This window comes from Acholeplasma oculi, from assembly GCF_900166985.1.
Classification (GTDB): domain Bacteria; phylum Bacillota_I; class Bacilli_A; order Acholeplasmatales; family Acholeplasmataceae; genus Acholeplasma; species Acholeplasma oculi.
The window spans coordinates 57,672-115,342 of the sequence record NZ_FUZK01000003.1 but is presented as its reverse complement, the minus strand read 5'-3'; the positions used below and the strand labels follow the sequence as shown (position 1 = coordinate 115,342).

The following is a 57,671-nucleotide window of genomic DNA, read 5'->3' as shown; positions in this document are numbered from 1 at the left end:
TTGAAATTGGAATTGAATTAGGATCTAATCAAGTATTAATTGATGACTTGGGTTTCATTAAATATTATGAAAACTATGATTATTATGGTGTGAATTATTTTTCTTCAAGTCTGATTCCAGAAACACTTTCTAATACACTGGATGAAAAATTATCCAACGAACAAACCTATTATACAAATTATCAAGAGAATCAATCTTACGTTTTATCATTTACGACGTTATCGAATGGATATAAATTTATATCGATTCAAGAACAAGTGATATTCCTTAATTATTTCCAACCGATCCTATGGAGTTATTTTGCCTTATCAGTAACGACTTTAATTGGTTATGTCTTATTTAGTATCTTGACAATTAGAAGACGTATTGTTGAGGAATTGTTATTTGAAAAGATGATGCTTAATAAACAAAATCCTTACCTTATTTTGGAGGTGGGTGGACTCGGTCAAATCAGACGCATGAATAAAAAATTCAAAGAACTGATTCCTGAGACATTTGAATTTAAGTTTATTACGGATTTAACCTCTGAACCACTAGATATTAAATTACATCTCAAAAAAGAATTAGCATTTTATATGAATATCGATAAACTAAGTAATGAAATTTTACGTGTTCGTTTTTTAGTCAGCAAAGGGGATAGAAACTATATAATGATTGGAGAAATCATTGATGCATCTTCCAATGATATGTCTAAATATGTAGATTTAGCAAGAAGATATCGACTCACCAATCTACCGAATCAGATTGCTTTAGAAGAACGTATTGTTGCTTTAGACCGTCGATCTAAATTCAGTTTAATCAGTTTAACGATGGATGAATTTGACCAAGTAAAGGACTCAATTGGTAGAGGACAAACAGAATCCCTTGTTAAAGCTGCTGCTAGTTTCTTTCAAGGTTTACTGGATTCTAATATGGAACTTTATCATTTAGAGTTAAATCACTTTGTTATACTGGTTACGAATGTAGCAAATTTTGAAGTTTTAAATGGTTATGCTAAAGGTATTTCTGATCAGTTAGATAAGAAGATGTTGATTTCTGATTTACCTCAAAAAATTAAACTCTTAATAGGTATTCTACATAACCAAGGTAAAGCAACCCAATTAACCTTAGAAGAAATTTTTAATGTGCTCTACTTAACCATTGAACGTGCGAAGATTTCTTCATCAACCAACATTGTTCAATATAATGATAGATTCTTAGATTTTGTTACAAAAACAAACCAATTAGAGTTAGATATTAAGCAAGGTATTCTAAAAGATGAGTTCCAAATGCATTTACAACCACAAGTGGATATCCAAACACAAAATGTAGTTGGATTTGAGTTACTCTTAAGATGGAATAATGAAAAATACGCTAAAGAATCACCAGCACTCTATATCAAACAAGCAGAACGTTCAAACTTAATTATTGAACTTGGCCGTGTGATAACAGAAAAAGTATTTAAAATTGTCAGTGAGTTTAAAGATTTACCAATTGAGTTTTCATTTAATATTTCACCTAAACAACTTTTACAACCGGGGTTTATTAATGAATTTATTGAATTAAGAGATAAATATCAAGTAGATCCTAGTAAGCTTGCTATTGAACTTACAGAAACACTTCTAATCCTTCAATTTGATTTAATCATTGAGAAGTTTAAAGCATTAAAGCAATTAGGCTTTAAAGTTCAATTAGATGACTTTGGAACAGGGTACTCGTCCCTTTCATATTTAAGAGATTTACCGATTGATATTATAAAAATCGATAAAAAGTTCGTTGATGATATTGAAAACAGTTTCCAAGCAAGACAAATTCTAAAAACAATGATTACACTTGGAAGAAACCTTAAATTAGGTGTCATTATTGAAGGTGTTGAAAACGAGAAACAAACAGATATTATCAAACGTGATGGTGGTACATACATTCAAGGGTTCTTTATTTCAAGAGCCATGCCACTTGAAGATGCTAAAAAATTTATTAAGAATCGGGTGAAAGAAATTGATCAATGATATCTTATTAACCATTGGGGTAACCATTTTATTAATCGGTATGATTTTAGGACTTATCGTACTACTTAAAATTGAAATTAGAAAATACCGTGATGATAAAATGTTGTTATCGGATCAAGTAATCTCTTATGATGTATTTAAAGCATTAATCGAACGTGTGATTAAAAGAAATACTAAAAAGAATTTACCATTTACAATCATCCAAATTGATATTGATAAATTTCAAGATATTGAAGATACATTCAATAAAGATGAAGAAGCATATATCATGAGTTATGTTGCAAGTCATATTAAAAGTGCTTTACCAGAAGAATCCATTATCTCTAGTTCTTCTAAACCAGATGAATTCTATATTTATATACCACATACCTATGATCACTCCAATATTTACTCACTGGCAAAAAATATTAAAAAAGAAGCAGAGAAAAAGATTCAAATACTTGATAAAATTACCATCAAAAAAACTATTTCCATGGCAATTGCATCATTCCCACTACATGGAAACTCACTCGACTTAATCAATCAATCATTAGAAATTGCCATGTATATGGTTAAAAAGAGTGGTGGTAATGATATTAAGTATTATAGTGATGAATTAAACCAAACTAAAGAAAATATGCAGCTTTATCAAGAACTTAAAATTGCTAAAGAAAATAAAGAGTTCATTTATTATTATCAACCAATTGTTCATTCTAAAGAGTTAACCGATGTGTATGGGTTTGAAGCACTCTTAAGATGGAATCATCCAAAAAGAGGTTTACTAATGCCAGGTCAGTTCTTGCACTTAGCAGAACAAACAGGAGAACTCGATGATATTGGAATTATTGCAGTTGAACAAGCATTAGAGTTATTAACAGATCTTTCACAATTACAACAAAGAAATGATTTGATTATTAATATTAACTTATCACCTAGACAAGTATTAAATGAAATGACTTTTACCATTTTCCAAAGAATGGTAGATAAGTACAATCAAGATGCATCCAGTATCGCAATTGAAATACCTGATTTTAGTTTGTATAAAAAGAATGAAGTTTTCAGAAGAAACTTAATTCGTATTAAAACACTAGGCTTTAAAATAGCGATGGATATTCAAACAACAGATTACGATATGTTAGATTTAATCGAGCGTTTCCAAATTGATATGATCAAGTTTAACAGAAAATTCTTTATGTTAGAAGATAACTATAATTTTAGAAAATACTACCAAATGATTGTGGAGTTTGCTGAGAATAAAAAGTTAAAGCTTGTAGCTGAAGGTATTGAAAATAAAGAGATGTTAAAATCAATTACTGAAAAAGGTGTTCCTTATGCACAAGGGTTCTTCATATCCAACCCATTAAGTCCTGAAGAATTATTCACATATTTAGGCAAAATTAAAAAATCGTAATAAAATTGAGCAAATCCTATTGACAATTTAAGAAAACTTGCTAAAATAAGTTATGAATCAAAAAAAGGGCAAAATTAGAGGAATCTAATGACGCAAAACTATAGGGCCTAAAACAAAATTAAGGTAGCCAGTTGCTAGTAATATGGCAATTGGCTTTTGTTTATTATAAAGGGGCAAAACATGAGAGTATCTAAACTTTGGGGTGTTAAAAACACAATTCGAAGCACCCGGAAATTATCTAAGTTCATATTCCTTCTCATCCCGCTATTTGGATTCTTATCCTTAACCTTGGGTGTTGTCTCATTTTATGGACAAAACACAGGTGACTTATCTGTTCGAGTGGATAATTTCTCAGGACACTCCATCAGATTATCAGAAACTGAAGATTTCGATAATCCAAGGACGATCCTAAGATACCCCGGAATGACCTTTATCAATCAAGCATCCTATAGCGGTATACTTGCGTTTCATTTACAAAGTGTTACACAAACTAATGGTTATTATCTACCTGAGGTATTAGATAGAGATAAGGAATTGGTTGCATTCTCATTTTATGTTAAAAACATGAATCAGACAGCAACCATCAACCGTATCAACTATAAAATAATGTTTGAGGAGTTAAATAATCATATTGAGGAACACTTAAGAATTATGGTGGTTGTAGACGGTGTAAGAAACACTTATGAATATCAACCATTTAGATTAAACGATGTTGAGACACTAAAATTTAGAAGTGAACAAATTGCAGTTGATGCAAACATCTTCGAATTAGGTGCCGGGAATCACGTAAAGGTTTCAGTATTAATTTGGATAGATGGTTATCTAGAAGAATATTTAACTGAAAACATTAAAAAGTATACTGAAGAAGAGTTGATTGGTGGTTCACTTAAACTCAACATGGTATTTAGTGTAGAAGGTGAATAATGATGAGAAAGTTATATATATCATTACTCACATTGATTTTGGTAGGATTAACCTTAACAACTTCAGTATTTGCCTGGTTCCAAGTTTCTAGAACAGGTATGATTGAAGGGGTAGAGTTAGGCGTAGCACTTGATGATGATTTAATGATTTCTTTAGATGGTATAGATTATTATAAAGATATCTCCAAAGAAATGTTAAGTTCAGTCATTGGTCCAAACCCAGTATTAAAAAACGTAACAACCCAAGATGGAATTAATTTCTTCCAAGGTCCACTTGCTCAAAGTAGTAGAGCAAGACCTAGAACTGAGTATATTGCGTTTGATATTCACTTTAGATTAACAAGTGATCATCCAAACCCAAATTATCATCAAAAATATGTATATTTATCCGACAGGACAAATCCTACATATCAAAATGCTACGCAAACAAAAGGAACATTCATTACATCTATGGGAAGACCTTGGGTAAACCCAATTAGTTTCCAAAACGGTATGGAAATTGTACCGGCTGGAACTAACAGAGTCTATTATGCAAAAGATGCAATGAGAATTTCAGCAAGAAATGCAGATACAAATGAAGTCTTCATCTATGATATCTCACAAGATAGATACAGAGGATTCGGAAAAATATTTGGAGCGTATGATTATTACATCAATCGCTTAGGAGTTAGCCTAGATATACCGGCTGAACCAGAACATACAATTTACCAGCTCACAGAGTTTTCAAGTTTACAAAATGATATTGCACTAGATAAAAGAAGTTTGTTATCAGAACTATCATTAGTAAGTGAGACAGAAGGTATTTATGTATATGAAGGAAAAACAACAATCAGTATTTGGTTGGAAGGATGGGATGCAGATGCATTTGATGCCATCTTAACCGATAAACTATTCATGAGACTCAACATAAGATCCGCAAGATTTGAAGAGGTTATAAATGGTTAAACGCCACGTAACAAAAAAAATAAAAAATAAATCCCATATAAGGAGAGGAAATAAATATGAAATCATTAACAAATAAATTAGTTATGTCAGTCTTAGCACTTGTCATGACAGGTGTTGCATTATCCATCGGGGTATATGCATGGTTCACAGTGAACAATACAGCTACAATTCAAGCATTTGAAGCTGATGTTCAAACAGGAGAAGGGTTCTACGTCTCATTAAATGGTACAGATTGGAAAAATACAATTACTACAGCTGATTTAACAACAGCAGTTTCAAGTGTTACATTTGTTGCACTTACATCTGAGGATGGTGTGGCATTAACAAATTTAGATACAACAGCAGCTGCAGTTGGTGGATATATTGAATTTGACTTACTATTTGTTGGTTCTAATGCATTAACTTCAATTGAGTTAACTAATATTTTATTATCAAGTACAACATCTTCTTGGATTCCAGGTGTTGATGTTGCAGGTACACGTTCTGCAGGTGCACCTAACACTGCAATTACTGAATATGCTTCTAACGCTGCAAGAGTCAGTTTTGAAGATTTATTTACAGCATCTGCTGTAACAGTTGTTGAACAAGCATCTGGTGCATTAGGAGATACTTTAACTACTGGTGCAAACGGAAACTCATTAGGTATGGGAACATTCGCTGGTAACGAAGCCGTACTATTCTATAATGCAATTATGGATGATGCGATTTTAGAAACTGAATTTGATGCAGCTGCATTAGTTGAACCTACTTTAATTCCAGCAGGTAATGGTATTAATGCTGCAGTTGGTACTTTGTATACGAATGACACTGCAACCTCATTAACATTTAATGTTCCAGGGTCCGTAACTGGTGTTATTGGTACAAACTACAAAATTGGTGCTTTAACAGTACGTGTATGGGTAGAAGGTTGGGATCAAGAAGCATTTAACTCAATTCTATCTGGTACATTATCCGTTTCATTCTCATTTACTGGTATTTAATAAATCTATAGTTTAAACTAACATTGATATTGAAAACATACCTTGAGGACTAAAAAAACTTAAGGTATGTTTCAATATTTTACTAAAAAGTGGTATGATATAATTAGTAAAAATTATAGAGGTATGAAAATGACAAGTAAACAAAAAGTGTTTAAATATTTAGGAATTGTTGGAAATGTATTATTTTACTTATTATTATTAGTATTATTACTGTTTTCAATATCTAATTTATCGATTCAAAATGAAAGAGATTTACCAAATATCTTCGGTAAGGGGTTTGTATCCATTCTTTCAGGATCGATGGATGGAGAAAACCAAGATAATTTCCCAACAGGTTCTTTAGTATTTATTGATATCTTAAACAATGATCAAAAGGATTCGTTAGAACCAGGTCAAATTGTCGTATTCTTTGATACCGTTCAAAAAATACATATCATCCACAGAATCAAAACAATAGAAGGTGACTTAGTTGTCACACAAGGGGATGTCAATGCGAATACCTTTGGTCATTATAATGGTGAAAACATTAATGCAAATATGCAATTAGAGATTAACCATAAAGATCAAATCATAGGTAAGTATACAGGACATTTCACTGGTGTAGGTACATTCATTCAAGAAGTACGTTCACCAAATGGTTTCTTATTATGGATTGTCTTACCATTGCTCTTATTATTTGGATTTGAAGTTGTCGTTTTCGTAAGATTCTTACTTCAACGTAATAAATCTAAGTTAGAAGCTAAACATGAAGCTGAAAAAGAGAAGTTAAGATTAGAAATTCAAAAAGAGATGGAAGCTAATCAAAAGAAATAATTAAAACTTTAAAAAGAGGAATTAAATGAGTGAGTTTGCTACTTGGTATATAGAATTTATCCAAAGTTTCTTTGAACATGTGGTTTTGTTTTTCCAAACAATACTCAGCGCTTTTGTTCAATTTTTTTGGATTAATCCAAGTTTATACCTAGAATCATTTGTTCAGTCCTCTATGAATTATAATGCGCTTGACTGGATGATTGGTATATTCATATTGATTATTAACTTTATCTTTGTTGTATCGCTCATATACTTTATCTTCGTACTCTTAAGAAGATACTTTAGATTTGTCAGAAAAGAAGTTTCTAAAGATGATCTTATTCTAGAAATTTCAGACTTAAATCAAAAGTTAATTGATGTAACAGATGAAAAAAATGCAATCTTAACACTGAAATCAAGTGACCTTGGATTACCAATGAACAGACGAAGTGTTACAGGTGCAATCAACAAATTAGAAAATGATGAAGAAGAAGAAAAGAAGGATGAGAATCCATCACGCTTCACGAAACTTATTGCAGTTGATGAAACCTATCATATGGAAGTTTTACAAACCAATATGACTGAACATGATATGCTTAATTTATCTCAACTTGTTGATCGCTTCATTAACTTTGCAGCATCACAATTAAAATTATTTTACACACATAAAATTATTGCAATCTTCTTTGCAGGTATGGCTTCCTCTAAAACAATGATTTTAGAAGGTATCTCAGGTACCGGGAAAACCTCCTTACCATATGCAATGGGTAAATTCTTTAATAACGATACATCCATCATCTCTGTTCAACCATCTTGGAGAGATAGAGCTGAAATGATTGGTTACTTAAATGAATTTACTAAGAAATTTAATGAAACAGACTTCTTAAAATCTATTTATGTTGCAACTTATAGAACTGATTTAAACTTTATAGTACTGGATGAAATGAACTTAGCACGTGTAGAATACTACTTTGCTGACTTCTTATCTATCCTTGAAATGCCAAATACATCAGAGTGGTTAATTGATATTACACCAGACAGTGTTAAAGGCGATCCAGTTCACTTAAAAGAAGGTAAACTCTTACTTCCACCAAACATTTGGTTTATTGGTACAGCAAACCGAGATGACTCAACGTTTGCAATTACTGATAAAGTTTATGACCGTGCTGCATCTATTGAATTATCTGTTAAAGCAGACTTTATTGATGCACCATTTACAGACTCCATTCATGTAACTTATGATTATATGGATTCACTCTTCAAACAAGCTTGGAAAGATCATCCGATTTCACAAAAATCTCTAGATAGCTTAGCAAAACTCGATCAGTTTATTAGAGATAATTTCCAAATTACATTCGGTAACCGTATTATGAAGCAAATTAATATGTTCGTACCTGTGTTTGTTGCATGTGGCGAAACTGAAGTTGATGGACTAGACTATATTGTTACACGTAAAGTATTAAGAAAATTTGAATTTCTAAACTTACCATTCCTAAGAAAAGAACTGGATGAACTTCTAATTGTCTTAGATAAGCTATTTGGTAAACAATCATTTAATGAAGCTAGAGCAATGATTAACCATTATAAAAAACAAATGTAAGGTGGTAGAGGTTATTGAAACAAAGTTACGACTTAGATTTATTCTACTCCATGTTAATCTCCTACATTGATGATATCGAAACAGAAACGGATTTCCCTGTTTACTTTTATCAAGGATTATATGAAGGACAAAATAAATTAAAGAATGTAACAACAACCGAAACCAAAAAGTTTGATGATCACTGGATTGCTGCAATTGAATCTTATTATCCATATATTGATAAAATTGCTAGAAACTATAAATCAGCACTTCGTGTTGAAGAAGATGTTGTGATCATTGAAAAAGCTAAAAAGACAGGTTCTAGAACTGTTAGACATTTAGCAGCGAATACACATTTATTAAAATTACCAGAAGATGGTATGGATAAATCACAAATTCGACCTAAAAAACTACTGGTACAACAATCTGAAGATGAATTTGGAATTTATGAAAATAGATTTGTATCGACTTTAATTCATCGACTTGTTCAATTTATCTCTAAAAGAGTTCGGATTTTAGAAGAAGATGTGAACACAACTAAAATTAATGAATTAAGTCAAAATGTTGAGATTAAAATTGATAATTCGATATTTGAAATTGATATTAACCTAAGAGAAAAAGAAACGATTGATAAAGGAACCATAGAAGAACATAATCAATCACTTCTAAGACGTGCACAAGAATTAAATAAGAAAATGGGTAGTTTATTAAACTCAGAGTTCATGAGAGTGATGCGTAACTATAAACGAGTTATGCCGCCTATTATGAAAACACAAATTATCTTAAAAAACGTGAACTATAAAAACTGTTATCTCTTATGGCAATATCTTGATCAGTACAGTAGTTTAGGTTATGAGCTTATTAAGGATGTTAAACAAAAACGATTTAATGAAACGTACCGTAAACATTTAAATCAATCTGCATTATTTGCATTTGCAACCATGATGTATCATGATAAATTTAGAGAGAAAAATGCAAATCTACTGACACATAAATACAAAATTAAAAAAGCAGAAATTATTAAGATTAATCCAGAAGATTTAATGACGGATCCAAAACAGATTCAAATCGAAGATACAAAAATTAATGAGTATTATCTTAATAAAAATAAACAAATATTTAAGAAAACTTTAGATCAGTATTTAGAGCAAGAACCAAAATATGAAATAGCACTTAAAAAAGCTTTAAAAGATACGATTGAAATTACGAATAGTCTATATGCTTCATACTTTGAAATCAATCAAGATGATGATGTATTTAATAGACTGGTTCAAGAAACCAATCCTAAAGAAGACTTAGAAAGTGCAGATGAAAAGTTTAAAATTGCAAGTATTGTGAGAGAGCTTAAAGAGTCTGATTATAAAAAAGCAATTGCACTTGAAAAGAAATGGTATCAGTCTGTCTTAAAGTATCAAAAGAGATTCTTTAATTCAGTTAAAGTAGACAGTGATAAAGCACTAAGACTTGAAGCTAAAAAAGTTATGGAAGCAAACAAAGCCTACATGAAACTTGAAAGATTAAAATACTTAGAAGAACAAAAAGTACAAGTATTAAAAGATAAAGAGATGCTCATTGAGTTAAAAGCAACTTATAGAGATCGTTATAAAAAAGAAGCACAGCGTTTAGCAGAAATTGAAAGACGAAAAGCAGAGCGAGAAGAAAAACGATTATTAAAACAAAAGAATGATGCGAAAGAAAAATTAAGAATTGCAACAGAAAAGCAGAAACTAAAACAAAAGCAATACATTGATAAACAGAAGAAAAAAATTAAAGCGAGTCATGAAAAAGCTATGGCCTCTTTAAAAAGTAAAAAATGAAAAAATCAATTCGAGTGATTCAACTCATATTAATTACCATTATTCTTTTGATTACTGCTTTAATCGTTACTGTATCGTTCATGAGTTTTATATCTAAAAAACCTGTATCTATATTGGGTTATTCGTATGGAGTTGTTGAAACTCACTCTATGGAACCGATGATACTTGTAGGTGATTTTGTTCTCATTCAAGACGTGGATTACACCATATTAGAAGTCAATGATGTGATTGCATTTAAATCCGTTTACGGCATCACAATTGTTCACCAAATTATATCAAAACATGATGAAGGTTTTATTACCAAAGGAATCAATAATCCTGAGGACGATTTTGCAACTGAAGGCTATATAACAGCAGATGAATATATCGGAAAAGTCACACAATTTGGTGGTAATTTCATCGGTAAATTCATTGTGGACTCTAGATTAATATTTATTGGAATAATTATAATCATATGCTTGGTATTATTTATCATTCAAGGGTATAATATACTTAAGCAATTATTTATGAAGCAAAAGCAAAAATACGAAAAAGACTTAGCAGACTATAAAAAAGAACTATTAGAAACATTAAACAAAGAAAGAAAAGATTAGGGGCAAACTTAAGGGAACTTAAGGACGCAAAACTAAAGGGTCTAAGAAGACAGCCAGTTGCATCGGAAGGATACAGAATGAAAGCATTAAGAAGATTTATTATCTTAATCATATTCGTACTGATATCAGTTACTACGATGGTGACTGGCGTTTTTGCATGGTTTATTGACTATGGCAATATGGGCAGTGTAGATCCATTTGGATCAACCATCATTTCAAACAATGAAGTCTTACAAGTAAATGCTGAATCCGAAGAAATCTTCTTAGGAGATAGAATTAGAGATTTAGTTTATTTAACAGATGTTGAATTTAATACACCAGGTCTTGATTTTTACGGATTTGCATCTGTAATTCGTCTAAATGTTGAAAACCCAGGATTACTATCTGTAAATGTTAAATTACAATTAAATGTGGTAGCTGCACCTGAGTTTGGAAGTTTAGCAGGAAGTCAACCGGGAATCAAATACCTTGTATTAGATGAAAATTCAAACATGTCTCAAATTACATATCTTACTGAAAGAATATCGTATTTCCAATCAACTGCTAATGTATTTACCGCTATTGGTAATCACAATGCACAAGGGATCAATATACCAGCTCAATCAGATAAGGATATCTATGTGTATATCTGGGGTTCATATGATGGACTTACACCAGATCAAAAACTAGTGTATCATTCACTTATATACCGTGTAAAGGTTATGATATAGGTGACCATATGAAAAAAATTAGAAAAATACTTATTTTATTCTTAACACTCGTTATCTCAAGTACAACAATAGCTGGTGTATATGCTTGGTTTATGTTACAACCAGCAACTGAAGCATTAGATATTAATGTACGTAGTACAGATCTTTTTGATGCAAGAGCAAATATTACTTTAAATGGGCAATTTATTGATTATAATAATGCATTAGTTGATAAGAATAGTTTAACTATAAAATTAACACGTGCTCAAGTTATTAGCTATACAACAGGTGGAATCATGAACCTTAATTTAAAGGTCGTAATCTCCCCTGAAAAACCAATTAATGTCCGTTTAAAAGTTGTTGAACAATGGTTAAATGGAACAACGGTTTTAACAAGACCTAATGTCTTTAGTTGGAATTATGCAAATCCTTCACTTATTGATAGTCAAGGTTATTATAATCATGACCAAGTATTATCAAAAACATTTGGTCAAAATGAGATTAACTTTGTTTCAAGTGCAAATGTAAATACTGCAAATCTACCAGCCAATTCAACGGTTAGAATTTCAATGATCGTTTCAGCAACTCAAGCAAATCGTTCTAGTAATTGGAATTTAAGTCAATCCAATCATATCGTTAAGACATTTAATGTTGCATCTCAAATTTCTTCACAATCACTTAATATTTTATTTACCAATGTATCAAATGAAGCATTAAAACGTGGTATTTATGTAGAGTTTAAATCACCAAGTAATCACTATACATATATTTGGCATCAACGAAGTGCTTTAAATGAACGTTTAACACTTCCAGCAGCCAATTATAATGTCACAATCAATTTAGTGAATCATGTCGATTTTACAGTTACAAGATCAGGAAACACCATTAATATTAATGCAGTTTATCAAACACCTTCAAGTTGGGGTGTTGAGGCTTTACTTTATTCTCCGTCCATGATTACCAATTGGCAACCAGGTATTAACTATAGTACCGATGACATCGTATATTATGATGATGCAGATAATAATGGTGAAAATGCAGGATATTATAAAGCTAGAGCAAACTCAATTGGTGCACATCCAGATACATCTGCATGGGCATGGGAAATTGTTTCAATTAGATTTAATAGTAGTCGTGTCTATAATCCAGGTGAAATTATATATAATGTAAACGATGGAAAATTTTACCGTGCAAAACAAACTGTTTGGCCAGGTAATCCACCGCCACTTGCATGGGCATGGGAACCGTTAAGTGCTGAGTTTTCAGCAGGTTCTGAACTTGTTAGAGGTAAATATACATATACCATCTCAGGTGGTGTTCGTACAAACTATGTAGCATATAATAGTTTTAGAGCAGATTCATCCACACCTCAGTCATGGCAAGCAATTCGTCTTACAGGTATGGAGTTTAATTCATTTAATTATCAAAAATATGTTACTGGTGAATATGTGAGTTATCTAGGTAATTATTACTTAGTTACAGGTGGTGTATCTTGGGGCAATCCAACAACAAATACATCGAACTTTAGACGTATTAGTAGAACACATACAAGTGGTTATACATATGCAGCAAACACAATTTTATTCCATAATAGTACGTATTATGTTGCAACTTCATCAACCAGTCAAACACCAGGTGGCACAGGATGGGCAACCATTAGCCATCAAGGAACATTTAATAGTTCTACAACATACAGTAGATATCAAAGTGTCATTTTTGATGGCGTGAGATATTTTTGGAATCAAAGTGGTACTTCAACGGGTGCTAATCCAAGTACAAGTACTGGGTGGTGGTCTTTAGATGAAGGATGGCACTATAAAAACACTTATGGACAACATGCCTTTGTTCTACATAATGGTGATTATTACACATTAAGAACAGGCACATCAACCAATCAAGAACCAGGGGTAAGTGGTGCATGGCAAAAATTATCCGATGAATGGTCATTAACAAGTACATATTTTAATACAACAACTCAAATTAGTATTGTATCTTATAATAATGAAATGTATGTTTGGACAGGTACAAATGGTACAAACTCAACAACAGCTCCAGGAACTGCTAGAAATGGATGGAATGAGTTAACAGATGTATGGCGTGCAAACAACTCATACAAACAAGGTGACTTCGTTATTTATGATGGTTCGTTCTGGGAATTACTTCCTGCAACCAATCCAACAGGAACATCCAATGTTCCAGGAATTGATTTTAACGTTTGGAAAGAACACCCAATTGACTGGGACCCAATAACAGGATAGGAAATAAGCAGCTTATAGAAAATTCTATAAACTGCTTTTTCATTATACCTGATTAAAATACTTTAGTTCTTTCTCTAACATCTTGAATAAACATTTGAATATCTCTTCTAAGTTCTCTTTCATATGCCCAGTGTTTTTGATTCACTGTTGCAAAGCGTACTCGAAGTTTTACCATATGTAGTTGAGTTTCAACAACGCCAAGGTATGTTGGTGTTTCAACCATGTCTGGTTTATTGGCATAGCTTTCTAATAACTCAACAAACTCTTCAGAATAGAAGGATCTTAAATCAAACTGAGGACTTACAATGAATTCAACAACACCGATTGAATTACCTGTTGAGAAGTTGGTGATGACTTTAATATCACCATTATTCACCATTCTAATTTCATTTTTCCAGTTGATCAACTTTGTTCTTCTAATTCCAACCTCTAATACAGTACCGCTAAAGTCACCCAGTTGAATGAAATCTCCTACAGCAAATGCATTTTCAAAGATAATAAAGAATCCTGCAATTAAGTCCTTAATTAATTCTTGTGCACCAAAACCAATTGCAAAACCTAAAATACCAGCGCTTGCTAAAATTGGAGCTAAATCGAGTCCGAACTCCTTTAAGACCATCATTGCCATTACAAACCAAAATATATATTTTATAAGTGCAATCACTAATGCTGTTACAGTTTTTTGGCGTTTAACAAGATGTCTTTCTTTAGCTTTTAACCTAGAAATAATAAATTTCGCAATAAAAGAAAATATGTATCCTAATAAAATCCATCCAGTAACTGCTACAAGTGTAGTAATTAATTCTGTTAAATAGATAGGTAAACCTAGACCAGTTAGCCAATCTGTTAAAAAACTTTTTAATATATCCATATAAAAACACCTCAACTATACTATAACATAATTGAGGTGTTTTTTAAAGTTTTTAGAACGCAGGAATGGCTGCCCAACCATAATTTGCTTCAATCCAAGCTCGTACCTTTTCACTTGTTAAGTGTTCTATAAACTTAACGATTCTAGGATCATCTAGATTATCTTGTCTAACTACAAAGGAAATTGCATAAGTTTCTGTTAGTTCATTGAGTTCTTCATAAGCTAATACATCACTTGCATCCATTAATTGATTATCAGGAGTTCTTGCATAGGATGGATACATAACAGCAAGCTTTCTATCATTTGTATGATAACTTTGAGCGGTTGTTCCAAGTGATCTTGTAACAAAGTTTAAGTTTTTAGGATTTGATTGAACATCAGTTAATGTTGCATTCGTTGTTTTTCCTTCTGCTAGTTCAATTAATCCTAATGATTCTAATAGAAGTAATGCTCTTGGAAGATTAACGACATCTTCAGGAATATAAATGGTTTCACCATTTGGTATGTCGTTTATCGTATCATAAACGCCAGAGTATAGTGCAAATAATGAATGATACACAGGGGTTGCAACAACAAGGTTTGCATCATTTGCTTGATTAAAGAAATTCATGAAATATTGATGTTGGATCAAGTTACCATCAATTTCACCTTGATGTAGTGGTGTATTTAAGATGTTGTAATCCATTTGAACTGCTTCAATCTCAATACCTTCAGTAAGTAAGTCTTCTCGAATGAGTTCAACAATTTCAGGCATTGGGTAGAAGTTAACTCCAATTTTTAAAGTATCTTTTGATTCTGCACAACCGATTAAAACCATAATGAGTGAAGCTATTGTAAGTAAAAATATTTTTTTCATTTTAAATTATCCTCTCTTTTTCTTATTTAAATAGTTTGCAAGTAAATTTCCTAGCATTTGAATCAGTTGAACAATTAGAACCATGATGATTGTAGATGCATACATAAGTTCATGTCCTACAGGTGAGTAATAACCAATTTGGATTGCGGTGTAGCCTAAACCACCACCACCGATAATGTATAAAACAGATGAATATGCAAGTAAGCTAATTAGACTACTTGTATATGCAAGTATCAAACTGGATCTTGCTTCAATAAAGATAAAGTGTCTAAACAGTTGATATTTATTCGCACCTAAGCTTTTTGCTAAGCGATAAATATTAGGGTTTAAATCAACGATAGCCTGTTCAACAAGTCTTGCTGTTGTAGCAATTCCAATTAAAGTTAATGATATGATTGAAGGGATAAATCCATAACTTGTCTTAAATAGGTTAAAGGAAATTGGGATGATAATAACCATGAACAAGATAAAAGGAATTGAACGAATCATACTTACAATCATAGATAAAGTATATGCAATCCATTTATTCTGATATACTTTATCTTTGCCATATAAGGCAAATATATATCCTAGAAGTGTTCCTAATGGAATAGAGATTAGTGCACTCCATAATAGTAATTCTAAAGTTTCAAAACTTGCTTTGATTAAAGATTGTTGTTCTAAAGTAGAAAGTAGAATGTTCATCATGCTTCCTCCCAAAGTAAATCATAAGTTGGTTTAAAGTCATTACTATTTTGAATAGGACCTAAACGTTTAATTTTTCCTTGTTCGAGTAACAGAACTCTCGTACATATATATTTAATCGCAGACATTTGATGTGATACTAAAATGATGGTGATATTAAACTTTTGATGAACTTCTTTAATTATATTCAATATATCTAATGTGGTTGCCTCATCAAGAGAGGATGTGGGTTCATCTAAATAAAGAATTTTGGGTTCTGTTACTAATGCTCTTGCAATCGATATTCTTTGAACTTCACCTCCAGATAACTTTATTGGATATGCGTCCTGCTTATCCAAAAGTCCAACGAATTCAAGCATAAGTTTCGCTTTTTTGAGTCGTTCCTCTTTAGATATGCCTCTTAGTTTTAATGGAAGTGCAATATTCTCTAAAATAGTCAAATTATAAAGTAATGAAAAATCTTGGAATATGAAAGATGTTTCATCAATCATTTTTTGTTTTTGAATTTTCTTTAAAGAATCGACCTTTTGATTCTTAAAGAGAAATGTTCCACTATCTGGTAACATTTGTAAAGATAATATATTTAGAAGGGTTGATTTACCTACACCTGACTTACCGACTATACCAAAAATATCACCCTCATGAATTTTAAGAGAAATATCAATTAAGGCGTTTTGTTTGGTAAATTTTGATTTAAATGACTTACTAACTTGAATCAGTTCTAGCATAGATAAAGTTCCTTTATATTTCAATCTTGTACATTATAAATGAAATGAATGAAATAATCTATTTACTCGCTTATAATGAGAAAATATCGTATATTTGTTGTATAATTATATTATATGGAATAAAATTATAAGGATTATTACGAAAATTATGATAAAAAGCATAGAAATCAATAACTATAAATCTATCCGTGAAAAAATAACCATCACCTTAGATCCAAACCATCCCAGAAATTTCATATTACCGGTAAAACCAGGCTTAACGAAAGACTTCATGGAGATTTTTGTCTTGATTAAAACGATTTATCAGTTTGGGTTAAGAAGAATACCTAGGCTGGATCATCATGAACATGTATCTTTACAAATAACCTTTGAAGTGAATCAAAAGTCGTATAGATATAAACTGATATTAAATCTAACAAAAGGCGAAATCGATTTGGAGTCTTTAAGTGAAATAAAATCTCATAGTGAAATTAATTTATTTCATCGTGAAATGTTTCAGATTGATATTGAATCGACGTTATCCAAACGATTTAAAGGTATCGACTTAGATCGATTTAAGACATATCTTTATGACTTGAGATATGAAAGGAGAGAACTTATATTATCTAAACTTCATGTTAAAGATTTTAGCGAGTCATCGAAGCTTGATTTCTTTGATGAAATAACAAAAGACTTGATGAATATTGAATCGATTAATCTAAATCAACATGTGTTAATTTTTGAAGATATCAAAACGAAACAATATGAAAAAGTATTAGAGGTTATCAAATATTTAGAATTACCGATTCATAATATATTATTTAAAGAAGTAGATTTAGATGATTTAAGATCAGAGCTCAATCGACACCGATATGATGATTTGATGGATGAAATTAGAAATCTAGTAACAAACTCTAAAGAAATCAATCATTATATATGGATATATCAACATTTGTATCGCATTAAAGGTACAAATTTAAATGATTTAAGATTTTATACATTAAATATAGAGTCCAATGTGCAAGGTATGAGTGATTTTAATCAACTATCCTTAGATTTAAAAGAGTTACTTATATATATATTTGTAGTATTTAGGTATGTAAATTCTAAAACGATTTGTATCGAAAACATGACGAAGCATATTCCTTATAATGTTGCTAAGAAATTACTTATTCAAATCAAAAAACATTTAGAAGTTTATAAGAATCAAATCATATTTACCTCAATGGACTATTTATTGTTTGATCAAGGTATATTGGATCAAAAAGAACTATATATATTAGATTATGATCAAACATTGAAATTGAACTCAATATCTGAACTTGGTATAAGAAAAGATAAGAAGTTAATCAATTTATTCACAGATTAGAAAAAAAGAACTAACGATAGCTCAAATATAAAGTGGCTGTTAGTTCTTTTTTATATATTATTTGATTACTTCCTCAATAGCAAGTAGTTCTTCATCACTAAACTCAAGATTATCTAATGTTCTTAAGTTTTCCTCTAATTGAGCTGGTTTGGATGTTGAAATCAATGTAGAAGTCATGTAAGGATTTCTAAGTGTCCAAGCAAGTGCCATTTGTGCAATGGATTGGTTTCTTTTTTTAGCAATGACGTCTAGTTTTTTAAGCTTTTCAATCACTTCAGGTGTGATGTGTTTTTCAGTGAACCACCAAGAATTTGGATTTTTAGCTCTGGAGTCCTCAGGAATTCCATGGATATATTTATTTGTTAATAATCCTTGTTGAAGTGCTGAATAGCAAATCACTCCACCACCAAGTTGATTTTGAGTTTCAAGTAAAGCATCTTTTTCTATCCATCTATTAAACATGGAATAACTTGGTTGCGTGATGACATAAGGCACATGAAGGGAATCAAGTATTTGATGTGCCTTCTTTAAATCTTCGGAATTATAGTTGGATAACCCAACATATAATGCTTTTCCACTACGTACAATATCATAAAGTGCAATCATTGTTTCTTTTAAATCAGTATCAGGGTCTCTTCTATGGTGATAGAAGATATCAACATATGGAATACCCATACGACTTAATGATTGATCTAGAGAAGACATTAAATATTTTCTAGATCCTCCATCTTGGTAAGGACCTTGCCACATGCCGTAACCTGCTTTGGTTGAAATAATGATTTCATCACGGTATGGCATGAGTGCATCTTTTAGTATTTGCCCAAAAACAATTTCTGCATGACCTGGAGGAGGTCCATAGTTGTTTGCTAAATCAAAATGGGTAATACCATAATCAAATGCTGTAAGAATCATGTTTTTACATGTTTCATAATCATTATCTTTACCGAAGTTTTGCCACAAACCGAAGGATAAAACTGGAAGTTTGAGTCCGGAAGTGCCTAATCTTCTGTAAATCATTTTTTCATAACGATCTTTGTTTGCTATATATGACATAATAAGAATCCCCCTTTTTAAATATTATTTTAGTGTAACTTCTTTAACAATATTTGTGAATACTTCAACAGCTTTTTCCATTTGTTGGATACTTGCAAACTCTAAACGACCATGGAAATGATACGCTCCAGTACCGAGGTTTGGACAAATTAATCCACCAAATGTTAATCTTGCACCATCAGTACCACCACGAATAGCTTCAAATTTAGGTGTAAGACCTGACTTTTTAGTTGCAGCAACCGCATAATCTATGACATACATATGATCTTTAATCACTTCGTACATATTATAGTATGAATCATTTAACTCAACCGAGACACATTCATAACCATATGAATCATTCATGTATTTAGCAATTTGAATAAACTTTTCTTTTTGTCCATTAAAAATTGACATATCATGGTTTCTAATAATATATTTAGCAGTAGCCTCTTCAACATGCCCTTTGACTTCAGTTAAGTGATTAAAACCTTCATAACCTTCTGTAAATGCAGGGTTCATAAATGTTGGTAACATTTGATGAAATTTCATTTGTAAATGTAGCGCATTAATCATTTTATTCTTAGATGCTCCTGGATGGATGGATTTACCTGTAAATTTGACTTTAGCAGAAGCAGCATTAAAGTTTTCATACTCAATACCACCTACTTCACTACCGTCTGCTGTATATGCAAAATCAGCTTTAAACCATTCATAATTAAAACGGTCTGCACCTTTACCGATTTCTTCATCTGGTGTGAAACAAATATAAATATCACCGTGTTCGATTGAAGGATCTTCAACTAATCTTTCAACCATTTCCATGATTTCTGCAACGCCTGCCTTATCATCAGCACCTAAAAGTGTTTTACCATCTGTTACAATAATATCTTCACCGATTACCTTTTTTAATGAAGGGTATTGTTTCGGTTCCATATGATAAGTTTCATCTAATTGTATATGCTCACCTTGATAATTCTTAATGATTCTAGGATTAACACCTTGACCTGGTGCATCAAAAGAAGTATCCACATGCGCGATAAAACCAATACTTGGAACATCCTTTTTAATATTAGATGGTAATTTAGAATATACATAACCATCCTTATCTAAAAATGCATCTAAACCCATCCCTTTTAATTCTTCAACTAACATTTTAGATAAATCCAATTGCTTCAACGTGGATGGGAATGTTGTTGAATCTGGATCGGATTGCGTGTCAATCTTGACATAACGCAAAAATCTTTCTACTAATCTATTCATCTATATACCTCGCTTATATATCTATTATACATAATTTAAGTTCGATATTGATAAAATTAATCACCAAATTAATTTTTTTAATTTTTTGATGCAAAAGTATTGACAATTTGAATTTTAAGTAATATTATTAATATGTAAATTAAAAAAGTTAAGGATTTTGACTGAAAAATGAAGAAAAATAAAATACTGAATAAAGTTTATAAACAAAAACTTAAATCTGATCAAGCATATGATATCCTATATAATCCGTTAAGGAAATTACCCAAGAGTCGGTTTGTCAGTATAAAGATACAAATTCGTGAACACTGGTTTCTATCCTCACTCATTGGTATCTTCACAATTCTTCCAGTTCATTCATCCATCATTTCATTTTTCTTAAAGAGAATGAAGGATACGAATCCTGATGGTATTAGAGGAGAAGACCTCATTCAAATGATTCGAGTCAAAGGTATTAAAGTACAAATTATATCAAAAGATGCATATATTCATATAAAGACAATCTAAGGAGGATTTAAAAAATGTCTAAACCCAATAAAGCATTAACTGCATGTCCGGTTTGTAACCACGATTTACATATCACACATTTATCATGTGATCATTGTCATACAGAAATAAAGGGTGAGTTTGGATTTTCAAAATTCAACTACCTAAACCCTGAAACACTTTATTTCATCGAAATCTTTGTTAAAAACAGAGGGAATATTAAAGCTGTAGAAAAGGAAATGAATATTAGTTATCCTACAGTTAAAAAATATTTAGATGAAGCTGTTACATCTTTAGGTTATAGTGTCGAAGATGATGAACCTTCATTTGAACCTAAAGATAAAGGTTTCCAATTTAAATTCAATGAAGACTCAACCAAAGAAAAGAAAATAGACATCTTAAATAAAATTAAGACAGGTGAAATCAAGGTAGATGAGGCCATTAAACTTATCAAAAAATTAAAAGGAGAAACAAAATAATGGATCAATTAAAAGAAGAAAGACTTCAAATATTGGAGTTATTAAGAGAAGGTAAAATTAACCCAGAAGAAGCTGAGGCATTACTTGCTGCATTAACGGATAAGCCTAAAGATGAAACAGTCGTTTTAAAAGATAAAAAAGGACCTTTCAAAATGCTTAAGATTGTTATTGATGCATCTGGTGGTGAAAAGGTGCGTGTAAATATTCCTGTTGAGTTTGCAAAACTACTCAAAAATGGAAAGTTTGGAAACAACAAGTTAGATGATTTTGATATTGATATTGATGCAATATTAGATATGGTAGGTCAAGGAGTCTTAGGTGAAATTGTTTCTGTGGACTCTGAAGACGGAGACAAAGTAAGAGTTATTGTAGAATAGAAATCTATGAACATTTCAATGAACTTGTTAAAGAAAAAACAGCAATCTATATCTCTCACAGAATGAGTTCATCCAAGTTTTGTGATAAGATTTTAGTGATTGATGGTGGTGTGATGAAAGATTTTACAACACATGATACCTTAATGATGAATCAAGAATCTCTTTATTATAAACTTTTTACAACTCAAGCCAAAAATTATATGCATTAAAAGTTCGTGTTATAACGAACTTTTCCTTACATATTTGATACAATATTAAATGAGGAAAAAAACATGATATTACTTAAACACTTTAGACATTATTATTTAAAATATGGATTTCAATTCCTACTAGGTATTGTTATTTTAGTTTTAATTGATTACTTTCAATTAGAAATACCTAGAATATTTAATGTCATTATTACACAGGTTGAGGATAATGAGTTAACAGCCATCACTCAACTATATGAACCCCTACTATATATTATCTCGATTGTTGCTTTTATGACAATTGGTAGATATTTATGGAGATTTTTACTTTTTGGAAATGGTAGAAAAATTGAAACAGATATTCGTTTTGAAATGTTCAAACATGCAACGAAGTTATCCCAAAATTTCTATTCTAAAGAAAAAATAGGTGGCTTAATGAGTTATTTTATTAATGACTTAAATGCCATAAGAGAACTATACGGATTTGGACTACTTATGCTAATTGATGGATTAGTATTAGGTGGTATGGTTTTATTTAGAATGTTTAACTTAAACTGGGAAATGACGCTTTATGCATTTATACCTTTATTACTGATGGGTATTTTGGTTTTCTTCTTAGAACTTAAGATGGAACATAAATTTAAAGTCAGACAAGAATCATTTGAAAAAATGAGTGATTTTACGCAAGAGTCCTTTACAGGCATTCAAGTAATTAAAGCATATGTTAGAGAATTAAAAGAAGCGATTACTTTCGACAAAAAATCAAAAGAAGTTTACAACAAATCCATGGCACATATGCGCTATGCAGTCTTTGTAAATATCATTATTGATGTGATGATTACCCTAGTGATTTTATCCGTATTAGTATATGGTTCACTACTGATTGCTAGAGGTAACTTAAATTCAGGTACCTTAACTGAGTATATTTCTTATTTCTTTACATTGTTATGGCCAATATTTGCCTTATCATGGTTTATGAATATTAATGGTCAAGCACAAGCTTCTGCTAAAAGAATTTATAAATTTTTAGAATCTGATGTTGATGTTAAGGATATAGATAACCCTATCAAGGATGTTACAATCGATGGTAGTATTACAGTTAAAAATTTAACCTTTACATATGATGGAGACAAAAACCCTGTTTTAAAAAATATGAATTTTGACATTAAAGCAGGCGAAATGGTAGGTATTTTAGGTAAAACAGGTAGCGGTAAATCAACACTAGTGGAATTACTTCTACATGTATATAATACCGATAAAAATATGATTTATTACGGTTCTTATGATATCAATGATCTAGAGATCAAAACATTAAGAGACCATATTGGTTATGTACCACAAGATAATTTCTTGTATTCAGATACCATTAAAAATAATATTGGTTTTAGTTTTAAAGAACCTATTTCAGATGAATGGTTACATGAGGTTGCAAAACTATCTGATGTACACCAAAACGTTTTAGAGTTTAAAGAACAATACGAAACCATTTTAGGTGAAAGAGGAACAACAGTATCAGGAGGTCAAAAACAAAGAATCTCTATTGCTAGAGCACTTGCTAAAGACCCAACAATACTTATATTAGATGACTCTGTATCTGCTGTTGATACAAAAACTGAAGAGGCAATTATATCGAATCTAAGAAAAATCAGAAAAGGTAAAACAACCATTATGATTGCTCATAGAATCTCAACGGTTAAAAAATTAGATAAAATTATATTAATTGAAAAAGGTCAAATCATTGGAGTTGGTAGTCATAAAGAATTACTTAAAACCAATGATGCCTATAAACATATGGTTAAGCTACAAGAATTAGAAGCATTAGTGGGAGAAGGTGAACATCATGCGTGATTTTAACGATAACCATCAGTCCCATGCCGATAAGAATTTAACAAAACGATTATTAACTTATTTAAAACCACATAAGAAACGTTTCCTAACAGCTTTCTTATTAATGTTTATTACGACATTTGCAAATCTGATCTTACCACTTGCAACTGGCTTATCTATTGACTTAATGGTCAATCCTGATTACACCTTTGACTTTAAAGTTTTAGTATTAATTATAGGTGCAATTATTGCGGTTGCGATACTTATGACATCTGTTGTCGTTGGATTCTTCCAACAAATGATGTTACAAGAAATAGGTCAAGATGTCACCCACGTATTAAGAAAAGAAGTATTTGAACATATAGAAAATCTATCGATTGGACAAATTAATTTATTACCTGTAGGAAAACTCGTTACAAGAGCAACCAATGACCCAGGAAATATATCGGATATGTTTACTAATACGATTGTAAACTTAATTAGAAACTTCTTAATGTTATTCATCATTGGTATCATTTTAGTTGTAATTAACTATGTTATGGCTTTATTAGTATTCTTAACTCTACCACTCATTATTATTGCTTCCCAACTCTTTAGAAAATACTCAAGAAATGCATATCGTCAAGTGAGAAATAATGTATCTGAAGTGAATGGATTCTTATCTGAAAACTTAAGTGGTATTAAGATTACTCAAATCTTTAATCAAGAAGATAAAAAAATTAAAGAGTTCAAAGAGATTAATGATAAATTAAAGAAAAGTTATTTAACTGAAATTAATATCTTTGGTATCTATAGACCCATCATTTGGTTAATCGCCATGATAGCAAGTATACTCACTATTTATTTTGGGGTATCTAGTGTCTTAGCGGGAATATTAAGTCCTGGATTATTCATTTCATTCTATATTTATGTAGGACAATTCTTTGAGCCAATTCAACAAATATCTGAACAATTCAATGGTTTACAAAACGGATTTAGTTCTGCAGAAAAAATCTTTGATGTGCTTGATACCAAACCAGATATTAAAGATCAAGAAGATGCAATTGAACTCGATAAGTTTGAAGGTAGAATTGAATTTAAAAATGTATGGTTTCAATATATACCTGATGAATGGGTTTTAAAAGGCGTATCCTTTAAAGTGAATCCGAATGAAACTGTTGCTTTTGTAGGTGCAACAGGAAGTGGTAAAACGACCATTCTACAATTGATTGTTAGAAACTATGACATCCAAGAAGGACAAATTTTAATTGATGGAATTGACATACGTACGATTAAACGTTCAAGTCTTAGAAAATTTATAGGACAAATGTTACAAGATGTTTTCCTATTTAGTGGTACAATAAGAGATAATATTACTTTAGGAGATCCAACAATCACGGATGAAGATATTAAAAAAGCAAGTGATTATGTAGGATTAGACTATGTATTAGATAAATTAGAACATGGATTAGACCACGTAGTCTTAGAACGTGGTAATAACTTTAGTAGTGGTGAACGTCAGTTAATATCATTTGCTAGAGCGGTTGTATATAACCCTAGCCTTATGATATTAGATGAGGCAACAGCAAACATTGACTCAGAAACTGAAAGTATTATCCAAGATTCATTAAGTAAAATGATGAACATCTCAACCATGTTAATCGTTGCACACAGATTATCAACCATTCAACATAGTAACCGAATCATTGTAATGAGTAAAGGTGAAATTGTTGAAATGGGTACGCATCAAGAATTATTGAAACAAAAGGGTTTATATTTTAATTTATATCAACTGCAATATGATAAGAAAGAAGGAGACATACATGCTTAATAAAAAAGAATTAGAAACATTGCTCCAACTCGGTTTAGAAACCGGTGCAGATTTTTCAGAAATCTTTTTAGAAGATACTAAAAGTGGAAGAATTTCTGTGAATAACGGAGAAGTTATAAGTGTTACAACAGGAGATGTACATGGCGTGGGCGTTCGTTTACTTCAAGGTATTGATGAAGTATATGGATATTCTAATGATGATTCCTATGCATCTATTGAAAAACTGATGTTAACATTACGTGGTTCATTTAAGGGTAGTAAACAAACTGCAAAACCACTTGGTGAGAAATTACCTTATGTCAATGACATTAAAAAACCACATAACAGTTTAACGCCACAAGAAAAAAGTAAGACTTTAATTGAACTATCCAATATCATTAAGAATCATGATGAGAAAATCATTCAAGCAGGTGCAACTTTAATTGAGTGGGAACAAAAGGTTTTAATTGCAAATTCTAGAGGATTATTACAAGATGATGTTAGAACCTATACACGTTGTGCATTAACAGCAACAGCTCAAGATAATGCACTCATTCAAGATGCATATGAAGCACCTGGAAGAAATATGGGATTTGAAATCTTTGATGAAATAGATTTTAAAGCACTTGCAAAAGAAGTTGCAGAATCTGCAATGACTTATCTTTATGCAGATAACATGGAACCTCAAGAAATGCCTGTTGTTATTCATAATGGTTTTGGAGGCGTCATTTTCCATGAAGCTGTCGGACATCCACTTGAAACGAGTGCTGTTTCTAAAGGTTTATCACCTTTTGCTGGAAAACTAGGACAAAAAGTTGCAAGTGAAGTTGTTACAGCATATGATAATGGTGATGATCCTAAGCAATGGGGTAGAACAACATTTGATGATGAAGGTCATAAAACTCAGAAAAATTTATTAATTGAAAAAGGTATTTTAAAAGGATATTTATCCGATTATAAGAGTGGTAAACGTATGAACTATGAATCAACTGGTTCTGGTCGTCGTCAAAGTTATAAATATGCACCAACTGCACGTATGAATACAACGTACATTGAAAATGGTACAGAAAATTATGAAGATATTATTAAAGATACACCATATGGACTATTTGCTAAAAAACTAGGTGGTGGAACAGTTAATCCTGCAACTGGAGAGTATAACTTCGCTGTTATGGAAGGTTATATGATTGAAAATGGTAAATTAACCAAACCAGTTCGTGGTGCAATGCTGATTGGACACGGTGCTGAAACGATTTTAAATATTGACCGTGTTGCAAACAATAGAACATTTGGTCAAGGTATGTGCGGTGCTGGAAGTGGATCGATTCCAACCGATGTAGGCCAACCAACCATTAGAGTATCTAAAATGCTTGTTGGTGGACAAGGAGGAAAGAAATAATGTTTGAAAAATGGATTGAATTAGGTCTTAAAAAAGGCTTTAGTGAAGTAGAAATCTATTCAACAAGATCCAAATCACTTTCTATTGAAGTTTATCAAGGAAAAGTTGAAGCATTAACGACTTCCGATGTAAATAAAGCGAAAGTTAAAGCAATCTTTGATGATAAGTTAGTCTCTGGTACACTTGAAAACTTAAGTGATGAAGCGATTAATGATTTATTTGATTTACTCAAATTAAACGCACTTGCATTAACAGTTAAAGAACCTGCAATTATATTTGAAGGGTCCAAAAGTTATCCAGTTGTTAAAGAAAATGATTTTGACTTTGACAGCGTAGCTATTGAAGATAAGATTAACTATTTATTTGAATTAGAAAAGAATATCTTAAAATGTGAATATGTTAAGCAAATGGATTCTACAAACTATTCAGAAAATTACGGTGAAACAACAATTATCAACTCGAAAGGATTAAACCTTACGCGTAAGCATAATTTTGCATATGCATACGGTATAGCAATCTTTGAGAAAAATGGTGATATCAAAACAGGTTATGAAGTTGTTCTTGCTAAAAAGTTTGATGATTTTAATGCCGAAGCTGATGCACAAAAAACCATTGAATCTGGATTATCTAAATTAGATGGTAAGAGTATTAAAACAGGACAATATGAAACAGTATTCTCATCCAAGAGATTTGGTGATATGTTAAATGTCTTTAGTGGATTATTCTCAGGTGAGGCAGCTTACCGTAAAGTAACTGCTTTAAAAGATAAAAAAGGTGAGAAAATTGCAGTAGATTTCTTTAATCTTTGGGATGATCCATTAAATGAACTTGCACCATTCCAAAACTCTTTTGACGATGAAGGGGTTGCTGCGAATCCTAAGAAGATTATTAAAGATGGCGTGTTTACTGGATTCTTACACTCTCTTAGAACTGCTAAACTATTTAATGAAGAACCAACGGGTAACGCATTTGGTGGTTCCATTGGACCTGCGGCACTTTACCTAGAACCAGGTACTAAAGACTTTGATGCATTAATCAAAGATATTGAAGAAGGTTTCTATGTAACAGATTTAGTTGGCTTACATGCAGGTGTTAATCACTCTAATGGTAATTTCAGCTTACAAGCGGGTGGTGTACTCATTAAAAACGGTAAACTCGATCATGCCGTTAAGATGGTTGTATTATCAGGAAACTGGTTTGAACTCTTATTACAAATTAAAGGTATCGGATCTGACCTTAAATTTGATTTATCAGGTGTAGGTTCACCATCAGTTCATGTTGGAAAACTTACAGTATCCGGAGAAGAAAAATAAATCGCTTTATGAACGCCTCAGTCATATGACTGAGGCTTTTTATTTGATGGACTCAATTATGTAAAATAAGGAACAATGTTATGATATGACTTTGAATAAAACACCAAAAATGATACAATATATTAGAATCATCTAAAAGCAGATATGAGTTTTATGATGTACTCAATATATTTGAATAAGTTTGCGTTGCATATCGTTATAAAGATAGTTTAAATCATGCTAAAATAACAACTGACAATGCGATTCCATTCAAATTAAGTGCATCAATTATGACCTTTCATACAGTGAAATTTTTATAAACATGCTGATGGATAGGATTTCATACTGAATAAAACTTCATTTTGGTCTGAATGGATTGAATTATAAAAAATTTATAGTGGAGGTCTTACAATTGAGTAAACTAGAACGCATCATAGAACTTGAAGAGCAAGTTGAAATTTCTATAAATGAAGCTAAAGATAAAACTCAACAAATCTTAGATTTGAAAAAAGTAGAAGCTGAAAAAGAGATTAATCTTTTAAAAGCATCTTATCAAGAGCAAATAGATCAAATCCAACAATCAACGCAAGATGAGTTAAACAGAATTTCAAAAGCACTAGAAGCTAAGAAATTAGAACTCAATCAAAAAATTGATAGCGATTATAAAGAAGTTGTTGAAAAATACATTCTTGAACTTAAAAAAGAGGTTTTAAGTTCATGATAGTATCAATGAAAAAAGCAAAGCTTATCTTTATGGAAGAAGACTTCAATAAGATTATTAAAACAATCCAAGTCCATGGATTTTTAATGCTTGATCAAAAGTATTTGAAAACACAATCACCATCTGAAGATACCATTAAAGTATCTAAGGCGATTGAAATCTTAGATGGTTACTTGAAAAAATCCATTGGTGGTAATGAAGTTGTTGAACTAGAAAGATTTGAAAATCTTTCAAATAATACACTTTTAGTTGCAAATGAGATTATAGAGAAGCAAAATCAATTAACCAAACATAAAGAAGGATTTCAAAAGTTCAAAAAGAAATTAGAAACCGTTCTTCCTTATCGCTTACTTCCTGTAGAACAAGCGAAGTTAAAAAATCTTAAATTTACTGATGTTTTGCTCGGTAAAGTTAAAGAAGAACGACTCTTATCATTAAAAGGATTCTTAGAAGGTATTGATGCATATGTGGATATCATAAGCAAAGATGAGTTCTATACATATATTAATGTCGTTTTCGATAAGGAATATTATGAACAAGCAAAAGATATTCTTAATCAACACCAATTTATAGAACATGAAATTGAGAAATTCTCACAAAAGAATCCATTAATGATTGAGTATTATCAAAATGAGATGACAAAGTATCAAGATGCAATTGTTGATATAGAAAATTTCATGATTGAACATACCAAACAATTAGCTGAATTAAAACTTTTATATGATCAACAAGTGAGTAAAGACTTAAGAAAACAAATCAATTTAGGAAAAACCAATCAAACAGTTTATATTGAAGGTTGGATGCGTGGTGATCAAGTAGCGGATTTAGAAAAGGTTCTAAAGGATGAATCCTTAACCTATGAACTTGAAACTAGAGACGCAAACGAAAATGAAAATGTACCAACAGCACTTAAAAATAACCGACTCATTAAACCGTTTGAATATATTACAAATCAATTCTCAATTCCATCTCCAAAAGAAATTGACCCTAACCCTATGATGAGTTTCTGGTACTGGATAATCTTTGGTATTATGATGGGTGATATTGGATATGGACTATCCATGATTCTAATCTTTGGTTTAGCTGCTAAATTTGGAAAACTTAGAGGTGGTATTAAAGATTTAGCAACCATTTTCTTCTATTCTGGATTTACGGCAATCCTTGCTGGTTTAGTCTTTGGATCATTCTTTGGTGCAACACTTTATACACCATTGCTAGACCCAATACAAGACCCGGTTCCGATGTTAATTATATCCATAGCAATAGGTATCATACATATTATTTGTGCACTCATTATGAAAATGATTAATACCGCTAAACAAGGAGATATCTTAACTGGAATTGCAGATGGACTCTCATGGATACTCATATTATTAGGTATAAGTATCTATGCTGCAACAATGTTTATTCAACTGGATGCAATGTTGATGAATATATTAACCTATATTGCACTAGGATCAATTGGTATAGGTGTCTTAATTATTATCGTATTAAGCGGAAGACATACTAAGAGTATTTTTGGTAAAATCATGTCTGCTTTTGGTGGATTATATAGTTCAACTTCCTATCTATCAGATGTCCTAAGTTATTCAAGAATATTAGCATTAGCATTATCCTCAGCAGTCATTGCCTTTACGATGAATTTACTTGCTGATATGGTATGGAATTCGATTCCTTTCGTAGGTTTCTTACTGGGTATTGTTGTATATCTAGTCGGACATATATTCAACTTTGTAATGGGATTACTAAGCGCATATGTTCATGCGGGAAGATTACAATATTTAGAGTATTATGGTAAGTTTTACGAAGGTGGAGGGTATTTATTTGAACCCCTACAACTTCAATTAAAATATGTTTATCAAGTAAATTTAAAAGAGAAAAAATAAGGAGAAATAAATTATGCCATTCGTATTTTTAGAGTTTGATGGATTAACTTGGGCACTATTAGGTGCTGCATTATCAGCAGGATTAGCAGGTATCGGTTCTGCAATGGGAGTATCTATTGCAGGTAGAGCTGCAACAGGAGTTTTAAGTGAAAAACCAGAGTTATTTGGTAAAGTATTACTTTTACAAGCATTGTCAGGAACACAAGGTATTTATGGATTCTTAGTAACAGTATTAATGCTTGTTAAAATGCAATGGTTAACAGGTAATCCGATTGCCTTAACACCACTTGAAGGTCAAATGTATTTTGCTGCTTCATTACCTATTGCAATTGTAGGATTATTTTCTGCAATTTATCAAGGAAAAATGTCTGCATCTTCGATTTTAATGACAGGTAAAAGACCTGAAATTTCAACCAGAGGTATCACAATGACTGCATTAGTAGAGACTTATGCAATTCTTGCATTATTGATTTCTATCTTAATGTGGACTCAATTACCAGGCTGAGGATCATATGTCTAAATTAGAGGAAAAAATACTTAAAAAAGGTGAATTGATCGTTGAAGGCATTCTAAGCAAAGCAAATGAAGATGCAAACTTACTTTATCAAAGATTAATTGATGAAGCTAAAAAAGACTTAGAACAAAATTTCTTAAAAGAAAGTCTAAAACTTACTAATCAAGTCGACCGTAAAAAATTAGATAGCGAACGTGCAATCAGAGATGAAGTTGCACTTGCTAAACAAAAATTAATTGAGAATATCTTTAATGAAATCAAGTTGTTTTTAAACTCACTTGATGGAAAAGATTTATTTAATTATGTTGTAAAAGCAATTAAAAAAGAAACCATTGAACGTAATGAAACGATATTCGTTTCTAAACATGAATATAGTAAATATGCTAAAATTCTAAGTTCAAAATCTGGTAAATTAGTAGAAGCTGATTTACTGAATAAAGCATTGGGTGAAGGGTATGAACTTAAACTTTCAAATGTACCTGCACCAATTCCTTCTGGGTTTATGCTAGAAGGAAAAGATTATGATTTAAACTTTTCTTATGAAGAGACTTTAGAGAAATTATCGCAAACTTATGAGAAGAAAATTTATGAGGATTTAAATTAATTATGGATATCGAATTTATTGGTGGATATATTCAAGCAAGATATGATCGATTACTCAAGAGAAATGAGTTCAATGCATTTAGTCAAGGAACGAAGAGTGATTTTTTAAGATTGCTTAATAATTACCAGTATGGATTAGGTGAGCAAAATGATTTTGAAATGATCATTTTACAGGAAGAACTTAAACATAAGCAGTTCTTATTAGGCTTAATTGACAAAGATCATCTTATTTTTAAAGTTCTATATCGTTCATTTGATCATTTATTCTTATCCAATTTATTTAAATCTGTATTACTCGGATTTAAATATCAGAATACTGTTCATGGATTATCCAATTTTAATGAAGAAGCTGTTGAAAATTATTTAATACATGGTGATGGTGCGACAATCGATTTAGATTTAAAAGCATACCTAGATGAATTAAAGTTAGAACTTATGGATTTAGATGGTAAAGAACTCAGTGACTACATTATTTATAAACTACACCTTGATATTGTTCGTCAATTCAACAAAAATACAGACGTCTTTATAAAAAGACTTGTAAGTTTAGAAACTGATATAGACAATGTCTTATTATTATTAAGAACAAAACTATACAAAAAGGATATTACTTATTTTGAGAAGAATGTCTTAATTGATGGAACCATTGAAAAACACATCTTAGTATCTTGGTTTTCTAAATCTTTTGATGAAATATCTAAAAATCTATCTATTTACTTTGATCAAGATGTTACTGAAGCAGTTAAAAATCAACAACATGATCGATATTTGTCTCATGTATCCTATAAGTTCATGCAATCAATGGATAGTTTTATGGAGGATTTATCATTTCAAGGTTTCAATTTTGCACCAGTTATTCACTTTACACGTTTAAAGAGATTAGAAATTGAGAACTTAAAAGAAATTTACTATAAACTGAAGGAGAAATTATCATGAGTGAAATTATTGCTTGTTCAACAAATGATTCGTTTATGATATTAAGATCTGTTGGTATTGATGTTTTCACTGATAACTCTGTTGAAGTTGTAAATGAATTTATAAAAAATGGGATTAAAGAAGGGGCAAAAATTATCATTTATGATGCATTCAATGAAGATTTTGTCCAATCTATTTTAGATAAATATGAAGAATCATTATATCCGATATTTCTTAAATTACCTACCGGTATCAAGAGTGAGGATACATTATTAGAAATTAAGAAGATGATTGAAAAATCCATCGGGATATCAATCATATAAGGGGGCACCACATTGGAAAAACATGGAATTATAACTAAAGTATCAGGACCATTAATTGTTGCTAAGAACATGGAATCTGTTCAAGTTTATGACGTTGTACGTGTATCCAATCGACATTTGATTGGTGAAGTACTTGAACTTAGAGGTGACCTAGCATCTATTCAAGTCTATGAAGAAACAGCAGGTATTGGACCTGGGGAACCTGTATTTTTTACAAATGAACCTCTATCCGTTGAATTAGGACCTGGCTTAATCAGTGGTATTTTTGATGGTATTGAAAGACCACTGGATAAAATTTATGAAGCTTATGGACAAGGAATACCATTAGGTGTTGATGTGCCTAAACTCGATAGAAATAAGATATGGGAATTTAAAGCAACTGTTAGTGTTGGCGATTTTGTTTCTGCAGGTGATATTATTGGTACAGTAGAAGAATCTGAAACTGTACTTCATAAAATCATGGTACCACCGAACAAAAAAGGTAAAGTTACCTTTATTGAATCAGGTAATTTTACGATTGATCAAGTAGTTTGTAAGTTAGGATATCTTGATGAAACACTTGAACTTAAAATGTTACAAACATGGCCTGTTCGTAAGAAAAGACCTTATCAAGCTAAATTAGCACCAACCAAACCAATGGTCACTGGACAAAGAGTCATTGATACATTATTCCCTATCGCAATAGGCGGAATAGCTGCAATCCCTGGACCTTTTGGAAGTGGAAAAACAGTTGTTCAGCATCAACTTGCAAAATGGGCGGATGCAGATATTATTGTTTATATAGGTTGTGGTGAACGTGGAAATGAAATGACCGATGTATTAATGGAATTTCCTGAATTAAAAGACCCAAGAACTGGACAATCTTTAATGAAACGTACAGTTTTAATTGCAAACACATCCAATATGCCAGTTGCAGCACGTGAAGCAAGTATTTATACGGGGATTACGATTGCTGAATATTACCGTGATATGGGATATAAAGTAGCAATTATGGCGGACTCTACATCCAGATGGGCAGAAGCATTAAGAGAAATGTCATCCAGATTAGAAGAAATGCCTGGTGAAGAAGGATACCCTGCATACCTAGGTTCTAGAATTGCAGAATTTTATGAACGTGCAGGTATGGTAGAGTGTTTAGGAAGTGATGAAAGAATAGGTGCAATTACTGCAATTGGAGCTGTTTCACCTCCAGGTGGAGATACATCCGAACCTGTCTCACAAGCAACACTTCGTATTGTTAAAGTTTTCTGGGGATTATCTGCATCTTTAGCATATAAGAGACACTTCCCAGCAATTGATTGGCTAAAGAGTTATTCATTATATGATGATCAAATGAGTGAATACTTTAACTCAAATGTAGATAAAAATTGGAGTCATCATGTTCAATTTGTCATGAGTTTATTACAAGAAGAATCATCCTTACAAGAAATTGTAAGATTAGTAGGTTTAGATGCACTTGGTGCAACAGACCGTCTTAAACTTTTAACTGCTCAAATGATTCGTGAAGATTATCTACACCAAAATGCATTCCATCCAGTAGATACATATGCATCATTACAAAAACAATTTAAATTATTAAGTTTAATACTTAAGTTTAATGAATTAGGTAATGAAGCCATTACCGATGGTAAATCTTATAAGAATATAGAAAATTTATCCGTAAGAGAACGTATTGGACGTTTTAAATATGTAGAAGAAAAAGATATTGATAAGGAAACAGCTTCAATTATTGAAGATATGGAAACCGAGTTCAGTATGCTTACAAAGGAGTAAACGATGGCGATAAGAGAATATAAAACCATTAAAGATGTCGTTGGACCTTTGATGCTTGTTACAAAAACTAAAGATGTCACATATGATGAACTTGTAAAAATCAAACTTGCAAACGGTGAAATCCGATATGGTCGAGTTTTAGAAATTGATCAAGATAAAGCTTTAGTCCAATTATTTGAATCTTCTCAAGGTTTAAAGATTGAAGATGCTAAAGCAGTCTTCTTAGGTCATGGATTAGAACTTGATGTTTCACCTCTTATTTTAGGTCGTATCTTTAGTGGTATGGGTGAACCTAAAGATAAGTTAGGGAAAATCATTCCTGAGAAAAAATTAGATATTAATGGTATACCATTAAATCCAGTTGCAAGAGATTACCCATCTGAATTTATACAAACAGGTGTATCCTCCATTGATGGACTTAATACCTTAGTACGTGGTCAAAAATTACCAATCTTTTCAGGGTCTGGTTTACCACATAACAAATTAGCAGCAATGATTGCAAGAAATGCAAAAGTTTTAGGTAAAGATGATGCGTTTGCTGTTGTATTTGCTGCTATTGGTATTACATTTGAAGAATCAAATTTCTTTATAGAAGAATTTAAAAAGTCAGGTGCAATTGACAGAACAGTTATGTTTGTCAATTTAGCAAATGACCCTGCAATTGAACGTATTGCAACCCCTCGTATGGCAATTACTGCTGCAGAATATTTAGCATATGAACTAGACATGCATGTATTGATCATTATGACTGATATTACAAACTATGCAGAATCCTTAAGAGAGGTTTCAGCTGCTAGAAAAGAAGTTCCTGGTCGACGTGGATATCCAGGTTACATGTATACAGACTTAGCGAGTCTTTATGAGCGTGCAGGTCGTGTTAAGGGTAAAAAAGGATCGATTACCCAGCTTCCAATTCTCACAATGCCAGAAGATGACAAAACCCATCCGATTCCTGACTTAACGGGTTATATTACAGAAGGTCAAGTTATCTTATCTCGTCAATTACATCAAAAAGGGTTACAACCGCCTGTTGATGTCTTACCTTCATTATCTAGATTAAAAGATAAAGGTATTGGTAAAGGAAAAACAAGAAGTGACCATGCAGATACATTAAACCAATTATTTGCAAGTTATGCACGTGGTAAGGAATCTAAAGAACTTGCAACAGTTCTTGGAGAGTCCGCATTATCTGACATTGATAAACTTTATGCAAGATTTGCAGATCGTTTTGAAAAAGAATATATTTCTCAAGGATTTGAATCTAACCGAACCATTGAAGAAACATTAAACTTAGGTTGGGATTTATTAAGAATACTACCTAGAAGTGAATTAAAGAGAATTTCTACACAACATTTAGATCTTTACTATAAAAAAGAGGATTAAGTTATGCAAACAATAGTCAATGCGACTAGAATGGAGCTAACGCGTCTTAAAAACCAACTAGCAACAACTAGAAAGGGTCATCGTTTATTAAAAGATAAACAAGATGAAATGATGCGTCAATTCCTACTTCAAATTGAATCCTATAAAGAACTTAGAAAACAAGTTGAATATAAGTGGTTAAAAGCTTTAAGCTATTTTGATGATGCAAAAACGTATCATTATGAAGCAGAACTTAAAGAAAAATTCTTAATTCCTGCAACAACACTCGAACTTGCTTATGAAAAAGAATCAGTGATGAGTGTCATTGTTCCTAAGATAAAGATTAAAGAGGCAGTAGAACCTAAACTTACCTATGCATTTCATGGTACACATCCACTGATTGATGATATTGTCATGATATTATCTAAAAACTTAAGTGCACTTGTTGAACTTGCTGCTATGGATAAGAAGGTTAGAATCCTGATTAAAGAAATAGAAAAAGCTAAACGACGTGTGAATGCGATTGAGCACATATTAATTCCTGAAATACTGGCAAATATTAAAGTGGTTAAGATGAAGATCAATGAAGCAGAACTCAGTAATACGATACGTATTATGAAATCTAAAGATTTAATTCTTAAAAAACAACAAGCAAATGAATCCTTAAAAGACTAGAATATCCTTAATGGATGTTCTTTTTTTTCATAAAAAAAACCTCACTTTAAGGTGAGGTTTGATGATTAGAATTTATCGAAATGAATATGCTCTTCTGGCATACCTTTTTCTTTTAAGACTTTAATACATGCATCAATCATACCAGGTGAGCCACAAAGGTATGCTTCATGACCACTTAAATCTTCTGTATGACGTCTAACAACATCCGTAATTAAACCTTCATCCAGTTCCCATTCATCTTCAGGAAGTGGTGTAGATAATGCAGGAATGTATTTAAAGTTTGGATACATTTTAGCGATATCTAAGAAGTAGTCTGTGTAGTATAAATCCTTTTTAGTTCTAGCACCAAAGAAATAGGTTGCTTTACGAGGCATGTTTTGATCCATCAATTTATAAATAATGGAACGAATTGGAGCCATACCTGAACCACCAGCAATCATGATGACTGGGCGTTTGGATTCTTCTTGAAGGAAGAAATCACCAAATGCACCTGTAATTTTGATGGTATCACCAATCATTAAAGCTTTGTGGATGAATTTTGTTGCAACGCCTCCTGGAACAAGACGTATAATAACTTCTGGATGACGTAAATCTTTAGAATCAGATGCAATAGAATAAGCACGAGAAGTTTCAATACCAGGAACTTCAATTTGAAGATATTGACCAGGTTTAAATGGGAAATCTTCTTTCATTTCAAATCGTACACGACGAATATCATGAGTTAATTGTTCGACTTCAATAACTTTTCCAAAGAATGGTTTAACATTTAATACGGATGGTGGGACTTCAATAGATATATCAGATTCAACCTTTACTTGACAAGAAAGTCTAACACCCTCTTCAATTTCTGCTTTAGATAAGAAAGGAAGTTCTGTTGGTTTAGGAGGTTCATGCCAATCTACTAATCTAAATTTACATGTACCACATGTAGCTTTACCACCACAAGAAGATGGTAAGAATATTTTGTTGTTTGTTAAGGCATTGAGTGCTGTTTCAGTTCCACTAATTGTTACAACATTATCCTTGTTGATAGTGATTTTTCTTTCACCACCACCCCCTAGGAATCTGTCAATTAAGATAACAACTAAAGTAACAACAACTAATACGCTAATAATAATTATAGGTGTATATATTGGATTCATTATTTATCTCCTTACGATACACTACCAATACCGGTAAATCCGATAAAGGCAAGTGCTAATATACCTAAGATAAGAAATGCGATTGCTCTTCCTCTTAAGCCTCTTGGAATATTGGATACACGGTACATTTTTTGTCTAACACCAGCAAGTAATACGATTGCTAGCATCCAACCAATACCTGAACCAAATGAGAATACGAATGTTTGAGCAAAATCATAATTTCTAGTTTGGAAGAATAAGGATACCGCTAAAACAATACAGTTTACAGTAATCAGTGGTAAGAAGATACCAAATGCATCATATATTTTTGGAGCGAATTTTGCTAAAAACATTTCTAAGAATTGAACGAAAGCTGCAATAACGATAATGAAAACTAGAAGTGATAACTGTGTTGTACCAGTTGCTTTAAGTAATTCATAGATAGGCCAGTTAATAATTGCTGTAATGGTTGTTACAACTGTTACAGCAACCCCCATGTTTACAGCATTTTTAATGGATGTTGAAACTGCAATTAATGAACACATACCTAATATGAAGATTAATGCGATGTTGTTAGATAATATAGATGCTAAGAATAATTCAATAAGTTCCATAATTTATATTCTCCTATTCTTCATATTTCTTAGTTAATGTTCTCATTAACCACGCAAATAATGTGAGGACAAAGAATCCTCCAGGTGCAAGTGTCATAACATTCCAGTTAATCCAGCCTTCCATAAATGGCGCTCTGTAACCTAAGAATGTACCAAATGCTAAAGGTTCACGGATTGAAGCAATAGCAACTAATACAAGCGTATAACCTAATCCATTTGCAAGACCATCAATGATGGTATATTTAACTGGATTCTTGATTGCAAACGCCTCAGCTCTACCCATAACAATACAGTTTGTAATAATTAATGAAGTATATGCTCCAAGGTTTGCTGCAACTGAAGGTACATATGCTTGTAAAATCATTTGTACGACAATTGTGAAGACAGAAATAATAACCATATATGCTACCATACGAACTTTAGGTGGTATGAGATTTCTAAGCATCGATACAAGCATTGAGGATGCCATAATAACGAATGTAACACCAATACCCATAAAGATTGCATTTTCAACTCGATTGGTTACTGCAAGTGCAGAACAAATTCCAAGAACGGTAACAACAATAGGATTTTCTTCAGATATTCCATTCTTTAGAATAAGGAACCATTTTTTATATTGTAATCTTAACCATGCACTTGGTTTTTCAATTTTATTTTGATTCATACTTATTCACCGTCCTTAAATGCATTGTAATATGCTTGATATGTTGAATTTAAACTTGTTGTGACTTGAAGTTTAGTTGTCGTTGCAGAAGCATATCCATCTAAAACTTCATTTTCTAAAACTGGTTCTGATACTAAAACGATATTTGGATTAAATTTCTTACCAATATAACCATCAAAGAATGCTGCATTGGTTTGAATGGTTTTACCCCATTTTTCAGATTGTTCAAAGACTGAGATTTTAACGATTGTTTGGAAGTCATCATCTAATGTGACAACACCTTTAATCGGTCCGAATAATCCATCAGCGAAAAATAGATAAGAAACATTTAATGTTGTTTTGTTTGTATATAATGTAAGTTCACCAACGACTTCAACGTCAAAAGTAGCAGTCATTAAGTCATTGTAATCTTCATCTGTTGATGTTACACCATTATTTGCAAGAAGTGCTTGTTTATAGGATTTTGTAGGGTCTACATAAAATGCATCATAATAACTAACGTAAATCGTATTAAGTGCTGTTGTTAATTGTAGTTTAGTCGTCGTTGCAGAACCATAACCATCTAGTATTTCATTGTCTAATACTGGGTCAGACACAACAACAATATTTGGATTAAATTTCTTTCCAACATATGCATCAAAGAATGTTGGATCTGTTTGAATGGTTTTACCCCATTTTTCAGATTGTTCAAAGACTGAGATTTTAACGATTGTTTGGAAATCATCATCTAAAGTGATAACACCTCTAATTGGTCCAAATAGTCCGTCTGCAAAGAATAGATATGAAACATTTTGATTTGTATTGTTGGTATATAATGTTAAGTCACCATCGGTGGTAACTGTAAATGTTGAAGTCATTAGTTCATCGAAGTTTAATTCAGTAGATTCAACACCATTATTGGATAATAAAGCTTGTTTCCATACCATCGTTGGATCAACACCTGTAACAAAAGTAGTATAGAAATTACTATATGTTTGATTAAGTGCTGTTAATAAACCATTCTTAGTGGTTGTTGCACCACCAAAACCATCAACAACTTCATTCTCTGCTGTTGGGTTTGCAACAACAACGATGTTTGGACTAAATTTCTTACCGATATAGCTATCGAAGAATGTAGCATTTGTTTGAATCACTGCACCCCATGTTTCTGATTGTTCATAAACAGATATTTTAACAATTGTTTGGAAATCATCATCTAAAGTGACAACACCACGGATTGCTCCATTAAGACCAGTTGCTTCAAATAAGAAAGATACATTAGAATTTGAATTGTTTGTATATAATGTTAAATCATTTTCTGTAGTGATAGTAAATGTTGAATTCATGAGTGCATCATAGTTTGTTTCGTTAGACACTACACCATTATTGGTTAATAGTGCTTGTTTCCAAACCATTGATGGGTCAAAACCTAGAACAAATGCATCATAGTATGCTTGATATGAAGAATTTAAACCTGTAGCAAATGATGTTTTTGTTGTAGTTGCTCCACCAAATCCATCAAGTACTTCATTATTGTTTGTAGGAGATTCTACAATCACAATATTTGGGTCAAATGACTTACCAATAAATGCTTCTAAAATGGAAGGGTCAGTTTGAATGACAGCACCCCAACCTTCAGCTTGGCTAATAACAGTAAGTCCAACAATCACTTCAAAATCAGGATCTAATGTAATGACTGCTCCGATTGGACCATTCATACCACCTGTTTGGAATTGATAACTCTTATTACCTGTTACCAAGTGTGTAAATAATCTTAATTCTCCAATAACGTTTGAACTAAATGAAGAACTAAACACAGCTTCAAAATCATCGTTTGTAAATTCGGTATCATTATGGTTTAACATTGCCTTCATCCAAGCAGCATCGGGATTCACATCACCAAATAATCTTAGAAATTTTCTATAGTTTGCAGATAATAAACCAACAAATGCGTTTGATGTACCAGTAGCACCTGTGATTGCATCCACCTCATAATCTTGAGTTGGTGGAACTTTTACAGCAACAATCCCTAATGTCTCATCAAATTTTTTACCGATATAGTTTTTTAAGTATTGTTCTTCAGCAACAATTCCTCCAAGCCCTGGAGTTTCTGCTTGCTTGGTAACAGTAACATTGATTATTGTATTAAAGTCATCACCTAATGTAAGAACACCTTCAATGACATCCCATAAGCCATAACCATTAAATCTAAATGATACGTTATTTGTTTCAATGTTTTTATAAAGATAAAGTGTTGTTTCAGTTTCAGCATCTACTGCATCTAATACTTCAAAATTAGCATCAAATACTTCACTAAAATCAACTGTTGTATGAGGAATCTCATGGTGGGTTAATACTGCGGATTTCCAAGAGAATTCAGCGTTTTTCGCAATTGCATCTTTTGTAACATAATCTGCACCCATTAAGATACCAGTTGCTACTGTACCAAGAATAACAACGAAAAATAACATGGATAGATATTTTTTCATTCTAATACCTCCTCAATTTGAGGAACATTCTTAATCTTTGGAACAGTCCAAACATCAATAAGTCCTACAACAGCATTCATAAATGTTACAGAATAAATAATACCTTCAGTATTTGGAGCAAGTGGATTAAAGATCCATATATTTTGGATGATCCAAGTGATAAAACCGAGTAATACACCATAGATTATTTTTCCTTTTGTATATAAAGGCGCTGTTTGTGGGTCTGTTGCAACAAACATAACAGCAAATAATAAATGACCTAGTAAAATAGAATAAGTAGCATAAATAAATGAGTTCATGCCAAATCCTTTGAATGCAAAATTAACTAATGAGAATACAAAATAAGTTCCAAGGAAAGTAAAAGGTATTTTCCAATCAGAAATTCTTAGAACCATTAATAATCCACCTAGTATTAAGATACCTAATTTAAAAGTTGTACCAATACCACCAGCATAACGGCCCATAAGTAATTGCCATAAAGACAAGGTGTTATAAATTTCAGTCGGATTATTCTTAAAGATTGTAGCAGGTGTTACTGGAGTTGCAATCATGGTGAGTGGATCCATAAATGAATTCACAAAAATAGGGAATGCTAAGGCAATAAATATTAATCCGACAGTTGCTGGATTAAATACATTCTTGTCTTGACCACCCCAAATTGATTTTGCAAAAAATACCCCGAATGCAGTTGCTACAGCAATCATCCAAACTTGATTGATGATTGTTGGTGTTGTAAGCAACGTAATTACCAGTGGAGTAATCCAAAAGGTAGTCCAATCAAAAGTTTCCTTTCTAGCTTTACTTGCTAATATTTCTACTATAAATGATGTTAGAATAGCGACTAATCCCACTATAAATACTGTTGCTCCAAAGATAAAGGATGCAGCAATCAGCAAAATAAAGAGAGAACTAGCAACAATTATTCTGTTCTGTTGTGCTTTATTCATTTTCTATACCTCTTCATGTATCGTTAATGCTATTTTAACATGATATAGATAAAATCTATATCTATTTGCCTATTAAAATAGAAATGTAAAATGTTTTTCAAAGTGTGAAAAAAGTGATACTAAAATAATTTTAAAGATAAACTTAAAAAAATTTCATATTTTAACAATTTAGTGTTACAATACTTATGAAAGGGCGGTGGATATTTTGAATCGAGCGGAAGAAGACTATTTGAAACTCATCTACGAATTACAGGTAGAAGCAAACAAACCAATGATTAAAAATAATGAAATCAAAGATGCATTCGGCTATACCGATCAAAGTGTCAATGATATGATTAAGCGTTTAAACGATCAAAAACTCGTCCGATTTATTCCGTATAAGGGTGTTTCACTAACAAAAAAAGGTACACATATTGCTGTAAAACTTGTTCGTGCACATCGCATATGGGAAGTCTTTCTGACTAAACATCTAAATTATCCATGGTATAGAGTACATGATGAAGCAGAGAGATTAGAACATGCATCCAGTGAAGAAATGGTTGAGGAACTTTTTACATTTTTAGGAAAACCTAAAACATGTAGTCATGGTAACCCTATTCCTAATTTAGATGGGGAATTACCTGCATTAAATGACTTTATGTTGATGGATTCTAATGTTGGAGACACATTTGTTGTTGAAAGAGCGACCGATGATGCCTACTTATTAAAAATGTTGGATGATTATAAAATTGGATTAAATGCGAAATTACATATTATTGAAAAAGATTCGTATAATGAATTTTTAAAAATCAAAACAGATAAAAAAGAAGTTATATTAACTTTTTCATCTGCTAAAAAGATTTTTGGCCGAAACATCAAGATATAACTTGATGTTTTTTTATTAAAAGAAAGGGGTGGCAATATGTTAAAAAAATTAATTGATGAACAAGCATCCGTTAAAGAAATAGAAAAAGCAATAGAAGATGTACATGGATATGATTTAGTTCAGATGTTTGAGGAATTAAATGATGAAGAACAAAAATTCATTTTAGATAATTTATCGCCTGAAAGATTAGCGGATGTTTTATCTTATCTAGATTTAGATGATGCTGTTGAAATTTTTAAGGAACTGAGTATTGATGAGCAAAAGGAAGTTGTTGATGAGTTAGAACCTGATGATGCAGCTGATATTATCAATGAATTAGAGGATGTTGAAAAAACAGAACTCATTGAACAATTAGACGAAAAAGAAGATTTGATTGCTTTAATGAAATATGATGAAAATGAAGCAGGTTCATACATGAACAGTGATGTATTCACTGTACATGTTGAAGATGATATTAAGGTTGCAACTAAAAAATTAATTAAAGAGGCACCAAACTATGAAAGCATCAAAACAATTTTTGTCATCGATGAGTCTTCTAAATATTTAGGACAAGTTCCGCTAAAAAAACTTATCCGAGCAAAACATCCTTCATTGATTAAGGATATCTACGAGATTGAGCCGACCTTCAAAGATCATGATAAAGTTGATGATTTAGTTAAACATATGAAGCACTATGGTGGTTATGATATCGCAATCGTTAATGATGAAAACACACTTTTAGGTGCTATTACCACCGATGACATCTTAGATATTTTTAAAGATGAAGCCTTAGAAGACTTCGAAAAACTAACGATGTTACCCGATACTGATATTGAAGAAAATGTATTAAAAAGTGCAATACATAGACTACCATGGTTGATCTTCTTGTTATTTTTAAGTATACCTTTAGCATTTCTTACTTCAAATTTTGAAGAAATCTTATCAACCGTGGTTATACTGGCATTATTTCAACCACTTATTTTAGATACAGGCGGAAATGTTGCGAGTCAAACACTTGCTGTAACTTTAATCAGTTTTACTAATAAAGAAGGTGCGAGTTATAAAAATGGTATAAAAGAAATCATTACAGGACTCATCTCAGGTCTTGCAATGGGTATACTTGGATTTGTTGCAACATATATATTTGCATCAGCATTATCATTTGAAAGTCCTTTATTAATGGGATTAGTGATAGGATTATCCTTGACACTTACAATTATTATTTCACCCGTCATAGGCTTTATGATTCCTGTATTTATTAAATCTATAAAGAAAGACCCTGCAGTCGCATCTGGTCCTTTTATAACAACACTCATTGATATCTTTAGTATTTTAATCTATTTTGGACTTGCAACACTTATTTTAGGAGGTCTTGTACATGTATAAAATCAATTTATTGTTATCTCCTAGTAAACTCAAGATGGAACTTGAAAAACTACATGAATCCGATATTGCAGATATCTTTGAAAAAAATGAATTTTTCAGAGAAAAAATTTATCTAGTCATGGGCGTTAAAGCATTTACTAAAGTATTTGTAGAACTAAATGATAATGTTAAAAAGGAGTTCTTTCAAACACTCAATAACGAACAAAAAAAGTCTTTACTAAGATTTTCAGATACTGAAGATATTAAGGATTTTATCACGCTTTATGACGTGAAAGAACAGTTACCGATTATCTCATTACTTAATGAAACAACCAAATCTGATTTAAATGAACTTCTATCTTATGAAGTAGGAAGTGCAGGGTCTATTTCATCCCCACACTTCATCACACTTGATGTTGAGACATCTGTTAAAGATGCTACATTATTTGTTACAAGTAAAACAACAGAAAAAGATGAAATTGATGTTATTTTCTTTCAAAATGAACTGGGTCAATTCATTGGAGCTATGACTCTTCAAGAATTGATTTCTGCAAGAGCAAATCAGCAGCTTATTAATCTTTATGATGAAAAATATCCTTTCGTTATGGCAGATGACCCCTATGAACTGGCAATTAAAAAAATCAGAGACTATGACATATCTATTCTTCCAGTACTTGATAAGCAAAAAGAAGTCATGGGAATTATCCTAGCGGAAGATGCATTAACCATCATGGAAGAAATACATATTGAAACGATTCAAGATTTAGTTAAAATTCATGATGTTCAAACAGAAGACTCACCTCTTAAGCGTTCAATGGTTCGTTTACCATGGTTGGTTGTTTGTGCAATACTCAATGTAATTATTGCAAGTTTCCTAGTGATTTTCAAACCTGTATTGGAAGCCAATGTAGCAATTATTTTGTTCCAACCCATGATCCTTGCTATGGCTGGAAATATTGGAACTCAAAGTATTGCAGTAACAATTATTAAGATGCAAAGTGATGAAAAATTAAGTAAAAAACATTTATTTAAAGAGTTAGGAATTGGTTTAATCAACGGGTTATTATCTTCAGTATTTGGTGTACTTATCGTCTTTTTATTCTTATTTGTAATGCCAAATGCTTATCAAGATATCGATAAATTAGCATTAACCGTTGGATTATCGCTATTTGTATCTATGTTTATCTCAAGTCTTGCAGGTGTTTTAGTACCAATCATACTTAAGAAACTAAAGATGGATGAAAAAGCAGCAAGTGGACCACTGATTTCAACAATTAATGACTTTACCGCATTAGGTATCTATTTCTTACTTGCTACAATTATTCTAACCTCAATATAATCCAAGTTATGAGAATTAATCTTCAAAATATGATAAAATAACATAAAGTTTGATAAAGGAGTTTTTAGTATGAGAATTCATTTGATTGGTTTAGGTAAGATGGGTGCTAACTTAGCACTTAACTTAAGAGATAAAAAACATGAAGTACTAGGGTTTGACCTAAATGATACTGCAAGAGATGTTTTAAGAAAAGAAGGTATTGAAACCTTTGATGAACTCGAAAAGTTCTTGGTTCGAAAGAATAATGATCGATTAATTGTATGGTTATTAATTCCAAATAACTTAGTAGATCAAGTCATTGACCAAGTGATTCCACATTTAAAAGAACGAGATATTATTGTCGATGCTGGAAACTCAAATTATAAAAAATCACTCGAACGTTATGAAAAACTAAAAGAAATCGATATTGATTTTGTCGATGTTGGAACATCAGGCGGTACAGAAGGTGCACGATATGGTGCATGTTTAATGGTTGGTGGAACTAAGGATACTTATGATTATTTAGAACCAATTTTTAAGGATGTTTCACAAGAAAATGGTTATGGTTATATGGGTTCTCCTGGTAGTGGTCATTTTATTAAAATGGTTCACAACGGCATTGAATATGGCATGATGCAAGCAATTGGAGAAGGTTTTGAGTTAATCGAAAAATCTCCATTTGAGGTGGATTATGATGTCTTATCTAAGGTTTGGAATCATGGTTCAATTATTGAATCGGCACTGGTTGGATATATTGGAAATGCATTTAAAAAAGAAGCTAAACTAGATAGTATATTAGGTAGAATTGATGATAGCGGAGAAGGTAAGTGGATGGTTCAAGAAGCACTTGACTTTGGTGTTGCTATTCCTGTAATAGCTCAATCGTTATTTACTCGTTATAAATCAAGAGATGAACATAAATTTAGTGAAAAGGTGGTTGCAGCTATGCGCAATGAATTTGGTGGGCATAGTGTGTATAAGAAAAAATGAAAAATGATTTAATTGTAACAATTTTTGGTTCAACAGGTGATTTAACTGCAAGAAAATTGTTACCAGCATTAGCTAAACTCTACAAACAAAAAACAATCACTCAAAATGTTAAGGTGATTTGTTTAGGCCGTAGAGATTACGATACAGAAACCTATCTAAACGAGATGCAAAAACTGACATCTAAATCTTTAGATCTTCCGCATTTATCTAAGTTTGTTGAATATTTCAAGATGCAAATCACAGATTTAACCGACTATCAAAAATTAAATACATACATTAGGTCAATATCTAATGAGCATTCAAAACATATTTATTACTTAGCGATAGGCCCTGAAATTTTAGCAGATGTTGCCAAAAATATCAGTGAATCTAAATTGATTGAATTTAATAATACAAACCAAGTTTTAGTATTTGAAAAGCCATTTGGACATAATCTTGAATCTGCTGTAAAGGTTAATCAAATGTTATGGAATTATTTTGATGAGAAACAAATTTACAGAATTGATCACTATCTTGGTAAAGAAATGATTCAAAATCTAATGACTTTAAGATTTGCTAATAGAATTTTTGAAGATACTTGGGATTCTAAATCGATTGAAAGTGTAAAAATATTTGTTAAAGAAGAAGAAGGGATCTTAAATCGTGCAGGTTATTATGATACATCCGGTGCACTAAAAGATATGGTTCAATCACACTTACTTCAAATACTTTCTTTAGTTGCAATGGACCCACCGAACCTTTATGAATCAGACTACATTAAGGATGAAAAAGTCAAGGTCATAAGAAGTTTAAATATAGATAAAAAGTCTGTATTATTTGGACAATATAAAGGTTATTTAGAAGAGTTAAATATACCTAAAGATTCTAAGACTGAAACATTTGTGTATTTTAGAGTCTTTGTGAATACACCTAGGTTTAGAGGTGTACCATTTGAAATATTAACGGGTAAAAAATTAAGCCAAAAAGAATCCTATGTTGAGATTTCATATCATAAAACAAGTGAGCAAGAAAAGTGGAATTTACCACTACACTCTAATAAGCTTAGAATTCTAATTAATCCTAAAGGAGCTGTTGATTTATCAATTAACTCTAAAATGCCTGGATTAAAAGACAACTTAGAAGTTGTTCATTTAAACTTCACAACAACTCCATCGGTAGAAGGTAATATTCCTGAAGCATATGAAAAATTACTTTTAGATATTGTTGAGGGTTCTAGAACTTTATTTACTCGTTGGGACGAAATAGAAGCAAGTTGGCATTTTATTGATGAAATCAAGAAGTGCCCACATAGTTTATTTGTCTATGAATCTGAACATGAATTAATGGAAAAAATCAATTAAAAAGATATCAAAAAAAGAGTTCTATTTTGTAGAACTCTTTTCTTTTGGACCTCTTATTTGATTTCTAAGTATTTCTTTTCAGGGACTTTTGGAGTATTTTTTGGAATATTAAGGGTTAGAATGCCTTTATCAAAGGAACCTTTAACATTATCTAAATTGATATCACCGATATAATAGCTGCGCTTCATAGATCCGTAATATCTTTCTTGTTTGATATAAGTGTTTTTATCACTTTCTGTTTCTTTCTCAGATTGATGAGTAGCCTCAACAACCAAGTAACCTTGATCAACAGACACCTTAATATCCTCTTTGTCGAATCCAGGCATTTCAATCATCAATTCATAACCATGGTCAAGTTCTTTGATATCTGTCTTCATGAATGAAGATGATTGAAGTTTAGGAAACGACGTGAAATCCTCAAAGAATTCATCAAAGAAGTCCTTTTGTCTTTTAGCAAGACCGAACATAAACATCACTCCCTTTTTATTTCTATCCTTTTTTAGGACACTTATATTTTACAACGAATTATTGGCACTGTCAATACTTGAGTGCTAAATTATGTTAAAAATTATAAATTTTATGGAATAATGTAAACGTATTCATGAGGTTAAAAGCCAATAAATCAGTGCTAAAATAGATAAAAACAGAAGTAAATGCTATAATAGGAAGGAAAGTATGTAAAGAGAGGGTTATTTCATGCAAAACAGTATAAAAATATATCAAGAGATGCGTAAAAAACTAAATGCTTATTATTATGCCATGTGGGTAATGAGTTGGGATTCAGAAACAGAGCTGCCACATGGGGCTGTGGATTACAGAAGTGAGCAAATTGAGGTCTTAACGAATGAAATATACGCTCTAGAAACAAATAAAACTTACTTAAAAGCGATTGACTTATTATATTTAAATCGTGATAAATTAGATGATTTACTTAAAAGAGAAATAGAAAAAGTTGAAAAAGAATTAAGACTCATTAAAAAAATGCCTAAAGATGAGTACATTGATTATCAAGTTTTATTATCTAAATCATCATCCGTTTGGGCAGATGCGAAAAGACAAAACAATTTTGAAATGTTTTCACCGGTTCTAGATAAAATTATTTACTATAACAGAAAAATTTCAAAATATCTTCAAACAGACACCTTAAAGGGATATGATGTTTTATTAGATATTTACGAAGAAGGCATGACGACTAAAGTATATGATGCATTCTTCCAAAAACTAAGAGATGAGCTTGTACCATTTGTTTTAAGTTCTACAAGTGGAAAAGGTCCATTACCTAGAAAATTATCAAAAAATCGTTTCCCTGCTGAAAAACAAGAATTGTTTAACAAATACTTACTGGATGTATTCAAATATGATTTAAATCGTGGTGTACTTAAGACGAGTGAACATCCATTTACATCTAATTTTACAAGTGATGATGTACGTATTACAACGAAATATCTAGAAAATTCCATTGAATCAGCGATATTTTCTACAATACATGAAATGGGTCATGGAATTTATGAACAAAATGTCGACTCCAAACTAAGAAATACATTACTTGGTGGTGGAGCATCTATGGGTATTCATGAATCACAATCTCGTATGTACGAAAATATGATTGGAAGATCCTATGCATTTTGGGAAGTACATTTTGATAAATTAAAAGAAATCTTCCAAAAAGAATTAAAAGGCGTTACCTTACTGGATTTCTATCATTACATTAACCGTGCTGAGCGTTCTTTAATCAGAACAGAGGCTGATGAACTGACATATCCTTTACATATTATGGTACGTTATGAAGTTGAAAAACAGTTAATCAGTGGTAAATTAAAAACAAAAGACCTTCCCAAAAGATGGAGAAAACTATACCAAGAATATGTGGGTGTTCGTCCTAAAAATGACCAAGAAGGTGTTTTACAAGATATTCACTGGGCTGGAGGTATGTTTGGATATTTCCCAACGTATGCTTTAGGTAGTGCATATGCAGCACAAATTTATTTTGCAATGAATAAAGAGTTTAACATTGAAAATGCAATATCTAATAATGAAATCTATAAGATTAATGATTGGTTAAAAGAACATGTACATACATTTGGAAAATCAAAAACACCAAAAGAAATCATGTTGTTTGCTACAAAGGAATCATTTAATCCAGATTACTATGTTGAGTATTTAAAAAGAAAATTCTCAAATTAAAAAAAACATCTATCATATATGGCAACGCTCAATGCTTTTGACATGTATAAAAAATAATATTTTAAAACTAAGTTATGCATGAATAGATATCATCTGACATAACTTATAGAAAGAAAATCAATGAATCTCGAAATTGGACAAAAAATTGAAGTAGAAGCTTTTGAACTTGATAGGTTTGGTCAAGGTGTTTGTAGATACCAGGATATGGTTGTATTTGTATATGGTCTTCTACAAGGTGAAAAAGCTTTAGTTACTGTAACCAAACTAAAAAAAACTTATGTAATTGCAGAAATTAAGAAATTACTGATTCCCTCTAAAATCAGGAAAACAGTGGCATCTAAACTAGGCGCACTTGATCTTTATCATGTACAAGATAAAGAACAATCCATTCACCAAAAACAAGTAACTCAAGATACATTAAATAGAGCTCTGGGTTATGATGTTTTAGTCTCAGATACATTAAGTGGTGAACAAACACTTAATTATCGTAATAAAGTCGTGTATCATGTTTTAAACGACTCTTTGATGCGATTAGGTCTTTATCAAAAAGAACCTATTGAATTAATAGAAGTCCATACATTTATCTTAAACAGTCTATCAATTCAACGAACAATCTCGAAAATTCAACAACAATCCATTGAAGTAGATCCACTTATTTTTAAACATATCGTATTAAGATCCAATGAACAAGGACAAGTACTTGTTACTTTAGTAGCTTATGAAAAAGAATTTAAGGGATTAACTGAACTTGTTCAAGTGATTAAGAATTTTAAAGAAGTGGTTGGTATTACATTAAATATTAAACCAAATGAAAAACAAATTCTTGGAACTACGAGTTATCTATTACATGGAAAGAATGAATTATCGTTTAAACTCAATCATACACAATTAAAAATAAATGACCAATCTTTTTTACAGGTCAACCAAGAAATGATGTTAAAAACATATGATTTAATAGCAACCTACGTAGAAGGTAAGAAGCTCATTGACTGTTATTCTGGTGTGGGTTCAATCGGTTTATATTTAAGACATAAAGTTAAAGAAATCATTATGATTGAAAATAATCCAGAAAACATCGTGATGGCTAAAGAAAATGCGAAGTTAAACCCAGGAAAATATCAAATTCTTGAAGGTGATGCTAAAAAAATGATCAAACATGTGGATGGTGATATCTTAGTGATAGACCCACCTAGAAACGGATTGGATCCTCAGTTTATAGATACAATTATAAATAAGCGTATCCCTCAAGTCATTTACTTATCCTGTGAACTGAATACACTTCAAAGAGATTTAAAGATTTTAAGTCCGCATTATGAAATCAAAGAGGTTACTCCAATTCGAATGTTTCCTCAAACGACATCAATGGAAACACTAGTCTTACTCACAAGAAAAATATAAATATCAACATAAAAAAATCCCTTAGTTGAGGGATTTTAACTTTTTATTTAGTTGTTTTTTGCATCAATTGAAGCATGACTTGGTTGTTTGCTTTTTCGTGTTTAATGGTTGTAGATTTACCATGTCCTGGATAACATATAGTATCATCCGGTAAGGTAAATAATTTATTTTTGATGGAATCTACTAAAACATCTTGATTTGCAAATGGTATATCTGTTCGACCAATTGTTTCAAAAAAGAGTGTATCTCCTGAGAATAAGAATGGTTTAGAATATAAACATGTAGAACCTTCAGAATGACCTGGTGTTTCTATCACTCTAAACTCATGTTTACCAAATTCGATTAAATCATCCTCTACAACAAATTGGTCTACGGAAATATCATATTGCCAATAATTATAGATTGTATCTGTCATCCAAATTTTATCTTTTAGTGGTGCATAAACTGGAATATGATACAGTTCCTTCAACTGTTTAACACCACCTGTATGGTCATGATGTCCATGTGTGATATAAATAAATTGAGGTTCTAGTTTTCTAGATTTAATATAATCGACAATTTCAGTACCTTCAAAACCAGGGTCAATGATAAAACATTGCTTTCCTTCGGATACTACATATGCATTTGATCTGACATCGCCTAATTTAAGTCCGATAATTTCCATTAATTTCACCCTTTAAGATTATACAACAACTCACTAAAATCTTCAAACGTATTCGTTTAAATTATTTTATGTTTAAGGTATTATATACTTTTTTAGAAGGAATATTGTTAAATAATATAAAAAATAACACACTTATTTTTAATTTATAATTTTTATAAATATATTATTTGCTTGTTGATGAAAAAAATTATATACTATAAAGGAACATTTGTAGAGCGAAAGGAATTGAATATTATGTATGTAGTCGTACGTATTTTGAAAGTCCAAAAAGGATTTCAAGAGAAGATGGTAGAGCGTTTTTTATCTAAGAGTGTGATGACGAATTCTCCAGGTTTTATCAAAGCAGAATTATTATTTGATAAGAAGAACCCAGAATTTGATTTATATCGTCACATGATTTACTGGAAGGATAAGAAGGCTTTTTTTGTTTGGGAAGGGTCTCCAGAGCATATTGCATTGCACAGAGACAAAAACAGTGGTCATCATCAAAAGCCAGAAGAGGTTATTGAAGTTACACGAGAAACATATGAATTGATAGCATCAAAATAACATTCATGAAATTTAAAAGATTATTAAGTATTTTAGTACTGGTCATATTAATTATTCTATCTTTGAGTATAGATGCGAGAAGAGATGTGAATTTATTCACTATTTTTTCGTTTACTCAGGAAGTCGTTGAAATACTTTTAATCTCTAGAATACCAAGGACACTGACGATTATATTAACAGCATCAGCATTATCCGTTGCTGGTTTGATTGTTCAGTCGATTGCAAGAAATAAATTTGTTTCACCTGGTATTATTGGAACCACACAAGCAGCTACATTAGGAATTTTAGTGACGTATCTATTTTTCCCTAGTTTACCGTTATTTGCACAGTTTATATTTTCATTTATTTTTTCAATGGCATCGAGTTTAATTTTTATACACTTATTATCTAAAATCAAACTTAAAAATGATATTTATATCCCATTAATAGGCATGATGTTTGGATCATTGATTAGTTCATTTTCTATCATATTTGCACAAACAACAGGCACACTACAATTACTTTCTTTTATTGGTTTAGGAAGTTTTACCAACAAAACGATTGGAACATTTGAAATGATTTTAATGGTTGTACCTGCATTAGTTATATCCATGGTTTATGCAGATAGATTCAATATCGTTTCCTTAGGTAAAGATTTTTCCAATAATTTAGGGGTTAATTATCAGTGGATTGTAACACTTGGATTGGTTATTGTTTCACTGATAACATCCTCCACATTTATCGTTGTAGGTCCATTACCATTCTTAGGTTTAATCATTCCAAATATCGTTTCTATATATTACGGTGATTATTTAAAAAAATCGATATTTGATTTAATGATACTCGGTAGTATATTTGTACTTATATGCGATATATTAGCCAGAACAGTTTTATTTGTAATTACAGGTCAAAATTACGAATTAGCTGTTGGATTTATTATGGGTATTGTGGGTTCAGTTATATTCTTATACTTACTCTTAAGGAAAACGAAACATGCGTAGAAAAATATTGATTTGGTCTTTATTGTCTGTCTTATCCATTTTGATTTATTTGACCGTTTGGATGATTTCACAATACGATACGATTATATTTAATTTAAATGACCCAGACCGAAGTCAACGATTTATAACTGCTATGTTACAAATATTTGAAAGAAGAACTTTCCAGGTTATTGCACTGATACTTTCAAGTGTCTTGATTGTGTATTCAACACTTTCATTTCAAACACTTACCAATAACCGAATTATTACACCAAGTTTATTAGGTTTTGATAGCATATATGTTGTCGTTCAAACAACGATTGTGTATTTCTTTAGTAGTGTTTCTATTTGGATATTAGACCCTATTCTTAATTTCATTATATCGGTTACGTTCATGACAGGTATTACAATTCTCATGTTTAGAACTGTATTAAAGAAGAATAAAAATAATATCTTACTCTTATTATTAATTGGTATGGTAATTTCGACACTTGCAAGTAACTATGCGCAGTTTCTACAAATATTAATGGACCCTAATGAGTTTCAAACAATCTCACAGTTAACGTCTGTTTCTGTTGTCAATATCAACCATCCACTCACAATCATAACATTACCATTTGCTGTATTTATCGTTATTTATTTCCTGTTTAAAACCAAAGTCCTTGACGTAATGAGTTTAGGGGAATCACATGCTAAGAATTTAGGTGTGGATTATCCAAAAGAATCGATGATACAACTGATTATGATTAGTATTTCTATTTCACTTGTAACAGCACTTGTTGGTCCATTGTCGTTTTTAGGACTTATTGCTGTTAATATTGCAAAAGAACTTTATAAGAAATATCATCACTTAGAAATACTCATATTAGGAAGTTTGGTAGCAATCGTGATACTCGTCTTTGGTCAATCTGTTGTAGAGTTATTAGGATTTCAAACAACAGTTTCAACGTTTATGAACCTAGCAGGTGGTATTTATATGATTTATCTTATCGTAAAGGAGCATCAAACATGATTGAATTACAAAATATACATCAAAGTTATGGTCAAAAAGAAGTTTTAAAAGATATTAATATTAAAATTCCTGAAGGTAAAATCACAGGTATCATAGGACCTAATGGTGCAGGTAAGTCCACGCTTTTTAATGTGATTAGTCAAACAATACAAAAACAAAGCGGTCAAATCATTATTGATGGTAAAGTTTTAGGACATAAAAAAGAAAATTTATCTAAAATCATTTCTGTTTTAAAACAGTCGAATCATTTTAGTTTGAAACTAACAAGCTATGAACTTATTTCTTTTGGAAGATATCCGCATTCTAAAGGAAAACTCAATCATGAAGATTTAAATAAAATCAATGAAGTTATCAAGTATTTAAAATTAGAAACTGTTAAAGATCAATATATAGATACGCTTTCTGGAGGACAACTTCAAAGAGTATTACTCGCAATGATTTTAGTCCAAGATACAAAATACATATTTTTAGATGAACCTTTGAATAACCTCGATATGAAACATGCTGTTGAAATGATGTTGTTACTTCAAAGATTTGTAAAAGAACTCGGTAAAACCATCATCGTCGTGATGCATGATATCAATATAGCAAGTACGTTTTGTGAGTACATCATAGCCATTAAAGATGGCCGAGTATCCTATGAAGGTAATTGTGAAGACTTGATGGAAGAAACGATTTTAAATGAAATTTATGACCATAACTTCTGTATCAGAGAAGTAGATGGTAAAAGAATTTGTATGTATCATCAAACAATTGAAAAAGAACTCAATAAAAATTAAAAAATGAAAAGGAATATTTGTAGATGAAAAAAGTATGGATTGTATTAAGTTTAATGAGCATCATCATTTTAACTGCTTGTCAGGTAAATGAGTTAGAAAATGGATTTGCAAGAGTTGAATTTATGTATACAGGAGATAGTTTAATTGAATCTGTTTTAATTGAACCGAATCAATTATTAGAAGAGCCTGTAGAACCAACTTTTGGCGATTATGAATTTATGGGTTGGTATAAGGATTCTCAGTTTATAACACAATGGGATTTTGATAATGACTTTGTTACAGGTCATATGAAACTTTATGCTAAATTTGTCATCAATTTAGTGCACACAGTTTCTAAACAAAGTGGACTTAATGACTTAAATGAACCTGTTTATCAAAGAGTGACACAAACAGATTCATTTAGAGTAAATCCTAAAGTCGTTGTAACATTTGCTTTAGAAATAGCTGATATTTTTAAGGTGTTAGGATTAGAACAAGCAGGTATTACGTATTTTGGATTACCAAAAAGTAATCTACCTCTTTCACTAGAAATGTATCAAAGTAATAATTATCCAAACACAGGTACACTTTTTGAACCAAATTACGATACATTAGATTTAATGGATCCGGACTTAATTATTATTGGTGGAAGAAGTGCAAGTCTATATGAAACTTTAAAACAAAGATATCCTCATGCCGATATCTTAGATACATCTAATTCGACATTTAGTTTTACAGTTCAACAACAAGTTTTTGATAATATCTCGCTAATATTTACAGGCATTAAAGATGATTTATTATACTATAGAAATCAATTTATGACAGATTTAAATACACTTAAATCCAAACTTAATGGAGAAGATGCACTATTCTTATTAGTTAATGGAGACAACATATCTGTATTTGGAAGTGGTTCTAGATATGGTGTGATCTATGATGAAGTAGGATTTATTCCAAGTGACCCAGATCAATCTACATTAGAAGCACATGGTAATGTTGTAAGTTTTGAATATATTTCATCTGTAAATCCTAGCATCATCTTTTTAATGGATAGAGGACAAGCAGTTGGTAGTAGTGGAACCATCGATTTAGTGATGAATAATCAACTGGTTAAAAACACAAATGCAGGTAAAA

54 protein-coding genes and 2 riboswitches (2 of these 56 cut by a window edge) are annotated in these 57,671 nt (G+C 31.4%); of the genes, 41 read left to right on the top strand and 13 right to left on the bottom strand.

The window, feature by feature from the left end; genetic code table 11:
* The 11 genes from B5X49_RS06380 to B5X49_RS06330 all read left to right on the top strand — a co-directional run.
* Positions 1-1,988, top strand: partial view of a GGDEF domain-containing phosphodiesterase gene (locus B5X49_RS06380; RefSeq protein ID WP_045749081.1) — the 3' portion only. Its footprint begins 388 nt before the window's first position; 1,988 of the gene's 2,376 nt are visible here — the last part of the coding sequence; its start codon lies beyond the left edge, outside the window; its stop codon occupies positions 1,986-1,988.
* Complete coding sequence (locus B5X49_RS06375; protein ID WP_045749082.1) at positions 1,978-3,378, top strand: GGDEF domain-containing phosphodiesterase; 1,401 nt, start codon at positions 1,978-1,980, stop codon at positions 3,376-3,378. The genes B5X49_RS06380 and B5X49_RS06375 overlap by 11 nt, the downstream gene beginning before the upstream one ends.
* A gap of 57 nt (positions 3,379-3,435) precedes the next feature.
* A riboswitch (cyclic di-GMP riboswitch) is annotated at positions 3,436-3,517 on the top strand.
* A 41-nt stretch (positions 3,518-3,558) separates the two neighbouring features.
* Entirely contained in the window at positions 3,559-4,302 is a 744-nt protein-coding gene (locus B5X49_RS06370) for a hypothetical protein (RefSeq protein WP_045749083.1), read from the top strand.
* A 2-nt stretch (positions 4,303-4,304) separates the two neighbouring features.
* Positions 4,305-5,246: a hypothetical protein gene (locus B5X49_RS06365; RefSeq protein ID WP_079560762.1), complete on the top strand. Its 942-nt coding sequence runs from the start codon at positions 4,305-4,307 to the stop codon at positions 5,244-5,246.
* Between the two features lie 56 nt (positions 5,247-5,302).
* Positions 5,303-6,226, top strand: coding sequence for a hypothetical protein (locus B5X49_RS06360; protein ID WP_045749085.1), 924 nt, complete (start codon positions 5,303-5,305; stop codon positions 6,224-6,226).
* A gap of 129 nt (positions 6,227-6,355) precedes the next feature.
* Positions 6,356-7,039 (top strand): S24/S26 family peptidase, encoded by a 684-nt coding sequence (locus tag B5X49_RS06355; protein WP_045749086.1) that lies wholly within the window; start codon positions 6,356-6,358, stop codon positions 7,037-7,039.
* A gap of 25 nt (positions 7,040-7,064) precedes the next feature.
* The gene (locus B5X49_RS06350) at positions 7,065-8,618 is read left to right on the top strand and encodes a hypothetical protein (RefSeq protein ID WP_045749087.1); all 1,554 of its coding nucleotides are present in this window, start codon (positions 7,065-7,067) and stop codon (positions 8,616-8,618) included.
* Between the two features lie 14 nt (positions 8,619-8,632).
* On the top strand, positions 8,633-10,414 hold the full coding sequence (locus B5X49_RS06345) for a hypothetical protein (protein ID WP_045749088.1): 1,782 nt from the start codon (positions 8,633-8,635) through the stop codon (positions 10,412-10,414).
* Entirely contained in the window at positions 10,411-11,007 is a 597-nt protein-coding gene (locus tag B5X49_RS06340) for a signal peptidase I (protein WP_045749089.1), read from the top strand. The genes B5X49_RS06345 and B5X49_RS06340 overlap by 4 nt, the downstream gene beginning before the upstream one ends.
* Positions 10,999-11,072: riboswitch (cyclic di-GMP riboswitch) on the top strand. Its footprint overlaps the gene before it by 9 nt.
* A 12-nt stretch (positions 11,073-11,084) precedes the next feature.
* A complete protein-coding gene (locus B5X49_RS06335; RefSeq protein ID WP_045749090.1) occupies positions 11,085-11,717 on the top strand; it encodes a hypothetical protein in 633 nt (210 codons plus the stop codon).
* A gap of 8 nt (positions 11,718-11,725) precedes the next feature.
* Entirely contained in the window at positions 11,726-13,954 is a 2,229-nt protein-coding gene (locus B5X49_RS06330; protein ID WP_045749091.1) for a hypothetical protein, read from the top strand.
* Between the two features lie 52 nt (positions 13,955-14,006).
* Here the strand turns inward: B5X49_RS06330 and B5X49_RS06325 are convergent, their stop codons facing one another.
* From B5X49_RS06325 to B5X49_RS06310, 4 genes are read right to left on the bottom strand one after another with little or no spacing between them, the layout of a single operon-like run.
* Complete coding sequence (locus tag B5X49_RS06325; RefSeq protein WP_052669929.1) at positions 14,007-14,825, bottom strand: mechanosensitive ion channel family protein; 819 nt, start codon at positions 14,823-14,825, stop codon at positions 14,007-14,009.
* Positions 14,826-14,877: 52 nt separating this feature from the next.
* Positions 14,878-15,681, bottom strand: coding sequence for a MetQ/NlpA family ABC transporter substrate-binding protein (locus B5X49_RS06320; RefSeq protein ID WP_045749092.1), 804 nt, complete (start codon positions 15,679-15,681; stop codon positions 14,878-14,880).
* 6 nt (positions 15,682-15,687) lie between these two features.
* Positions 15,688-16,365: an ABC transporter permease subunit gene (locus tag B5X49_RS06315; RefSeq protein WP_052669931.1), complete on the bottom strand. Its 678-nt coding sequence runs from the start codon at positions 16,363-16,365 to the stop codon at positions 15,688-15,690.
* Complete coding sequence (locus B5X49_RS06310) at positions 16,365-17,093, bottom strand: ATP-binding cassette domain-containing protein (RefSeq protein ID WP_045749094.1); 729 nt, start codon at positions 17,091-17,093, stop codon at positions 16,365-16,367. The genes B5X49_RS06315 and B5X49_RS06310 overlap by 1 nt, the downstream gene beginning before the upstream one ends.
* Before the next feature lie 148 nt (positions 17,094-17,241).
* Between B5X49_RS06310 and B5X49_RS06305 the strand changes: the two genes are divergently transcribed.
* Positions 17,242-18,441, top strand: coding sequence for a hypothetical protein (locus B5X49_RS06305; RefSeq protein WP_045749095.1), 1,200 nt, complete (start codon positions 17,242-17,244; stop codon positions 18,439-18,441).
* A gap of 57 nt (positions 18,442-18,498) precedes the next feature.
* Here the strand turns inward: B5X49_RS06305 and B5X49_RS06300 are convergent, their stop codons facing one another.
* Positions 18,499-19,494: an aldo/keto reductase gene (locus B5X49_RS06300; protein WP_045749096.1), complete on the bottom strand. Its 996-nt coding sequence runs from the start codon at positions 19,492-19,494 to the stop codon at positions 18,499-18,501.
* A gap of 24 nt (positions 19,495-19,518) precedes the next feature.
* Complete coding sequence (gene pepT, locus B5X49_RS06295) at positions 19,519-20,736, bottom strand: peptidase T (protein WP_045749097.1); 1,218 nt, start codon at positions 20,734-20,736, stop codon at positions 19,519-19,521.
* A 168-nt stretch (positions 20,737-20,904) separates the two neighbouring features.
* Here pepT and B5X49_RS06290 point away from each other — a divergent pair, with 168 nt between their 5' ends.
* The 17 genes from B5X49_RS06290 to B5X49_RS06215 all read left to right on the top strand — a co-directional run bounded on the left by B5X49_RS06290 (position 20,905) and on the right by B5X49_RS06215 (position 37,342).
* Positions 20,905-21,240: a hypothetical protein gene (locus B5X49_RS06290; protein WP_045749098.1), complete on the top strand. Its 336-nt coding sequence runs from the start codon at positions 20,905-20,907 to the stop codon at positions 21,238-21,240.
* A 14-nt stretch (positions 21,241-21,254) separates the two neighbouring features.
* Positions 21,255-21,698: a DUF2089 domain-containing protein gene (locus B5X49_RS06285; RefSeq protein WP_045749099.1), complete on the top strand. Its 444-nt coding sequence runs from the start codon at positions 21,255-21,257 to the stop codon at positions 21,696-21,698.
* On the top strand, positions 21,698-22,075 hold the full coding sequence (locus tag B5X49_RS06280; protein ID WP_045749100.1) for an SHOCT-like domain-containing protein: 378 nt from the start codon (positions 21,698-21,700) through the stop codon (positions 22,073-22,075). The genes B5X49_RS06285 and B5X49_RS06280 overlap by 1 nt, the downstream gene beginning before the upstream one ends.
* Before the next feature lie 62 nt (positions 22,076-22,137).
* On the top strand, positions 22,138-22,284 hold the full coding sequence (locus tag B5X49_RS07610) for an ABC transporter ATP-binding protein/permease (protein ID WP_115734957.1): 147 nt from the start codon (positions 22,138-22,140) through the stop codon (positions 22,282-22,284).
* A 63-nt stretch (positions 22,285-22,347) separates the two neighbouring features.
* Positions 22,348-24,111 (top strand): ABC transporter ATP-binding protein, encoded by a 1,764-nt coding sequence (locus B5X49_RS06275; protein ID WP_045749101.1) that lies wholly within the window; start codon positions 22,348-22,350, stop codon positions 24,109-24,111.
* Entirely contained in the window at positions 24,104-25,900 is a 1,797-nt protein-coding gene (locus B5X49_RS06270; RefSeq protein ID WP_045749102.1) for an ABC transporter ATP-binding protein, read from the top strand. The genes B5X49_RS06275 and B5X49_RS06270 overlap by 8 nt, the downstream gene beginning before the upstream one ends.
* Positions 25,893-27,278 carry a TldD/PmbA family protein gene (locus B5X49_RS06265; protein WP_045749103.1) on the top strand — a complete coding sequence of 462 codons (1,386 nt, stop codon included), beginning with the start codon at positions 25,893-25,895 and terminating at the stop codon, positions 27,276-27,278. Before B5X49_RS06270 ends, B5X49_RS06265 begins: the two co-directional genes overlap by 8 nt.
* Positions 27,278-28,591 (top strand): TldD/PmbA family protein, encoded by a 1,314-nt coding sequence (locus tag B5X49_RS06260; protein WP_045749104.1) that lies wholly within the window; start codon positions 27,278-27,280, stop codon positions 28,589-28,591. Before B5X49_RS06265 ends, B5X49_RS06260 begins: the two co-directional genes overlap by 1 nt.
* Before the next feature lie 391 nt (positions 28,592-28,982).
* Positions 28,983-29,291: a hypothetical protein gene (locus B5X49_RS06255; RefSeq protein WP_045749105.1), complete on the top strand. Its 309-nt coding sequence runs from the start codon at positions 28,983-28,985 to the stop codon at positions 29,289-29,291.
* Entirely contained in the window at positions 29,288-31,177 is a 1,890-nt protein-coding gene (locus tag B5X49_RS06250; RefSeq protein ID WP_045749106.1) for a V-type ATP synthase subunit I, read from the top strand. The genes B5X49_RS06255 and B5X49_RS06250 overlap by 4 nt, the downstream gene beginning before the upstream one ends.
* A 13-nt stretch (positions 31,178-31,190) precedes the next feature.
* A complete protein-coding gene (locus tag B5X49_RS06245) occupies positions 31,191-31,682 on the top strand; it encodes a V-type ATP synthase subunit K (RefSeq protein ID WP_045749107.1) in 492 nt (163 codons plus the stop codon).
* Positions 31,683-31,689: 7 nt separating this feature from the next.
* Positions 31,690-32,295, top strand: a complete 606-nt coding sequence (locus B5X49_RS06240) for a hypothetical protein (RefSeq protein ID WP_045749108.1) — start codon at positions 31,690-31,692, stop codon at positions 32,293-32,295.
* Positions 32,296-32,297: 2 nt separating this feature from the next.
* Entirely contained in the window at positions 32,298-33,230 is a 933-nt protein-coding gene (locus B5X49_RS06235) for a V-type ATPase subunit (RefSeq protein ID WP_045749109.1), read from the top strand.
* Positions 33,227-33,532, top strand: coding sequence for a V-type ATP synthase subunit F (locus tag B5X49_RS06230; protein WP_045749110.1), 306 nt, complete (start codon positions 33,227-33,229; stop codon positions 33,530-33,532). The genes B5X49_RS06235 and B5X49_RS06230 overlap by 4 nt, the downstream gene beginning before the upstream one ends.
* A 69-nt stretch (positions 33,533-33,601) precedes the next feature.
* Complete coding sequence (locus B5X49_RS06225) at positions 33,602-35,305, top strand: V-type ATP synthase subunit A (protein WP_045749998.1); 1,704 nt, start codon at positions 33,602-33,604, stop codon at positions 35,303-35,305.
* A gap of 3 nt (positions 35,306-35,308) precedes the next feature.
* Positions 35,309-36,688, top strand: coding sequence for a V-type ATP synthase subunit B (locus B5X49_RS06220; protein WP_045749111.1), 1,380 nt, complete (start codon positions 35,309-35,311; stop codon positions 36,686-36,688).
* 3 nt (positions 36,689-36,691) lie between these two features.
* The gene (locus B5X49_RS06215; RefSeq protein ID WP_045749112.1) at positions 36,692-37,342 is read left to right on the top strand and encodes a V-type ATP synthase subunit D; all 651 of its coding nucleotides are present in this window, start codon (positions 36,692-36,694) and stop codon (positions 37,340-37,342) included.
* Between the two features lie 65 nt (positions 37,343-37,407).
* On the opposite strand, the gene B5X49_RS06210 is transcribed toward B5X49_RS06215, so the two are convergent.
* The 5 genes from B5X49_RS06210 to B5X49_RS06190 are packed head-to-tail and all read right to left on the bottom strand — an operon-like array spanning position 37,408 to position 43,156.
* On the bottom strand, positions 37,408-38,484 hold the full coding sequence (locus B5X49_RS06210; protein WP_045749113.1) for an NADH:ubiquinone reductase (Na(+)-transporting) subunit F: 1,077 nt from the start codon (positions 38,482-38,484) through the stop codon (positions 37,408-37,410).
* Positions 38,485-38,495: 11 nt separating this feature from the next.
* A complete protein-coding gene (locus tag B5X49_RS06205) occupies positions 38,496-39,077 on the bottom strand; it encodes an Rnf-Nqr domain containing protein (protein ID WP_045749114.1) in 582 nt (193 codons plus the stop codon).
* Between the two features lie 13 nt (positions 39,078-39,090).
* Positions 39,091-39,741, bottom strand: a complete 651-nt coding sequence (locus tag B5X49_RS06200; protein ID WP_079560757.1) for an Rnf-Nqr domain containing protein — start codon at positions 39,739-39,741, stop codon at positions 39,091-39,093.
* 2 nt (positions 39,742-39,743) lie between these two features.
* Positions 39,744-42,209, bottom strand: a complete 2,466-nt coding sequence (locus B5X49_RS06195) for an FMN-binding protein (protein WP_052669934.1) — start codon at positions 42,207-42,209, stop codon at positions 39,744-39,746.
* Complete coding sequence (locus B5X49_RS06190; protein WP_045749115.1) at positions 42,206-43,156, bottom strand: RnfABCDGE type electron transport complex subunit D; 951 nt, start codon at positions 43,154-43,156, stop codon at positions 42,206-42,208. Before B5X49_RS06190 ends, B5X49_RS06195 begins: the two co-directional genes overlap by 4 nt.
* 205 nt (positions 43,157-43,361) lie before the next feature.
* On the opposite strand from B5X49_RS06190, the gene B5X49_RS06185 reads away from it, so the two are divergent.
* From B5X49_RS06185 to zwf, 5 genes are all read left to right on the top strand, one after another.
* Positions 43,362-44,021: a metal-dependent transcriptional regulator gene (locus B5X49_RS06185; RefSeq protein ID WP_045749116.1), complete on the top strand. Its 660-nt coding sequence runs from the start codon at positions 43,362-43,364 to the stop codon at positions 44,019-44,021.
* A gap of 36 nt (positions 44,022-44,057) precedes the next feature.
* Positions 44,058-45,386: a magnesium transporter gene (mgtE, locus tag B5X49_RS06180; RefSeq protein ID WP_045749117.1), complete on the top strand. Its 1,329-nt coding sequence runs from the start codon at positions 44,058-44,060 to the stop codon at positions 45,384-45,386.
* Positions 45,379-46,704, top strand: a complete 1,326-nt coding sequence (locus B5X49_RS06175) for a magnesium transporter (RefSeq protein ID WP_045749118.1) — start codon at positions 45,379-45,381, stop codon at positions 46,702-46,704. The genes mgtE and B5X49_RS06175 overlap by 8 nt, the downstream gene beginning before the upstream one ends.
* A 69-nt stretch (positions 46,705-46,773) precedes the next feature.
* Positions 46,774-47,673 (top strand): phosphogluconate dehydrogenase (NAD(+)-dependent, decarboxylating), encoded by a 900-nt coding sequence (gene gnd, locus B5X49_RS06170; protein ID WP_045749119.1) that lies wholly within the window; start codon positions 46,774-46,776, stop codon positions 47,671-47,673.
* Entirely contained in the window at positions 47,670-49,013 is a 1,344-nt protein-coding gene (gene zwf, locus B5X49_RS06165) for a glucose-6-phosphate dehydrogenase (protein WP_045749120.1), read from the top strand. The genes gnd and zwf overlap by 4 nt, the downstream gene beginning before the upstream one ends.
* Before the next feature lie 53 nt (positions 49,014-49,066).
* Here the strand turns inward: zwf and B5X49_RS06160 are convergent, their stop codons facing one another.
* Complete coding sequence (locus B5X49_RS06160) at positions 49,067-49,486, bottom strand: Hsp20/alpha crystallin family protein (RefSeq protein ID WP_079560754.1); 420 nt, start codon at positions 49,484-49,486, stop codon at positions 49,067-49,069.
* Positions 49,487-49,709: 223 nt separating this feature from the next.
* Here B5X49_RS06160 and B5X49_RS06155 point away from each other — a divergent pair, with 223 nt between their 5' ends.
* Positions 49,710-51,197, top strand: coding sequence for a carboxypeptidase M32 (locus B5X49_RS06155; protein ID WP_045749122.1), 1,488 nt, complete (start codon positions 49,710-49,712; stop codon positions 51,195-51,197).
* Positions 51,198-51,317: 120 nt separating this feature from the next.
* Positions 51,318-52,595, top strand: a complete 1,278-nt coding sequence (gene rlmD / locus B5X49_RS06150; protein WP_045749123.1) for a 23S rRNA (uracil(1939)-C(5))-methyltransferase RlmD — start codon at positions 51,318-51,320, stop codon at positions 52,593-52,595.
* 43 nt (positions 52,596-52,638) lie between these two features.
* Here rlmD and B5X49_RS06145 read toward each other — a convergent pair whose 3' ends face one another.
* On the bottom strand, positions 52,639-53,259 hold the full coding sequence (locus tag B5X49_RS06145) for an MBL fold metallo-hydrolase (RefSeq protein ID WP_045749124.1): 621 nt from the start codon (positions 53,257-53,259) through the stop codon (positions 52,639-52,641).
* A 234-nt stretch (positions 53,260-53,493) separates the two neighbouring features.
* On the opposite strand from B5X49_RS06145, the gene B5X49_RS06140 reads away from it, so the two are divergent.
* The 5 genes in view from B5X49_RS06140 to B5X49_RS06120 are tightly spaced (at most 23 nt apart) and all read left to right on the top strand, a layout consistent with a single transcriptional unit that may run on beyond the window.
* Positions 53,494-53,808, top strand: a complete 315-nt coding sequence (locus tag B5X49_RS06140) for an antibiotic biosynthesis monooxygenase family protein (protein ID WP_045749125.1) — start codon at positions 53,494-53,496, stop codon at positions 53,806-53,808.
* Between the two features lie 5 nt (positions 53,809-53,813).
* Positions 53,814-54,788, top strand: coding sequence for an ABC transporter permease (locus tag B5X49_RS06135; protein WP_045749126.1), 975 nt, complete (start codon positions 53,814-53,816; stop codon positions 54,786-54,788).
* A complete protein-coding gene (locus B5X49_RS06130) occupies positions 54,781-55,779 on the top strand; it encodes an iron chelate uptake ABC transporter family permease subunit (RefSeq protein WP_052669936.1) in 999 nt (332 codons plus the stop codon). Before B5X49_RS06135 ends, B5X49_RS06130 begins: the two co-directional genes overlap by 8 nt.
* The gene (locus B5X49_RS06125; RefSeq protein ID WP_045749127.1) at positions 55,776-56,558 is read left to right on the top strand and encodes an iron ABC transporter ATP-binding protein; all 783 of its coding nucleotides are present in this window, start codon (positions 55,776-55,778) and stop codon (positions 56,556-56,558) included. Before B5X49_RS06130 ends, B5X49_RS06125 begins: the two co-directional genes overlap by 4 nt.
* Positions 56,559-56,581: 23 nt before the next feature.
* Positions 56,582-57,671, top strand: partial view of an ABC transporter substrate-binding protein gene (locus B5X49_RS06120; RefSeq protein ID WP_045749128.1) — the 5' portion only. Its footprint extends 113 nt past the window's final position; the window shows 1,090 of its 1,203 coding nt (coding positions 1-1,090); its start codon is at positions 56,582-56,584; its stop codon lies beyond the right edge, outside the window.

Excerpts from the sequence above, each read along its gene's own strand:
- B5X49_RS06300 (WP_045749096.1), bottom strand. The coding sequence starts at position 19,494 with ATGTCATATATAGCAAACAAAGATCGTTATGAAAAAATGATTTACAGA.
- B5X49_RS06215 (WP_045749112.1), top strand. The coding sequence starts at position 36,692 with ATGCAAACAATAGTCAATGCGACTAGAATGGAGCTAACGCGTCTTAAA.
- B5X49_RS06275 (WP_045749101.1), top strand. The coding sequence starts at position 22,348 with ATGATATTACTTAAACACTTTAGACATTATTATTTAAAATATGGATTT.
- B5X49_RS06235 (WP_045749109.1), top strand. The coding sequence starts at position 32,298 with ATGGATATCGAATTTATTGGTGGATATATTCAAGCAAGATATGATCGA.
- B5X49_RS06285 (WP_045749099.1), top strand. The coding sequence starts at position 21,255 with ATGTCTAAACCCAATAAAGCATTAACTGCATGTCCGGTTTGTAACCAC.
- B5X49_RS06175 (WP_045749118.1), top strand. The coding sequence starts at position 45,379 with ATGTATAAAATCAATTTATTGTTATCTCCTAGTAAACTCAAGATGGAA.
- B5X49_RS06250 (WP_045749106.1), top strand. The coding sequence starts at position 29,288 with ATGATAGTATCAATGAAAAAAGCAAAGCTTATCTTTATGGAAGAAGAC.
- pepT (WP_045749097.1), bottom strand. The coding sequence starts at position 20,736 with ATGAATAGATTAGTAGAAAGATTTTTGCGTTATGTCAAGATTGACACG.
- B5X49_RS06330 (WP_045749091.1), top strand. The coding sequence starts at position 11,726 with ATGAAAAAAATTAGAAAAATACTTATTTTATTCTTAACACTCGTTATC.
- B5X49_RS06315 (WP_052669931.1), bottom strand. The coding sequence starts at position 16,365 with ATGAACATTCTACTTTCTACTTTAGAACAACAATCTTTAATCAAAGCA.
- B5X49_RS06195 (WP_052669934.1), bottom strand. The coding sequence starts at position 42,209 with ATGAAAAAATATCTATCCATGTTATTTTTCGTTGTTATTCTTGGTACA.
- B5X49_RS06140 (WP_045749125.1), top strand. The coding sequence starts at position 53,494 with ATGTATGTAGTCGTACGTATTTTGAAAGTCCAAAAAGGATTTCAAGAG.
- B5X49_RS06145 (WP_045749124.1), bottom strand. The coding sequence starts at position 53,259 with ATGGAAATTATCGGACTTAAATTAGGCGATGTCAGATCAAATGCATAT.
- B5X49_RS06220 (WP_045749111.1), top strand. The coding sequence starts at position 35,309 with ATGGCGATAAGAGAATATAAAACCATTAAAGATGTCGTTGGACCTTTG.
- B5X49_RS06155 (WP_045749122.1), top strand. The coding sequence starts at position 49,710 with ATGCAAAACAGTATAAAAATATATCAAGAGATGCGTAAAAAACTAAAT.
- B5X49_RS07610 (WP_115734957.1), top strand. The coding sequence starts at position 22,138 with ATGAGTTCATCCAAGTTTTGTGATAAGATTTTAGTGATTGATGGTGGT.
- B5X49_RS06320 (WP_045749092.1), bottom strand. The coding sequence starts at position 15,681 with ATGAAAAAAATATTTTTACTTACAATAGCTTCACTCATTATGGTTTTA.
- B5X49_RS06130 (WP_052669936.1), top strand. The coding sequence starts at position 54,781 with ATGCGTAGAAAAATATTGATTTGGTCTTTATTGTCTGTCTTATCCATT.
- B5X49_RS06355 (WP_045749086.1), top strand. The coding sequence starts at position 6,356 with ATGACAAGTAAACAAAAAGTGTTTAAATATTTAGGAATTGTTGGAAAT.
- B5X49_RS06200 (WP_079560757.1), bottom strand. The coding sequence starts at position 39,741 with ATGAATCAAAATAAAATTGAAAAACCAAGTGCATGGTTAAGATTACAA.
- B5X49_RS06190 (WP_045749115.1), bottom strand. The coding sequence starts at position 43,156 with ATGAATAAAGCACAACAGAACAGAATAATTGTTGCTAGTTCTCTCTTT.
- B5X49_RS06305 (WP_045749095.1), top strand. The coding sequence starts at position 17,242 with ATGATAAAAAGCATAGAAATCAATAACTATAAATCTATCCGTGAAAAA.
- B5X49_RS06260 (WP_045749104.1), top strand. The coding sequence starts at position 27,278 with ATGTTTGAAAAATGGATTGAATTAGGTCTTAAAAAAGGCTTTAGTGAA.
- gnd (WP_045749119.1), top strand. The coding sequence starts at position 46,774 with ATGAGAATTCATTTGATTGGTTTAGGTAAGATGGGTGCTAACTTAGCA.
- B5X49_RS06205 (WP_045749114.1), bottom strand. The coding sequence starts at position 39,077 with ATGGAACTTATTGAATTATTCTTAGCATCTATATTATCTAACAACATC.
- B5X49_RS06265 (WP_045749103.1), top strand. The coding sequence starts at position 25,893 with ATGCTTAATAAAAAAGAATTAGAAACATTGCTCCAACTCGGTTTAGAA.
- B5X49_RS06365 (WP_079560762.1), top strand. The coding sequence starts at position 4,305 with ATGAGAAAGTTATATATATCATTACTCACATTGATTTTGGTAGGATTA.
- B5X49_RS06240 (WP_045749108.1), top strand. The coding sequence starts at position 31,690 with ATGTCTAAATTAGAGGAAAAAATACTTAAAAAAGGTGAATTGATCGTT.
- B5X49_RS06280 (WP_045749100.1), top strand. The coding sequence starts at position 21,698 with ATGGATCAATTAAAAGAAGAAAGACTTCAAATATTGGAGTTATTAAGA.
- mgtE (WP_045749117.1), top strand. The coding sequence starts at position 44,058 with ATGTTAAAAAAATTAATTGATGAACAAGCATCCGTTAAAGAAATAGAA.
- B5X49_RS06335 (WP_045749090.1), top strand. The coding sequence starts at position 11,085 with ATGAAAGCATTAAGAAGATTTATTATCTTAATCATATTCGTACTGATA.
- B5X49_RS06230 (WP_045749110.1), top strand. The coding sequence starts at position 33,227 with ATGAGTGAAATTATTGCTTGTTCAACAAATGATTCGTTTATGATATTA.
- B5X49_RS06245 (WP_045749107.1), top strand. The coding sequence starts at position 31,191 with ATGCCATTCGTATTTTTAGAGTTTGATGGATTAACTTGGGCACTATTA.
- B5X49_RS06370 (WP_045749083.1), top strand. The coding sequence starts at position 3,559 with ATGAGAGTATCTAAACTTTGGGGTGTTAAAAACACAATTCGAAGCACC.
- B5X49_RS06350 (WP_045749087.1), top strand. The coding sequence starts at position 7,065 with ATGAGTGAGTTTGCTACTTGGTATATAGAATTTATCCAAAGTTTCTTT.
- B5X49_RS06210 (WP_045749113.1), bottom strand. The coding sequence starts at position 38,484 with ATGAATCCAATATATACACCTATAATTATTATTAGCGTATTAGTTGTT.
- zwf (WP_045749120.1), top strand. The coding sequence starts at position 47,670 with ATGAAAAATGATTTAATTGTAACAATTTTTGGTTCAACAGGTGATTTA.
- B5X49_RS06290 (WP_045749098.1), top strand. The coding sequence starts at position 20,905 with ATGAAGAAAAATAAAATACTGAATAAAGTTTATAAACAAAAACTTAAA.
- rlmD (WP_045749123.1), top strand. The coding sequence starts at position 51,318 with ATGAATCTCGAAATTGGACAAAAAATTGAAGTAGAAGCTTTTGAACTT.
- B5X49_RS06125 (WP_045749127.1), top strand. The coding sequence starts at position 55,776 with ATGATTGAATTACAAAATATACATCAAAGTTATGGTCAAAAAGAAGTT.
- B5X49_RS06270 (WP_045749102.1), top strand. The coding sequence starts at position 24,104 with ATGCGTGATTTTAACGATAACCATCAGTCCCATGCCGATAAGAATTTA.
- B5X49_RS06360 (WP_045749085.1), top strand. The coding sequence starts at position 5,303 with ATGAAATCATTAACAAATAAATTAGTTATGTCAGTCTTAGCACTTGTC.
- B5X49_RS06340 (WP_045749089.1), top strand. The coding sequence starts at position 10,411 with ATGAAAAAATCAATTCGAGTGATTCAACTCATATTAATTACCATTATT.
- B5X49_RS06135 (WP_045749126.1), top strand. The coding sequence starts at position 53,814 with ATGAAATTTAAAAGATTATTAAGTATTTTAGTACTGGTCATATTAATT.
- B5X49_RS06325 (WP_052669929.1), bottom strand. The coding sequence starts at position 14,825 with ATGGATATATTAAAAAGTTTTTTAACAGATTGGCTAACTGGTCTAGGT.
- B5X49_RS06225 (WP_045749998.1), top strand. The coding sequence starts at position 33,602 with ATGGAATCTGTTCAAGTTTATGACGTTGTACGTGTATCCAATCGACAT.
- B5X49_RS06310 (WP_045749094.1), bottom strand. The coding sequence starts at position 17,093 with ATGCTAGAACTGATTCAAGTTAGTAAGTCATTTAAATCAAAATTTACC.
- B5X49_RS06160 (WP_079560754.1), bottom strand. The coding sequence starts at position 49,486 with ATGTTTATGTTCGGTCTTGCTAAAAGACAAAAGGACTTCTTTGATGAA.